Origin of the sequence: Methyloglobulus morosus KoM1 (genome assembly GCF_000496735.2) — a bacterium.
Classification (GTDB): Bacteria; Pseudomonadota; Gammaproteobacteria; order Methylococcales; family Methylomonadaceae; genus Methyloglobulus; species Methyloglobulus morosus.
Window position 1 is genome coordinate 1 of record NZ_AYLO01000036.1, and the last position, 48418, is coordinate 48418.

Below are 48418 nucleotides of genomic sequence, written 5' to 3' on the forward strand. Positions count from 1 at the left end.
TAGCCGTAGGCGTTGGTTTCCTTTTAAGCCGGTTGATGAGCGGTCGCTAGAGTTTGTCGTTAGGCATAGTGGGTTGTCAATCGCTGCATAAGAAGGATAAAGCCAGTATGGATGCCCTTCTATGGGCTTAAAAATCACCCTCTACTAAGGAGATAATAATGTTGACACGATTATTGTTAGTTATATTCACAACAGGCAGTCTGTTAATGATGACCAGTCCTATCCAAGCCGAGCACGATACCGCAACCTATTTGGCGGCCAATGGTTCGCCCTTGGAAAATACCCAGCGCAATGTCCGCGACAAGGATGGCACGACCTTAACCCCGGATGACCAAAAGGGCGACAAAAAGGACATCAAGATCACGAGCAAGATGCGTAAGGCATTGATTAAAGATAAGTCGTTATCGGTCAATGCACACAATATAAAAATTATTACCAGCAATAGGGTAGTGACCTTACGCGGGATTGTTGAATATGCAGGTGAAAGCTTGGCAATAGAAAAAATCGCCAAAAAAATTCGAGGTGTATTGCGCGTTGATAACCAACTTGAAATTAAAGCGCCTTAACGGCCTAGGAGAATGTCATGACTAAAGCAGTTTTTTGTATCGCAAAAAGTACCGAACAAGCCGAACTTATCGTCAGTAACCTGAAGACGGCTAAGTTTTCAAACAATGATATATCGGTGTTGTTCCCAGACAAAGGCAGCACTCGCGATTTTGCCTATGAAAAGCATACCAAAGCACCGGAAGGTGCGGCTATCGGTGGCGCAGTAGGTCTTGGTTCTGGTGCTGTGCTTGGCTGGCTGGCCGGGATCGGAAGCCTGGCTATTCCGGGCATTGGCCCATTTATCGCCGCAGGGCCTATCATGGGTGCATTGAGCGGTGCGGCAGTCGGCGCGGCTGCCGGAAGTTTGGGCGGTGCTTTAATCGGGCTTGGTATCCCGGAATATGAAGCCAAGCGTTATGAAGGAAAAATCATAGGCGGATGCGCCTTGATTTCCGTACATGCCGCAAGCAGCGAAGCCATTGACCAAGTGAAAGAGATCTTTGAACAGGCCAATGCTGAAGATATTTCATCGACTGAAGAAGCATCAGTCAACGCTTAAACTTGATGATGCAATTCCGCGTCATCAAGAAAATTATCACCGAGGACTTTATTATGCACAACATTAAAACAATCGAAAAATTACTGAAAGATGAATTGTCAGCGACAGAAACTTATCAACAAGCCCTGGAGAAATTTCGGTTGCCTGGAGGACAGTTCGTAGCAAATTCATTGACGCCAATTTTGGGAGCCCATAAAGGGGCGGTTTCCAGTTTAGAGGCACTTATGACTAAACTAGGTGGAACGCCGCAAAAAGGTACAGGAGTTTGGGGTAGTTGGGCGAAATTAATCCTGGAAGGCGCAAGTTTGCTGGGCAAGCAATCGGCAATAAAGGTTTTGTTGGAAGGCGAAAAATCTGGGGAAGGGGACTATGAAGCAGCACTTAAGGACACCACGCTGTCTTCAGAAGCCCGTACTTTAATTGAAACGAAGTTGCTACCTGCGCAACAATCGCATATACGCTCTTTGGATAGGCTGTTGGATGCAACGCCCGCTTAAGGTTTCTCGTTTGAGAAAGTAACGTTTAATTTACGTCGGCGCGAAACCTCAATTTTGTTCGCGCTGACATATTATTAGTTATTATACAAGGTAAGAAAATTATCAATAGAGGGTGATTTAAAGGATTGCTTCGTATATTTAGTCGTATCACGGATATTACCCAGCCTCTTGGAGGTTATGCGTAGTCAATTCCCCTCAGATTTCAGCCCAGCACCTCAAAAAGGCAACTGGGAAACCTATATTTAAATTAGGCGGCCTTGTGAACAGAAGGTCGCCTGAAGGTGGAGATTATCGCCCTCAAATCAAATGGCATACCCTGTAATTTGCATGGGTGTCCAGAAACCTAAACCAACTTGGAGAACAAACATGAAACAAAGTGGTATTCAATTCAATCTTGCAAGCGCGCGGCTTATTGGTGTAGCGATTCTGGTCGCTACTCTGGTTTTCATACCGGGTACGGTTTTTGCTGCCGCTAAAGTCGCTCATGAAGATCGCGCCGAATTGCGCATCAAGGACATGCACGCCAAATTAAAGATCACCTCGGCACAGGAAGAACATTGGGCCAAGGTCGCCGAAGTTATGCGCACCAATGGTAAAACCATGGACACGCTTACTCAGGCAAGGATTGATCATGCCAAGGACATGAACGCAATTGACGATCTCAAATCCTACGGCGAGATTGCTGAAGCCCATGCGGACGGGATCAAGAATTTAACCCCCTTGTTTGCCGATCTCTATGCCAGCATGTCCGATGCACAGAAAAAGGAAGCGGACACCTTGTTCCGCCATGGTTATCGCGAGCATGGCGACCATAAGCACAAGCATAGCCACAAGAAGACGAGTGGCAAATGATTAAGAATACGGTTTTATTATGTCGGGGAAAATTCAATTCCCTGGCTCATAACCTCATCAAGCACCCCTGAAAAGGAAGGCCATTATGAAATCTTTAATACCACAAGAGAGGCACTTTATGTCAACCTACAGCAAGGTTCTGATAGTGCTTGCAGTTGCATCGGCAATAAGTGTTTTGTCTATATCGTCGGCACTCGCCGACCATGGCAACGGTCATGGCCGTGGGAATCGGCACAACAACCACGGCGGCAATCAGGGATGGCGCGGCGATCATGATGGCTATAGGTATCAGCCAGGGTATCGGCAGCAGCCTTATGGCTACGGTTACGGGAATCGACAACCCTACTATAACTACGCGCAACCTGTTTACGTTCCACCGCCAGTGTACTATGGGCCAATGCAATCGCCCGGCGTCAGTTTGTTTTTTCCGCTTAATATTCGTCAGTGGTAGGTGTCGAGTGACCGAAAGTAACAACGATTAAAAACAGGTTTGGCTCCGGGGAGGGTATCTGCCTCTATCTGTCCAACACGGATTATGGACACAAATATAGATCATGAGGGTCGATACCGTCCGCATGGACAATTAACTCTTGCGCCGTGCGGACGTGCCGTAACCGATTGCAAAAATTGGATCGCATAGCTGTTGCAAAGGGTGTGTGAGTGCTGTCGCATCTTCTACAAACTCAAAACCCTCGCCTTGGGATTCATCCATTTTTATTAAAGTCCCATTCAGGCTATTACGTACGCAAACGCACAGACTTGGTTGAAAAGTTCACGTAGCTTATAAGCTCTATAGTTAACAAAATAAAGGAAATTACCATGAAATATTCGAAAATGTTTATCGTAGTACTGGTTGCCCTAGTGATGGTTGGATGCATTGCAGGTCCTGCAGGCCCTCCTGGGCCGCAAGGCGCAACCGGATACACCGGTTACACCGGCGCAGCGGGAGGCACAGGAGCAACTGGGGCAACCGGGTACACCGGAGACACTGGCGCAACCGGGGCAACTGGGTATACTGGCGCAACAGGTGCAACCGGATACACCGGCGCTACTGGAGGTGCGGGAGCACCCGGAGATACCGGCGCAACTGGAGCAACCGGTAACACAGGTGCAAAAGGAAATACGGGCGCAAGAGGAAACCCGAATGGCAGAACTGTCGTTATCGTACCGGATCGTTAAGCTTAGTAGATCGTCGGGCATCATCTATTTGTTGCCCGACATTTCCCAGAATCCCCTCAAATGAAAGAAACGCTTTCGGATGTGACTAAGCGAAAATTAGCTGAGGCTGAACTCCGTATCCTTGCAACTGCCATCGAAGTAAAAGAAGACGACGCGTCGTAGGCGGGGGAAGCACAAAAAATCATCCAGTGCCTTAAATAAGGCATTAACTTACATAACAGGTTACAGTGCCGAAGAAGTGGTTGGTAAGCCCGCGCCTTCTTCGGCTCAGGTTTTTGCATGACTTGGAATTCTATCGAATTAAATCCGCATCAATAGCGCCAAATGGTTATTGGCAAGGAGAAATCTGGGATAAGTGTCGAGCGGTGATTTGTCACCGGTTTGGCAAACCATTACTGCTGCCCGAGAGGCTGATGGGGAAATTACGCATTATGCCGGTTTTTCCGTTGACATAACAGTACAAAAACAGGCTGAAAAGGTGCTGTTGAAACCCCACAGCCGATTGGAGAACCAAATGGCGTCAACATTAAAGAAATTCGAGAAAAGTTATGTTGCCTTATCCCACGGTTAGGCATTCATTACGGTAACGGGCTAACGCCCAAAGCGGAAAGAACTTATCGTAACCGTGGTATTTCAGGTAAAAAACCTTGGGAAAGCCGGGGGCATTAAAGCTTTTATCTTTCCAGAAACCGTCGGATTGCTGGTTTTTCAATAAGTAATTGACCCCAGACTCAACTTCAACACAACCCACTTCACCCGCCGAAAGCAATGCCAAGAGCGCAAGTGCGGTATGAAATGCAGTGCTGGTATGGAATACGCCACGGATATTTTTGCCGTGATAACTGTAATTGTCCTCACCCCAACCGCCGTCGGCACGTTGTTTGGATTTTAACCAAGTCACGGCTTTGCGTATGCTAGGGTCATTCCTGGGTACACCTGCGGTTTCAAAACCGATTAGGACAGACCAGATGCCATAAATATAATTGGTACCCCAGCGGCCAAACCAGGAGCCGTCTGTTTCCTGTTCCTTACGCAAAAAAGCGATACAATTGTCAATAACTGTCTGGTATTCAGGGTGTTGGTTAACAATCTTAGCTAGGAACATAACACAACGCCCGCTGACATCGGCGGTTGGCGGGKCGAGCAAGGCACCATGGTCGGCGAACGGAATGTGGTTGAGATAATGATGCGTGTTGTCGGCATCAAAAGCGCCATAACCGCCATTAGTGGACTGCATACCCGCAATCCAAATACCTGCACGCCCGATATTCTCGGCGAACTTCCGGTTATCGGCCTGAACCATTGCAAGGGCAACCACCGCTGTATCATCAACATCAGGATAATAGCTGTTACCGAACTGGAAAGCCCAGCCACCACCCGGGAGGTTGGGGCGTCGATTCTGCCAGTCGCCCGGTTCGTCCTTTAACTGCTTGGCTGCCAGCCAGTGCAATGCAGATCTAATGGCTTTTTGGGTTTGGGGATTGGATTCATAGCGGTCAACTTCTTGGAGAACTAAAGAGCTTAGCCCGGTATCCCATATCGGAGAAACGCAGGGTTGGCAGTAGGCCATATCATCCTTAATGACCAGTAAGCGATCAATGGCTGCCCTGGCGACCTGCCGTTGTTCATTGTCGACAGGGATGCCCAGATAATCCATAGCTAAATAAGCATTGACCATTGCTGTAAAAATTGCCCCGAGACCGTTGTAACCGTTCAATCTTTCCAAAAACCAATCTCGCGCTTTGCCGGTAGCCCTGCGGCGGATAAGGCTGGGGATTAGCGGTTCCATCAGCCGACCTATGCGTTCGGCAATAAGAATCGTCTTGCCTAGCGGTGTTTTGACGTGGGCGAAATAATTTCTTTCCTCGTCCGGCGGAATCACAAACAGTTCGGCAATACCGATATTATGAGGATTTCTGGCCTTGACCTTATAGGTGCAAAGGATGAACAACGGCACCATCACGGTACGCGACCAATACGACACTTTGTCCAAATGGAACGGGAACCACTTGGGTAGCAGCATGATTTCCACAGGCATGTAAGGTACGCCCCGCCAGGGGATCTGCCCGAACATCGCCATCATGATGCGGGTGAAGACATTGCCCTTAGCGGCACCTCCCTTACCCAATATCCATTCGCGGGCTTTCACCATGTGTGTTGCATTAACTGCATCACCGGCCATTTTCATGGCGTAATAAGCTTTGATGGTGCAGCTGATGTCGCCTGTGCCACCTTTATAAAGGGGATAACTGCCGTCCGCATTTTGTTGGCTGCGAATATAATTGGCAATCTTGACCTGGATGACTTCGTCTATTTCATCCATGAAGTGCATCATCAGGATGTATTCAGAAGGAATCGTGCAATCCGCTTCGAGTTCAAATACCCAATAACCCGCTTCATGTTGCATACCGAGAAGGGGTACCTTGGCTTTGGCAATTGCGCTGTCCAGGGTCGACGTGGAATAAGCGATGCCAGTAAAGGCGGTATCAAGGCTGGAAGGTGAAGAGGTCTCAGTTAGCATGTTTGGTATTCTTTGATGTTACTTTAGGCATGGCGGATGGAATCTGCTTGTTTCTAGTATTGAAGTCGATTGTTATAGATTCGGCCTTTTAATGTCTGAACCGTTCGTGCTGAGCTTGTCGAAGCACACACCGCCTTTCGACAGGCTCAAGGCGAACGGAAACTTAATACTTCACAAGGCCGAATCAATAGATCAATCAAATAAATTATCGTAACTTTATTGGCTTTACGGACTACCTGCGTAGGGAATTATAAACCCTATTATCCCAAACCAAGTTTACGCCCTTCATTTTTCATATTTGCGCTTAACTGGCTTTTTGATAGCTTTCCATCTGGTTAAAATTGAGATAACGATAAGTATCGTCCGCTGTTTCGCCGATGACATCGGCGTATTGCATATATTCTTCCACTGTTGGGATTTTGCCTAATAGTGAACAAACTGCGGCCAGTTCCGCTGACGACAAGAATACATTCGCGCCATTACCTAAACGGTTGGGGAAGTTGCGGGTAGAGGTCGACACCACGGTTGCCCCTTCTTTTACCCGCGCTTGGTTACCCATGCAGAGTGAGCAGCCCGGCATTTCCATTCTTGCACCCGCTTTGCCGAATGCACCGTAATAACCTTCCTCGACCAACTGGTTTTGGTCCATTTTTGTCGGCGGCGCGACCCAAAGCCGCGTCGGCAAATCGCCTTTAAACTTATCCAGCAATTTACCTGCCGCACGGAAATGACCGATATTGGTCATGCAGGAGCCCAGAAATACTTCGTCGATTTTTGTTCCGGCAACTTCCGATAAGGGTTTGATGTCGTCGGGATCGTTCGGGCAAGCCAATAACGGCTCCTTGATTTCATCCATATCGATCTCGATGATTTCGTAATATTCCGCATCGGCATCCGGTTCCATTAGCACCGGATTCGCCAACCAGGCTTCCATATTCTTAATCCGGCGCTCAATGGTACGCACATCCCCGTAACCTTCGGCGATCATCCATTTCAATAAGCTTACGTTGGAGGTGATGTATTCGATGATGGGTTCTTTATTTAACCTTATCGTACAGCCGCCTGCCGAACGCTCTGCGGAAGCATCGGAAAGCTCAAATGCTTGTTCCACTTTTAAATCGGGCAAGCCCTCGATTTCAAGGATGCGACCGGAATAGACATTCTTCTTCCCCTTTTTATCCAAGGTCAGCAAGCCGCGTTTTAAGGCAGCATACGGGATTGCGTTGACCATATCGCGCAAGGTAATGCCGGGTTGCATTGTGCCCTTAAATCTCACCAACACCGATTCCGGCATATCCAACGGCATCACCCCGGTTGCCGCCGCAAACGCCACCAAGCCGGAACCGGCAGGAAAACTAATGCCGAGCGGGAAGCGGGTATGCGAATCCCCGCCTGTGCCGACGGTATCCGGCAACAGCATGCGGTTAAGCCAGGAATGGATGATACCGTCGCCAGGACGGAGCGACACCCCGCCACGGTTCATGATGAAATCCGGTAAGCTATGGTGCATGGTGACATCCACTGGCTTGGGATAAGCGGCGGTATGGCAGAACGATTGCAAAACCAGATCGGCGGAAAAACCTAAACAAGCCAAATCCTTGAGTTCATCGCGGGTCATCGGTCCCGTGGTATCTTGTGAACCGACGGTGGTCATATACGGCTCGCAGTAGGTATTCGGACGCACGCCCGCAACACCGCAGGCCTTGCCGACCATTTTTTGCGCCAGCGTAAAGCCCTTGGAGCTCTCTGCCACTGCACCGGCACGTTTAAATACGGTAGATGCGCCCAAGTCTAACGCCTTGCGGGCACGTTCGGTCAAACCGCGGCCGATAATCAATGGGATCCGCCCGCCAGCGCGCACTTCGTCCAATAACACATCGGTTTTCAATTCAAATTTACAGATCACCTCATCACTACCATGCCGCTTAACTACGCCTTCATACGGATAGATGTCAATTACATCACCCATATTCATTTGGGTGACGTCGCACTCGAACGGCAATGCGCCGGAATCCTCCATCGTGTTGAAGAAGATCGGCGCAATCTTGCCGCCGATGCACACGCCGCCTTCCCGCTTATTGGGGATATGCGGGATGTCGTTGCCCATGTACCACAGCACCGAGTTGGTTGCCGACTTCCGGGACGAACCGGTGCCGACCACGTCGCCGACATAAGCGACCGGAAAACCTTTTTGTTTCAGTTCGGTGATTTGCTGCTCGGCATGGGTGATGCCTTCACGCGGCATTTTCAACATGGCTTTGGCATGCAGCGGAATGTCCGGTCGCGACCAAGCATCCGGCGCAGGCGACAAGTCGTCGGTATTGGTTTCGCCGGTGACTTTAAACACTGATACGGTCAAAAGCTTCGGCACTTCCGGCTTACTGGTAAACCACTCCGCATCCGCCCAGGACTGGATCACCTGCTTGGCATAAGCGTTTCCGGTATCGGCCTTTTCCTGCACATCATGAAACGCATCGAAGATCAGCAAAGTATGGGACAAGGCTTTGACCGCAATCGGCGCCATGTCGTTATTGTCGAGCAATTCAATCAACGGCGCGACATTGTATCCGCCCAGCATCGTGCCCAATAACTCAGTCGCGCGCGCAGACGATAAAATCGGCGAACTGACTTCGCCTTTTGCCACCGCCGCCAGGAATCCGGCTTTAACATAAGCCGCTTCATCGACCCCCGCCGGAATGCGATTGGAGAGCAAGTCGAGAATAAAATCTTCCTCGCCTTTAGGAGGATTCTTGATAAGTTCAACTAAAGATGCAGTTTGCGCGGCATCCAGCGGTTTTGGGGGAACGCCTTCGGCGGCGCGTTCGGCAACGTGATTTCTGTATACTGTCAACATAAATAATATATAAATAACAATAAGTTAAATTTTAAAAATATTAATACTTGCATCATAATCACACCAAGATGATGTTTTTTTAAAAAAGCTTTTCATAAAGTAATAGTTGAATATGAAAATCTATTTCATTAAAAGCTTGAAATTTAATTTTGCTTAATATCTCTATTTGAGATATTATCTAACCATTACTAGCGGGTGCTGATTGCAATGAAAAACAAAAATTATCTATTTAGGAAATCTAATGACACATATTATTTCTTATGGAAGTATCAGCGCTTTCATCAAAAAACACCCAGGCTCAAAAACATCACTTAACACATGGTATCAATTGACCAGCAAAAACAATTTTCCAAACTACAACGCACTAAAAGAAATCTTCCCAAGTGCGGACGTAGTTAAAAACGATAAAGGCGTTTCCTTGACTGTTTTTAACATTCACGGTAATAAATACCGCCTGATTGCTGCAATCCATTATAACCGGAACAAATTATACATACGCGAAATCTTAACTCATGATGAGTACGATAAAGGCAAATGGAAATCAAATTAACCCTTTTCAAGAGGCAAGTATGAATAGCACATTACAAACCATGAAAGAAAGCTGGCAACCCTTGGCCCCGTTGGTTTCCGTGCCTTATACCGAAGCCGAATACCAGGCGCGGATCAACTTGCTGAACGAATTGATCGACGAAGTGGGCGAAAACGAAGGCCACCCTTTGGCTTCGCTGATGGAAATTGTCGGTATCGCAGTTTCCAGCTACGAACAAAACCATTGCTCTATTCCAGCATCAACTCCGCAAGATGTTTTAGCTTATTTAATGGCAGAACACCAATTGAAGCAAAACGACTTGCCGGAAATAGGCAGTCAAGGCGTTGTGTCGGAAATTTTACGTGGCAAACGCCAATTAAATGCCCGGCAAATTCAAGCGTTATCCCTACGTTTTAGTATTTCTGCTGATGTGTTTCTTAGTTAGAATTGAAACCACAAGATGCATTACCAAATTGCAAATCTTATTTAAAAATTTTTTTAAAAAACATCTGCGTTTTCTCCCAGGAATCCTTATCGGCTTTTTCATTATAGGCTAAGGGCATGTTAAACCGTTTAGCGAAAGCGTCGGCTTCCGGATTGGTGAAGCCGTGCTTTACGCCGGGGTAGTCGATAAATTCATAATCTGCACCGATAGATTTCATATCCTGCTTGAAGGCAGCGATTTGTTCTTGGGTAATAAAAGGATCATCGGCGCCATTAAATACCATGATTTTAGTTTTAACCGGTTTCGATACCGGCTGAGTATTGGCGGCAATGCCCAACGCGCCGTGATAACTGACCACGCCCGCCAAATCAGGATTCACTTTTGCCATGTGCAAAACCAAACCGCCGCCGAAGCAATAGCCTATCGCAGCGATTTTACCAGCCTCAACCGTCGACTGCTGTTGCAGCAGTTTAAGGGCCGCATTAAAACGGGCTTCCGCTACCTTCATATCTGCCAATGTGGCTTCCATGAATTTTTTGGCATCTTCCGGATGGTCGGCCACTTTGCCCGTGCCGTACATATCCAGGGCAAAAGCGGTATAACCCAGCTTGGCAAGCATTTCGGCGCGCTTGTTGGCATAGGCGTTATGGCCCCACCATTCATGCACGACCAATACGCCGGGGCGCTTGCCTTTAATACTGTCGTCGTAACTTAACGTACCCTGGAACGGTTGGCCACCCACTTCGTATTTGATCGTTTCGGATTTGATTTCGGCATGTAGGTTTGAATGTGACAACAATAGGGTTGTTATTAGGAATGATGAATAAAAGGTTAACTTGCCCATCGCCTCTGCTCCTGTTATCAAATGGGATGTTCGCGCTTTAGATAGGCTCAGCGCGAACGGTCAGCTTATGTGATTTCAAATATATAAAAATCTTTTACGCCATCGCCCCTACAATCGCATCGCCCATTTCTTTAGTCCCCACTTTGGATTGTGGGTTCAAATCGGGAGTAACGTATCTGCCTTCGTTAACCACTTTTTCGATGGCTGTTTTAATCCGCTTGGCGGCATCGAATTCACCCAAGTGATTCAACATCATTACCCCAGCCATAATGACAGCGGCGGGATTCGCCAGATTCTTTCCGGTGATGTCGGGTGCGCTGCCATGTACGGCTTCAAACAAGGCGGCATCGTCGCCGATATTCGCGCCGGGTATAAGCCCTAATCCACCGACCAAACCAGCCGTCAAATCCGACAGGATGTCACCGAACATATTGGTGGTCACCACGACATCGAATTGTTGCGGATTCATCACCATGTGCATGCACGCGGCATCGACAATTTTTTCGTCAAACTGGATATCAGGATAACGCGCCGCTGTTTCCCGTGCGACATCCAGGAAAATGCCTTGGGTGTATTTTAAGATATTGGCTTTGTGGCAAACGGTGACTTTTTTGCGGTTGTTGTCGCGGGCGTATTTGAAGGCATATTCGATGACGCGCTGGGAACCGCTTCGGGTAACGACCGCCAAGCTTTCGGCAATGTCTTTTTTAGAGGTTAGGTAATGCTCCAACCCAGAATAAAGGCCTTCAGTATTTTCCCGGACAATCACGATGTCGACATCATCGTAGCGTGTCTTAACGCCTTCCCAACTCTTCGCCGGACGGACATTGGCATAAAGTTCGTACTTTTGCCGGAGCGCCACATTGATACTACGAAAGCCGGTGCCGACCACGGTGGTTAATGGCCCCTTGAACGCCACTCGGGTTTTATCGAAAGAAATCATGGTATCGTCAGGAAGGGGCGTTTCGAATTTCTCAAACGCCGACATTCCTGCATAAGCTTCTTCCCATTCGATCTTTGCGCCGGATGCGTCGATTACCTTAACCGCTTCATCCATGATAGACGGGCCTATTCCGTCGCCTTTAATCAGTGTGACTTTATGCATATATGTCTCCAAAAATAATCTGTCGGCAATCTCTCAAAACGCGGCTATTTAAAGCGATTATCCTGAGCGAAAAGGTAAACAATAATAACTTGTTACGGATTATATCCGAATCAACCCGCCTTAGAGTTCAATAATTCATCCCAATTAGCCTTAAATCATGGACACTGTGTATCTTAGGACAAACCAAGTAGCATTTGCTATGATTGAGTCCAACTAATGCCCTGAATAATTCTTACAATAGCAGGAAATCACATGAGCCAAATTATCCGCCCGCCCAATGGCGCACCGATCACTTCACAAAATGGCAAGCTGGTCGTGCCGAATAACCCTATCATCCCTTATATTGAGGGCGATGGTACAGGGCCTGACATCTGGCGAGCCACGGTACGGGTGTTAGACGCAGCCGTAAACAAAGCTTATCAAGGGCAACGCAAAATCCATTGGCTGGAAGTGTATGCGGGCGGCAAATCGTTCGAATTGTTTAACACTTGGCTGCCGGATGAAACTATCGACCTTTGCCGGGAATTCCTGGTGTCGATCAAAGGCCCGTTGACCACGCCGATTGGTGGCGGTATCCGTTCGTTGAATGTGGCCTTACGGCAATTGCTGGATTTATATGTCTGCTTAAGGCCAGTACGTTGGTTTAAAGGTGTGCCTTCCCCCGTCAAACGCCCGGACCAAGTCGATATGGTGATATTCCGGGAGAACACCGAAGACATCTATGCCGGTATTGAATTCGCCCAAGGCAGCGACGAGGCGAAACTGTTCTTTAAATTGTTGAAAGAAAATTTTCCCAAACATTACGAAAAAGTGCGTTTCCCTGAAACATCGGGCATCGGTATCAAGCCGGTGTCACAGGAAGGTACGGAACGGCTGGTTCGTGCAGCTATCGATTATGCGATTGTAAACCAAAGGAAAAGCGTCACTATCGTCCACAAAGGCAATATCATGAAATTTACCGAGGGCGCGTTCCGAACCTGGGCTTATGATTTGGCTGAGCGTGAATATCCTGGGCAAACCTATACTTGGCAGCAATGGGAACTTACCAAGGCCGAGCAAGGCGAAGAAGCCGCCAATGCCGAGCAGAAACAAGCCCTAGCTAGCGGCAAGATACTGATAAAAGATGCCATTGCCGACATCACCTTGCAGCAGGTGTTGACCCGCCCGACGGATTTCGATGTCATCGCCACGCTGAATTTGAACGGTGACTACCTTTCCGATGCGTTGGCGGCGCAAGTCGGCGGTATCGGCATCGCCCCTGGCGGCAATATCAATTACCAAACGGGTACTGCCGTGTTCGAAGCCACGCACGGCACGGCGCCGAAATATGCCAACCTGGATAAGGTCAATCCTGGCTCGTTGATCTTATCCGGCGAAATGATGCTGCGTTATCTGGGCTGGACGGAAGCCGCCGATGCCATCATCAACGCCATGGATGCAACCATTGCCAGCAAGCACGTCACTTATGACTTTGCCCGTTTGATGGAGGGTGCGACGGAAGTCAAGTGCAGCGAATTTGCGGATGCGATGATAAGCAATATGTAGGAGAGAAAGATGCCAATTAACATCATCTGGGTTGATAACTGTGAGGGCGAAGAAAAAGTCGAAAGGCTTCATACGCCCGTCTGCACTATTAAGGTTCATCGTCGGCAAGATGTGATTACCCACATCGACTGGGATTTTTCCCAAGACGCTGACGCAACAGAAAATAATGACAAACACACTCTCGATTTCTGGCCTGAACCGGAACAAACCATCAACCTGAAACTGTTAAAGCAAGGCACGGTTCATCAAAATAAAGTCTGGGCTGAACTGTTAAAAATCCCCTTGGGCTCTACCTTGACCTATTCCGCGTTGGCAAAAAAAATCGGTTCCGCCGCCCGCGCTGTCGGTAATGCGTGCCGCACCAATCCTTATACGTTGCTTATTCCTTGTCATCGGGTGGTTGCGGTGAATGGCATGGGTGGATACAGCGGGCAGCGGCATGGTGAATACATGCGTATTAAGGAAAAATTGCTGGTGTACGAAGCGAATTTATTCAATAGGCAGGAAGCAAATTGCATTCATGGTTCGACAAGCTCACCACGAACGGAATTTGCTTCCCACCGTTCGTCCTGAGCCTGTCGAAGGACAACGTTCGTACGTGCAAAACGCCACATTAATCGACCAATTCCTGGATGCTGTCTGGGTTGAGCAAGGCTTGAGCGAGAACACCTTGTCCGCTTACGGCAGCGACCTTCGTATCTTTGCGCAGTGGCTTAAGGCCCGTTCCATGCTGGAGGTTAATAATGGGGATTTATCCGATTTTTTGGCAAGCCGTTTTAAAGAAGGTATCGGCAGCCGGTCTTCCGCCCGTATCTTATCGAGTTTACGGCGCTTTTACGGGTATTACATTCGGGAAAACAGCATTACGGTTGACCCGACTGCGCTCATTGAATCCCCGCATATCGGCAGGCCGTTACCCAGTTCGCTGACAGAAGACGACGTAGAGCTTCTGCTGAATGCGCCAGAAACCGCACACATTTTGGGTTTTAGGGATAAGGCGATGCTTGAAATGCTCTATGCGACGGGGCTGAGGGTATCGGAGCTGGTCAATTTGACACTGGACCAAGTTAGCTTACGACAAGGCGTGGTAAGGGTCGTCGGTAAAGGCAATAAGGAACGATTGGTGCCTGTTGGCGAAGAAGCGATGAGTTGGCTGGAAAATTACCTTAACGAAACCCGCTTAACCTTATTGAGCGGACGTCAATGTTCCTATATTTTCGTCACCAACCGGGGCGATAGTATGACGCGGCAAGCATTCTGGCATATCATCAAACGCTATGCCCTTAAAGCAGGAATCGATAAGCCCTTATCCCCGCACACCTTGCGCCATGCGTTCGCCACGCATTTGTTGAATCACGGTGCGGATTTGCGGGTCGTGCAACTGTTGTTGGGGCATTCGGACTTATCGACCACCCAGATCTATACCCATATTGCCAGAGAACGGCTAAAAGAATTACATTCAAAGTACCATCCAAGGGGTTAATTAAGATTATGTCGCAACAAATCCATCCAACGGCTTGCATTGCGCCCGATGTTAAACTGGGCAATCACATTGTAATTGGCCCATTTGTCGTAATCGAAAATAATGTTGAGATAGGGGATGACTGCCGGTTAGGCGCACATACGGTTATTCAGCCTTATGTGACTTTGGGAAAAGGCAATATCCTGCATCCCCATGTCGTCCTTGGCGATTTGCCGCAAGACACCAGTTTCAAGGCGGAAACCGTCTCTTGGTTGCTCATAGGCGACAATAACGTGTTTCGGGAAGGCTTTACCGCGCACCGTTCCGCCAAGGAAAACGGCGAAACGCGCATCGGTTCAGGCTGCTTCTTTATGAACAACAGCCACGTAGCCCACGATTGCACCATCGGCAATAACACCATTTTTGCGAACAATGTTGCGATAGGTGGGCATGTTGAAGTCGGCGATAAGGTCTTTTTGGGCGGCAATGTCGTCGCCCACCAATTTTGCCGGATCGGCTCGTATGCGATAGTTCAAGGCACCACGGGACTGAGCATGGATGTCATCCCGTTTACCCTAATAGGCGGCCATTATGCGAAACACTACAAATTAAATACAGTGGGCTTGCGTCGCGCCAGCATTACCGGAGCCCGTTACAACATCCTTGCATCCGCTTTCCGTTTGCTAAAAAACAGGCAATCGCTGGACAGCTTGGAAGAAACTGAGGAGTTACGTTTTCTAAAAAATTGGTTGGCGGTAAAATCCAAGCGAGGGATACATGGGTTTATTGATGTGGCTAAAACGGATGAGCCCTGAAATTAAGGTGAAAAAATCCAAAAAATAGTCCTGTCATCAATTGCCTTGCCATAAGATAATCAGTCTATTGATTATAAATGCCTTTATAGAAAACCAACATAAGCCAGAATTCAGAAACCCATTTCCAAGATGTAAGTTTTTTAAAAAAATTTAGGTTGATTTGAACCTTTTGACGAGAAACTGCCATTAACGGGCGAGAAGATTGAAAAGTTTTCTTAACAGAAAGCCGCTTTAAGCGGCATTACTTTATAACTTAGGAGAAAACACAATGAAAGTAAAAACAAACATTAAAGCAGGTCGCCGTGGCCGTCGAGGTCATCGCCGTAATCCAGCAGAACACGGACCAAACCACACCTAAAGCAATAGCTTCATCACTCCTGAACGAAATATTACCGTTCAGGAGCGATAAATTTATACCATAACTTTTGTATTGTTAAATTAATCATTAAGCCTTTCTGAAGCAAACTGTTCGCTGATTTTTTCCGATCTATCTTACCTTGTCACTATTGCATTTTTATTCAGCGGGTAATAGTGAACTGCCTCTGATTTTGGGTGCTTGCAGTTGCATCACTAACGGAATTGGGCAGGGTTAAATTTAAAACCTACCCAATTATACAGCACGATCCCACTAATCCCGCTCATAAAGAAACTCAAGGTTTCTTAGGTCAATTCAATGTTCACCTTGCCAGATTTTTGCTGAAAATACCAGCAGGCTTTAAGGTAGGTTCAGCACAATGCTAACTCCGACACACGACATAAAAATCGCCACTGTCATAAACATGAACAGAATGGTATGGGCGATAGTTCTAGCTTGCTGACATACCTCTTGGGATGTATGGGTAAGTTGTTGACGTTTTTCTGTTGACATAATTTTTGCCTCACGAATGGCTTTACTTTACCGTTTATCTTTTCACCACATCTATGGGATGTTGGCTTCAAGAACCCTTCTGGTGGCAGCCAAGTTACCCTGCCATCCAACCGTGCATGATTCCGATATTGGGTTGATAACTGTTGGGTTATCGCCAGCCAAATATCAAATATCCATGGTGCTATTTATCCTCTAATTGTGAGTGCAAGTATATTCGTATGATTACCTAGCAGGCTGTGAAAAATTACCCAACCACCCGAATTATTTTGCTTCCCAATCAGCCCAAAAACTGTTGTATAAGCGAACCTGTGCCTGATTGCTTATTTAAGCTTCAGCGAAAATCAATACAGAGATACCGGTAATGATGCTACACGTTTTCAAGCGTTGCCGCCGGGATCTAGGCTGTATGGGTAATTTCTGTGCGACAAGCCATATTCTCGTACGCTTAATACCGGTGACCTTGCATTGCCTTCTTTGGGTGATCGAAAGTGCAGGGGAGGCTATGGATTCATCTTCTGCCAATCCCTTAGGCATGAGGGTTACTTGTGGGGGGTGGGCTGATAGTTGGACGTATGGGGGAATAGGTGTGTCGTATTAAATCTGTATTGTCTCGATAAGCACTTGAAGTAAAAAAACGCCATACTGCCAAGGAGCGGATATGGCGAGGTTGTTAAAACCGAATGTACGTTACTTCGATGAAGATCAGCGGTCTTCAATTGCCCTTGGCGTGCTTGTTGATAAGGTTGAAGGCGGCATTGCAATAACTGCACATACCGCCTTCGTTCACAACCGCTTCCTTGCAGTTGTCAAGCATCTACCCAAACGGTCATCCGTGGTGTGTGGGTTGTACCCGATGTTTTTGCAGGTAATGCTTCATCGATTGACCATTACCCTTAGCCAGCGCCTTTATATTCTTGGCTTTCTTTCTTGGCTGAGCGTTGTGTTGGCTTGATAAATTCGAATGCCCTGGCTTATGGGCCTTGTTATTTATACTGGGCGATCCTGCGCTTACCGTAATTGATTCACTCGAGCTTTTCTTGACATCAGGTACTGTGGGCGTAGTTGTCACACTTTGGCTTGGGTCATTCACGATGACAGGGTCAGGTGTAGGGATCGGCGTGGTGTAGAGATCTAAAATATCGACATCACTTAACCCAGCCGGTGTTATAAAGCTTTGGGCGGCTTTCACGTCGCCGGTTTTATAGGTCGGCAAGGTTGTGCTGGCTTCGTAGAACACCCCATCCCATCCTGCTTGTGGGGTTGCCAGGGCTATCGTTTGGCCAGGGTGTTCTACATCCCAACGTAGCAACATCGCTTTGTCTTCATGTTGGGTGTTATGGCAATGTTCTACGTATGTTCCGCCAAACTCCCGGAAACGTATCGCCATGTCGACACTGTCCGTGCTGTCAACGAGCGGCCCAACACGGTATACGTCTTTACGGCCAAATTTTTCCCAAGGGGGCGGGGTTTTGCCGCCACGGTACAGGATTTGGCCTTCTTCAAAGTGGACATGCACAGGATGACTCCAGCCGCCGCCGCCTAATTTAATATGCCAAATTTCAACTTTGCCCTTACCGTCTGGTGCATCAGGCAAGGTTGGTGCCGCAGAAACGCGGTGTGGATCCATGGTTAAACCAATGCTACCATCGGTCTTGATTGTCCAAGGCTGGGCATCAGTTCCATCGGACTTGCCGAATACGAAAGTCCGGTGTGTAGCGGCTTGTATTTCTGCATTAGTTGGTCTATTTACAGGGATCATCTGCCTGTTGAGTGGGTTGCCTTCCACGTAGTCGGCAGGGTTCATGCTCAAGTCCGTGCAAGTGTCAGTGCCGTCCTGTCCGCAACCTTTTACCCTAAGTTCAAGGAATTTACCCACGCCTGGATCACCATTAATACCATCAGCGACATAGCTGCCATTTAGCACATTAGCCAAGGGAATCACTCGTTCTGGCCCCTTACCATTGACGTGTTCCAACAGGTTGACGAAGTACAGCTTTCTGCCGATCATGTCTTTGAAGTCTACAATAATATCGTAGCGTTCGGCGATGCCTTGCTCAGGCAATGCCCCTTCTGCAGTCTCCGCATTAGGGAATGGTACGGCATACTGCATGATATTACCGTCGTTGGCAATCATGTGATAAGGCACTTTGTTGCCTGCTTCATCCACAATGGCGATCTTGTAATAGCGAGATACGCTGCCGTTCAAGATACGGAAACGGTAGCGACGGGCACGTACGTCCAGGTAAGGTTTGTACACCCAATTGACGGTGATACGGTCGCCCAGGAAGCCGTCGGTATTAAAGACGTTGAATTTAAGTTGACCGTTGTTGTCCCAAGCCTTGTCGGCGACGACCAAGTTAACGTCGTAATCGCGGTTGCCCCAATCCAATCCTGAGCCGCTAGGGAAGCAAAGGTTTACATTGTAAGGGCTGGGATGGGTTGGGTCAGGGTCGGCATAATTGCAACCATAACCTGGCTTGGTGTGGTCGCCGTTTGCTTCATGAATATCTTTAGGCTCCCGTCCCCGATCCAAGGCACTGTAATAGTTCATCATCGCGGCATTGCCCTTGTAGACGTTTTGTGCGGTGAAATCCAGCATGTGGTCGTGGAACCAATGGGTRCTCATGGTTTCCCGCCAGTCGCCAGGAACGTAGTTGATGCCACCGTTACCGTCAGGTGCGCCGGTCCTGAAGTGGGTGGCGTCCTTGTTGATGCTGTCGTGGCCTGCCAGGATCATCGGCCAATGGTAATCATAAAATTGGCCAGGATAAAAATAGGCATGGGCGTAACCGTCGTTTTCCGCGCCATCGTGACCGTTATGTTCATGGGTAGTAATGGTGTGGGTGCCAAAGCCGTTGTTGGCGGACACATCGATGGGCAACGCATTGTAATGGCGGAAAATCGTGGATTGTCCATAGCGCGCCATATACAGTTTGGGTGGCAGGGTGCCGTCAAATGTCCAAACGGAATTGGAATTTTGCACTGGCAGGTTTCCGTGCATCCTAATTTTTATGCCATTGGTACCCGGTTGCCCGTTCTCGTCTTCCACATAATAAAGCCCACCAGGGCCAAATTCCCCTGTGTTGTAATGGTGTAATTGGTATTTATTGCGAAGACCGTTATTGACCCGCGCACCCGTCATGGCGCTTTGGAAGTAGACTTTCGGGAAAAACTCTTCCCAGCGTTGGTGGGCAAACTGTTCGCCTCCAGGACGGCCTTCAAGAACCCCTGTATCAGTCGCAGACAATAAGCCGCAGTCCTTAACCTTGTTTACCCAGGCATTGGGCAGGGTGTCGTTTGCTGCGCGCGTAGGAAAAGGTGTGATGGGTTTGGACAGGAAGTCGTCCAATTCCTGGCCATTAGGCATACTTTGGCAATCCGCCACACCCGGTAAACTCGCTGCTGGCAACGAGCCGCTATTGTCGCTCGGTTGGCTTGGCATCTCCTGGTTGCCGAATTCTTCAAACATCAGCATTTTGGAGGAAAATGCAGTAGCACAACCGGGTTGCCCGCTAATGCACAATGGGCTGGGAGGGGAGGGGATATCCGCGTTGCCGGTTGGTATGTTGAACTTTGCATGGGCAGGATCTACAACCGCGATATAACCGCACAGTGCCGCTATGACCAAAGGCAGCGTAGAAATAGGTTTGGACGAAAGCGTTTGGGTGCTGTCTGTTACAAACCTGATTTTTTGTTCGGCACTATCCTTCGTGCCGGAGTTGATTGTTTTGTTCATGTAAATATCCTCAAAAAACAGTTAGGTGTTTGCCGCCTAGGCGGGGTCAAACATCGGTTGTATAAAATTCCTTGAAATACGGATCTTGCTTACGCCAAAAAAATAGTTTTTGTTCCTTCGTTTTGGAACCGATTAATCACTACTGCCAGCTTGGGTAAAATATTACGCTGAACAAAAAGTATGTATATTCGTACGATTACCTAGATGGATGTTAAATTTGACACTTTCGTTTGCCCCTTAACCTGATATTCAGGGCAACAAAAAGAACCACTGAGCCTATCCCGTCAATGCTGTTTAAAGTGGCTGTAACTGTCGCTATCGCCCAAAATTTTTAGCCTATTTCTCCCTAAACTGGTAATGGTTACCAAGTCATTAAAAAACAGACACGCGCTCGAACAATCCCTCTTAACACCTACCATCGTTCACTGGCCAACGGATTACCAAAAAGGCACGTTACATAGCTAATGCAGAGCTGGAGTTGATGCTTTTTTTCTGGGTCGACTAGGTATTAACGTCTGTGACGCCACCTCCAATAAATATATATAGAGGATGAAAAATATATAGCTGATGAAAAAACTTATTAGGGAACAGAACCTATACACAGCAATCGTGGCAAGAATTTTTATTGATATTACTCATTGTTTTTAAAAAATTAATACCATGAGAAGCCAATTGTCTGAGTAATTTTTCACAGCTACATAGGTAATCGTACGGATATATATAAATTAAAAATTGGAGGTTAATAGCATCACGGATAACTGAAATCTGGCAGGCAACGTCTTAAACGTTTTTAATCCCGAGATCGGAATCTTAAAAGGCTGGTTGTCAGTGTAGTTTTTGGTAGCCACCCAAAGGGTGCTTGAAGCCGATGTCCCCAAAAGCCCGGTGAAAAGCAAAACAGTAAAGTAAGGCCATTTTTATGAGGCTAAAATTATGTTAACCAATAAACGTAAATGGTTTGCCCGTCTTTTCGACAGAGAGGAATATCGGCGAGCCAAACCTGTAGCACACACGGTGCTATTGGCGTCAATCATCGCCATGTCGAATGTCGGCATGGAAACCGCTCAGGCCGTAGTTCCGCCAGGACAGGTCGAACCCAAACAAGTCGGTTCCGGGTTTACGGTCACAGCCGCTGACTTAAAATACATCCTTCAACAGATCAAGATTGCTGAAGCGCATGTGGCAGCAAACAACCCTAACCCAACAACAGACCCTGACAATTGCCAAGCACTTGTAGGTCCTGGCGTTAACCAAATCCCCACCCCCTTGCTGTCTTTTGGCCTTCGCACCGTGAACGGCGCATGTAATAACCTGCAACCCAGCCAAGACAAATATGGTGCAGCGGACCAGGTTTTTCCACGTTTGACCTCGCCTAACTTTGAAAAGCCCGCAGATTCAATACCATCAGGCTTTCCTGGCGCTGGTAGCCCTACAAACTACAACCAGACATCTGGTTTTGTATTTGACTCCGAACCACGTACGATCAGTAACCTGATTGTTGACCAGACTTCAAGCAACCCAGCCGCAGTTTACGTGGCGGGGCACCCAGCAAGGGCCCAAGCCGACCCAGATGTGGTTGTGCCTTGTACTGTCGAACCGTCAGCTCCTGGGGCTGGTGACGGACAACCTACAGGTTGCACACCAGCGCACGAAACCTTGTTCATCCCAAACATTACCACTGATGTTGGTTTGTCCCCTCCGTTCAACTCCTTGTTCACCATCTTTGGTCAATTCTTTGACCACGGCTTGGACAAGATTACTAACGGCGGTAATGGACAAGTCTTCGTCCCTTTAAAGGCTGATGATCCATTAATTGCTGGGCCCGACCACATTTTGGTTGATGACCCCAACACGCCAGTGAACGAAGAAGCCGACAATATTCCTCCTCAACAGCGCTTTATGGTTCTGACTCGCGGCACAATCGTTGGCCCTGGCCGCGATGCGATGAACACCGACACCCCGTTCGTGGACCAAAGCCAAACCTACACTTCGCATTCTTCACATCAAGTGTTCTTGCGGGAATATATTCTTGTCAGTGGCAAGCCAAAAGCAACAGGCAAGTTCTTGTCAACAGTAGATGGCGGCATGGCTACTTGGGCAATGATTAAAGACCACGCGGCTAATCTGCTTGGCCTGCAACTCGTTGATGTGGATGTCAACAATATCCCAATGGTTGCGGTTGACCAATACGGCAACTTTATACCAGGCCCAAATGGCTTTGCCCAATTCGTGACAGCCACTGGCCTTGTCGAAGGCGACCCTGCCAGCCCAGTACCTGCCCCAGCGAACGTAACCCGTATCGAAACAGCCTTCCTGAATGACATCGCACACAGTGCGGGCCCGGGTAGCATTGATTCACCAAAGCCTGTTGATGATGATCTCGTGGCTGGCGGAAGTTTGGATACACCTGTGCCTGCTGGTTCTTATGACAACGAACTGCTCGACCTGCATTACATCTGCGGTGACGGTCGTTGTAACGAAAACATAGGCTTGACCGCCATTCACCAAGTCTTCCATTTGGAACATGACCGTTTGGTGGACTATTTTTACCATGAAGATGGCACAAATATTCCTGGCTCTGTTACTGGTGTATTAACTCAGGACCCAGCTTTGCTGGCTGAATATAAAAACGTCAATTTGGTGGCTGGCCCCAATAAGACCTTCACCTTCGAAGAACGATTGTTCCAGGCTGCCCGTTTCGTCACCGAGATGCAATACCAACACTTGGTGTTTGAAGAGTTTGCCCGCAAGGTGCAACCAGCGATCAACCCTTTTGAACCGTTCGCCTTTAACCAAACTGACTTAAACTCAGCGATTACGGCGGAATTTGCCCATGCGGTATACCGTTTTGGCCACTCAATGCTAACGGAAACACTTCCCCGCTTAAATGAGGATGGCTCGCATAATGACATTGCCCTATTCGATGGCTTCCTTAATCCAGCGGCATTCAACAATGGAGGCTCTGTAGGACATCTTGACGATAGGAAAGCAACCGCTTCCTTAATCATGGGCCTGTCAGACCAAGGTGGTAACGAAATCGACGAATTTGTGACCGATGTGCTTCGTAACCGCTTGGTGGGCTTACCGCTGGACTTGCCTGCCATTAATATGACCCGTGCCCGTAGTGAAGGCATCCCTTCCCTGAACAATGTCCGCAAACAGGTTTTCGCGGCAACCAACGATGCCCAAATGATACCTTATGCAAATTGGGTTGATTTTGAACTTAACCTTAAACATTCTGATGACCCTGAACGCTCAACATTGGTAAACTTTATTGCGGCGTATGGCAAACACCCTCTTGTCCAAGCGGCGACGACTTTGGCGGATAAGCGTGCGGCCGCCAAGTTAATTGTCAGTGGTGATGTCTCAGTTCCCGATAGCGCTGACTTCTTGTTCAGCTTAGGCGCTTGGGCAAATATTAATGGTGTTTCCACAACTGGTGTTGATGGTATCGACCTCTGGGTAGGCGGTCTTGCCGAAAAAACTAATTTGTTCGGCGGTTTGTTAGGTTCGACCTTTAACTATGTGTTTGAGAAACAATTGACCGATCTCCAAAACGGTGATCGGTTCTATTACCTTGCCCGTACCCCAGGCATGAACTTACGCGCCCAACTCGAAGGCAATTCATTCTCTGAATTGGTGATGCGTAACACGGACTCGCACACCTTGAAAGCCGACCCGTTCGCAACGGCTGATTGTAAGTTTGAGTTGGCTAATTTATCCAGCCCAGCGGTTACTCCTACAATCGACATCAACGGCAATCCAAGTAACCTTAACACAGTGTTTGGTACTGGATCGGTCAACGATGACCCCGCTTCAGAATGTAATGAAAACCACCTGTTGATTCGTATGCCTGATGGCACGTTCAAATACCGTGAAACTAACCTTGATGACCCCGTCGGCATTAACGGCCAGTTGGTCATGAACGGTACCGGCGGCGTTGACCAAATGTTTGGTGGCAATGACAACGACACCTTATGGGGTCTCCTTGGCGACGACATCTTGAATGGCGGCGGCGGTGACGACTTTGTGCTTGGCGGCGAAGGTGATGACATCATCCTGGACTTCGCTGGCATGGACTTCCTGAAAGGTGGCCCAGGCAACGATGCCATTGATGCCGGTATTGGCGACGACATCATTATTGGTGGCGACGGCAAAGATTTCACCAATGGTGGTGGCAATATTAACGAAACCTTTTCCGGCCCAGGTGACGACTTCGCCATCGCCGGACAAGGCACAGATGCGGTGTTCGGCGACAGTGGTGACGACTGGATAGAAGGCGGCGACCAACCCGACCTGTTGATCGGTGATAGTTCCAGCTTGTTCTTTGATGACCATAACATACCAGGCCATGACATTCTTATTGGTCAAGGTGGCGATGACGACTACGACATGGAAGGCGGCGACGACATCGGCGTGGCTGGCCCTGGCGTTGAAAAAGTGGCCGGTGGTGCTGGTTTCGACTGGGAAATTGGCTTAGGCGACCCTCAACCACAAAATGCAGACCTGGAACTGAAGTTAGTCAACGTACTTCCTGCATTTGAGACCCGCGACCGCTACAATGAAATTGAAGCGCTGTCCGGCTGGAAGTTTAACGACACCTTACGTGGTGACAATATAATCCCCAGCCAAGTGACAGGTGGAGGCTCTATCGGTTGTGATGCGTTAGACCAGGCTGGTTTGGATCGCATTCCTGGTCTTGACCCTTTGATTCCTGCACTAGATCTAACGAACCCCGATATAGTGACTGCTGCAAGCGTAGTAGCCAACACAGTAACAAACTATTGCCTATTGACTGGTAATGTGTGGGGGGCAGGTAACATCCTCCTCGGTGGGGAAGGCAGCGATAAACTTGAAGGCCGCGGTGCCAATGATATCTTAGATGGTGACAGGTACATGAACGTACGGCTCAGTGTACGTTCTAACCCGCTCGATCCATCAACAGAAGTTGGTACTACCGACCTTATGGAAAATAAGCCTACCGTTCCAAATACAAATTTCGGCCCTGGCACTGACGGTATGACGTTGCAACAAGCCGTTTTCGCTGGCAAGGTTAATCCGGGTCAAATCGTGGCTGTTAGGGAAATCTTGACCCCAACAGTACCCGCAGGGGACTGTTTCCTCAATAACGACCCGAATACTCCGAACCCAACACCGCAAAACTGCGACGTGGCGTTGTTCTCAGGTCTTCAAGCTGATTACGCCTTCATTGCTGATAGTGATCCATCCGGTAATGTGATTAGCATAACTGCTACCGATGCCCGTGGAATCGACGGCGTTGACACGCTTTGGAATATGGAAGCTGTGAGCTTCTGTGCAACCCCGGGTGCTACCAGGGGGACTTGTGAAGCTTTTGGCCCAATACAACCGATAATTGTCAACCCTGTTACGTTTGAAGTGACTATAACGGGTTCGCGGGCTTTCGGTAATGTAGCTGTCGGTTCTAGCTTGGCGCAGACTGTTACGCTGAAAAATACTGGCACCGCCAACATTGTTGTCTCAGGTATATCTTTGACAGGTGTTGATGTCGCCGATTTCTCCTTCTCTCCAGCTACTCCGGCTACTTGCGGGACGATTCCAATTGCTGGAGAGTGCGACATCACCGTGACGTTTACACCGACAACTGCAGGCGCAAAATCGGCCACGCTTGTTATCAACCACAACGCCACCATAAGCACCTCTACCGTTGACTTAAGCGGAACCGGGATTGGGCCAGCTCCTGTGGCGGCTGTGTCATTGTCATCGCTGGCCTTCGGTTCGGTGAGCATCGGTGGAGTGTCCGGTACTCAGTCCATCACGGTCAAAAACACCGGAAATGCCGACCTTGTGGTGTCAAGTGCAACAGTGACGGGTGATAATGCCTTCTCTGTCTCGGCAAATACTTGCGGAACAGTCACGCCTAACGGCACTTGTTCAGTCACCGTGTCATTCCTGCCTACGACAGTGGGTGCAAAGGCGGCTACGCTGGATATCGTACACAATGCGGCGGGATCGAGCACAAGCGTTCCGATGGCCGGAACCGGCACTAGCCCAGGAACAGGTGCGGGTGTAGGTGTAAGTGTAAATGCGATTGTAGGCGCGAGTGCAGGAGTGTCTCCTGGCACACAACCTCCTGTTAATGCTGCGAAGTTGTCCTTGCCAACAGCGTTGGATTTCGGTACGGTGAAAGCCAAAGCGAACAAAACCATGGCCGTTACCGTAACGAACCAGCTTAGCTCCCTGCTGCATATCAGCTTCGTTAACACAACAGGCGGGGCGTTTAGTGCCACTCGTGGCGGCTGCCCAGTAATCCTCGGCGTGGGGAAAAGCTGTAAGATTAGGGTCACCTTCAACCCAACGGTTCCTGGTAAAGTTTACACAGGCAAATTGACGTTGAGCGGCAACAAGCCAATGACCATGTCCCTTAGCGGAACAGGGAGGCGCTAACTTAAAGTACACTATAATCTGATCGGCCTGTTTGCGGGGGCGGTAGCAATACCGTCCCCGTATTCTTTAAGGCTAGGCCGACATGAAAGGATATTGGCGTCAAAAGGAAGGCCGTCCCTAATTATAATCCATGATTTGTTGGTACATGATTTCATCTGAAACGATTGAAATTATGTACCAAGAAGCCATGAAAACCAGTATGATGATTAAGTCAGTACTGATTCATTCAAAGCCCAGAATTTCGATATATGTCTTGAGAAATCCAGTTCTGTTGTCGCTAAGGTTAAGCTTTCATCAGCATATCAGCAGTTTTTGAACCCAATAACTATGCCATTGTTTTTGTCTATAATACTTACAGCAAACGCAAATGTCCTGTACAAAACATCGGCCATATATCATCTTGATATTTAGAATAGAGGTATTTATATGAAATATTTTTCACTAGCATTACTTATAGTGGTTATTTTGGCGATAGCAATTTTTGCAATTCCCATTGTGGATAAAGATTCAGTAGAAAACGCCTCAATTTCCAAAACACAGGCATACAGCGAAAATGACCAGACGGCAGAAGGTCAAAACACAGCTTCAAAGGGCAATAGTTTCTCAGTAAGAAAAGCACCCTCTACGGAAAATGAAAGCCTTAATATCGCAGAAGCGATGGTCAGTAGAGGGCAAAAATACCTGTTGACACAGGTTGGCAATCGCCTAAAGCAACTCCTTTCCTTTAAGACAAGGATAGAGAATATACTTGGCCTAAGTGATGCAGATAGGAATAGCATAGTTTCCGAACTCAATGCCGAAATTGCGATGCTCGAAACACTCAAGACAGAAGTAAGCCAAAGCAATACCAAGGAAGAAATCAGGATTGTTGCCGACAAAATAAAGATCGAATGGTTAAAAAGTGTACAAAGTGTCGAGCGTGCGGAAGGGTTGGTTCTCGCGTCAAAAGAAACCCAACTTATCTCGGATGCCGATGCGGCTTCATTGGGCATACAAAAGAAGATAGATGCCCTTAAAGCTGAAGGTAAAGATGCCAAGCCCTATGAGGAAATGCTCGCTACTTACAGTAAAAAGGTTGCCTCAGCAAAGCAGGACGTGGAATCTGCCATAGAAAAATCTAAAGCAGTTGCCAGTGCATCGTCAGATGCCGAAAAAGAAAAGCTGGTTAAAGAAAAAAACCTTTTATTGAAGAGCTCCCAGGAAAATATAAGGGATGCCTATAAAACAATAGGTGACGAAGCCCGCAAAGATTTTGCGCGAAGGGTAAAATAATACCTGCCAAGTTAGTTAGGTTTAAACGACCTTTGCATCAAATTAGCATGCTTATGGAATCCCTGAATAAGTGGCTTTCATCCAGGGTCTAGTTACCTATCAAGTTCACGGTTTACCACAAACAAAGTCAATATAAACCATTCGTCCTGAAATTGTCGAAGGAATGCCTAATTGAAGAACTTGTGCAGAGTTTCCTTAGTTGATAGGTGGCTATAGGGTTTGTTTGGATCGCATTCCGGTTACTTCTTTGACTAACTTAGGGACAAGATAGCCGGGAAGGTGGTTTTGCGTTTCTTCCATCAGCGATATGGCCTTAGTTTCGGAAACCTCAAAATGGCCTGTCCCCGTAGCCTTATCTAATAAATGCAGATAGTAGGGGATAACGCCGTTAGCAAAAAGTTGTTCACTTAATTCACATAAGGTTGAAACATCGTCATTGACACCTTTTAGCAACACAGATTGGTTTAATAGTGTGATACCTTTATTTTTTAGTCGATTGAATCCTGCTTTGACGCGTTCATTTATTTCGTTTGCGTGGTTGGCATGAACGACTAGGACGATTTGTTTACGGCATCTGACTAGGGTGTTGACCAATCCTTCAGTGACTCGTGCAGGCAAAACAATGGGCAGGCGGCTGTGAATTCTGATGCGTTTGATGTGGTTTATCGCTTCCAGTCGCTGAATGAGTTGTGCCAAACGGCTATCGCTTAATAGCAAGGGGTCGCCCCCGCTTAAGATAACTTCGGAAATAGTCAGGTCGGATTTAATGTATTCGATAGCCCCGCTTTCCTGTTGCTTGCCGAGTTGCAATTCGGTATAGGGGAAATTCCGGCGGAAACAATAGCGGCAATTAATGGCGCAACTGCCGGTGTTGATCAACAGGACACGCCCATAGTATTTATGCAACAATCCCGGTTGTACGGCGGCTTTAATATCGCCGACTGGATCTAGGTTAAAGTCAGCATAATCAATAAGTTCGTCTTCAATAGGCAGCACTTGCCGCAATAAGGGGTCATCTGGATTCCCTTTTTCCATGCTGGCGGCAAAGCTTAAGGGAACGCGCATGGCAAATTGCTTGCTGGCAGCCTTTGAAATGGGCAAATCGTCCGTATTCAGCCCTAGATAACGGCATAAATCTTCGATTGAAGTGAATGCGTCGGAAAGTTGTTGTTGCCAGTTAAGGGTGAAATGGGACGCTACTGGATGGTGTTCCGGCATTTGGACGTATTTAGGTTTCTTGCTAGGTCAACCTCTATTATATAATGCCGCCATTTAGTTTATTGATTCGATTCGAGGATAGGATGGCTGTTTATAGTACGAGTGAGTTTAAAGCCGGGTTAAAGGTCATGTTGGATAACGACCCATGTGCGATTATTGAAAATGAGTTCGTCAAGCCAGGTAAAGGCCAAGCATTCAACCGGGTCAAGATCAGGAACCTCAAGTCGGGGCGGGTAATCGAACGAACCTTTAAGTCCGGTGAATCCCTGGAGGGCGCTGATGTGGTGGATGTCGATATGCAGTACCTGTACAGCGACGGCGAATACCGCCATTTTATGAAACCCGATACCTTCGAGCAGTACCAGGCCGACGAAAAAATTGTCGGCGATGCGGCAAAATGGCTGAAAGACCAGGATTCCTGTACGGTTACATTGTGGAATGATGCACCGCTGGCCGTCACGCCAGCCAATTTTGTTGAGCTGACTATTGTCGAAACCGACCCGGGTGTACGGGGCGACACGTCCGGCGGCGGTGGTAAACCCGCGAAATTGGATACCGGTGCGGTGGTGCGGGTGCCACTGTTTGTCCAGCAGGGCGAGGTGATTAAAGTTGATACCCGTACGGGCGAATATATCTCACGGGTTAAAGAATAAATTTCCCGAGACATTGGCTTGAATGAACCAGGGATGGATTGGCAGCCATCCTGTTCCTTCGAATTGCTGCGCTTACGGGCACGGATGCTCCAGAAAATCCGCCAATTTTTTGCGGACAGGCTTGTTTTGGAAGTGGAGACACCGTTGTTATGCCATGCAATCGGCACAGATCCGCACCTGAATTTTTTCAGTACGGAATGTACGTCGCTTAAACAACAAGCATTGTTTTTGCAGACTTCGCCCGAGTTTGCCATGAAACGCCTGTTGGCGGCGGGGTGTGGTTCGATTTACCAGATTTGTAAGGCGTTCAGGAATGGCGAGGCAGGACGGTATCATAATCCTGAGTTCACCTTGCTGGAGTGGTATCGCGTCGGCTTCGACCTGTCACAATTGATGGATGAAGCGGAGGAATTGATAACGGCACTGTTTGGAGAAAGCATGGCGTTACAGCCAACTCAAAGAATCAGTTATCAGGCTCTTTTCCAGCAAGTTACGGGCTTGAATCCCTTGCTGTTTTCCTACGAAGAATACGCAAGCTATGCTCAAAATAACGACCTGATTGATGCAGTGAGCTTATGTGGACAAGATCATTCGTCCTGGCTGGATTTTATATTTAGCCATCAAATCCAGCCAAATCTGGCCCCGAATACGCTATGGTTAATTTTTGGTTATCCTGCTTGCTTGCCGTCATTGGCAAAGGTTAATGTCGATAACCCGTTAATTGTTGAAAGAGCCGAGCTATTCATAAATGGTGTTGAACTAGGCAACGGCTATTATGAGCTCAGCGATGCAAAAGAACAGGCACGACGCTTTGATAAGGAGATTGCTTCTAGGCAAGCCATAAACCGTCCTGCCGTAACCAGGGATGACCGCCTGTTGGCGGCATTGGAAGCAGGCTTGCCGGACTGCTCGGGGATTGCGATAGGGTTGGACAGGATCCTGATGCTGCTGTCTCACAGTCCTGCTATCGACGAGGTTTTGGCTTTTTCCATAAGCAGGGCTTAAGCTGAATAAATATTTACTGTATTATAATCGCTTAGTTTTTGTAGTGGGCACACTGGCGTTTCTTTAGGTTTAAATGAAATTACACATACTTACACGTTTTTTACTGATCTGCCTGCTACTACTTTCCCAGTCGGTCAAAAGCGAGGAAGAATTCATCGTCAGCGATATTCAAGTCAGGGGGCTACAACGTATTTCTGAGGGAACAGTGTTCAATTACCTGCCCGTCAATGTCGGCGAGCGCTTTTCTTTGGGCAATGTTGGCCCTGCAATCAAGGCCTTATTCAAGACCGGATTTTTTAAGGATGTCTCGCTGGAAAGGGAAGGCTCTTCGCTGATTGTCAACGTGGTCGAACGTCCGTCCATTGCAAAAATTCTTTTTGAAGGCAACAAAGACTTGAGCAAAGAGGATTTGACCAAGGCGTTAGACAAGATTGGCCTATCTGAGGGCAAGATATTTGACCGCTCGGTATTGGATAAGGTTGAACTCGAACTAAAGCGCCAATACCTTAGCCACGGCAAATACAGCTTGAAGATCAAGACCGAAGTGGCAAACTTGACCCGTAATCGGGTCGGTATTCGTATCAACATTTCCGAAGGCAGGGTCACTAAGATCAAGGAAATCAATATTGTTGGGAACAAGTCTTTCGACGATGCCGCCCTTTTGAAAAAGCTGGAGTTGAATACGACCAACCTTCTGTCTTTTTACACAAAGGACGACCAATATTCCAAGCAAAAACTGTCGGCTGACCTGGAAACATTAAGGTCCTATTATTTGGACAGGGGTTATATCAACTTTAATATCGAGTCCACCCAAGTCGCCATTACACCGGACAAAAAAGATATTTATGTCACCATTAACGTCAAGGAAGGCGCAATTTATAGGTTGGATAAAGTCAAGCTGACCGGGAATTTGATCGTTAAGCCGGATGAACTCATCAAGCTCATGACGGTAGGGCCGGGTGAAATTTTCTCCCGCAAGAATGCCACAGAAACGTCCAAAGCCATACAAGACCGCTTGGGTGACGAAGGTTATGCGTTTGCCAATGTCAACATGGTGCCGGAAATTCATGAAGGCAATAAAACTGTAGACATGGCTTTCTTCGTTGATCCCGGCAAGCGGGCTTATGTTCATCGTATCAACTACAGCGGCAATACCAAAACCCGCGATGAAGTCCTGCGGCGTGAAATGCGCCAAATGGAATCCAGTTGGGCATCCAGTTCAAAAATAGAACGTTCAAAAACACGTCTAGAGCGCTTGGGTTATTTTGAATCCGTCAATGTCGAAACGCCGCCAGTCCCTGGGACGGCTGACCAGATTGATGTCAATTATTCCGTTGTTGAGAAGTCTTCCGGGAATTTATCGGCGGGTATCGGTTATTCTCAGGTGCAAGGTATTGTGATCAATGCCAATATCTCCCAAGATAACGTATTCGGCTCGGGCAAGCGGGTAAACCTTGCCTTTAACAACAGTACTTTTTTGACCAGTTACCAATTTGGGTTTTACAACCCTTATTTTACGACTGACGGTGTCAGTTTAGGGTACAACTTGGGTTACACGGATCGAAATGCGGGGGCAATTAACCTCGCCAACTATTCCACAACAATTGCAAATGCAGGCCTGGATTTTGGCATTCCCCTGAACGAGTTCGACCAACTCCGGTTTGGTATGGATTTGAGGCATACCAAGCTTAAGACAGGGACAAACTCATCCCAGGAGATCGATGATTTCATTAATGGGAATGACGGCAAAGGTAATACTAGGTCCACCTCCAAGGCAAATGGCGACAGTTTTTTAACTTTTGCGCCTTCGGTGGGTTGGACCCACGACACCTTAAATCGGGCGATTTTCCCCAATAAAGGGGGGCAACAACGTTTGGGGGCCCAAATTACCCTGCCCGGCGTCAGCGACTTGGATTACTACAAAATCAGCTATAAGCATCAGGAATATTTCCCGTTATCATCCGACTTTACTTTCAGGTTGCTGGCCGATATTGGCTATGGCGATGGCTACGGCGATACGGACAAATTGCCATTCTTTGAAAATTATTACGGCGGCGGCACAGGTTCTGTGCGGGGGTTCAGGAACAATACCCTAGGCCCAAGGGACACCCCGATAAGCCGCAAATTAAGGCAGCCTTTGCCTTTTGGGGGTTCTACCAAAATCGTGGGCAGTGCGGAATTGTTTTTTCCGGTACCGTTTTTGCAGGAATCCAAATCAGTCCGCTTAGGGGCATTTTTTGATGCGGGACGTATCCAGAATGGTTTCGGTACCGACAATATGAAATATTCAGCGGGTTTGTCAGGGGAATGGTTGTCACCTTTTGGCGCGTTATCGGTAAGTGCTGCTGTACCGCTCAACGCGAAGCCGTTTAATGCGACTACTGGTGTGGGAGACCAAAAACAGTTATTCCAATTCAATTTTGGGCAGAATTTTTAAGCTTTTGGGTTAGTAATCAACAGCAAATAAGCCACATAAATGGTGTTAGATAAGTAAAAGATAGGCAAACCTAAGCGTTTGAGGAGAAGTTTTTTGGTTTATTAAGCTTATCCCCTATAATTTAACGAATGCATAATGGTTGTATGCCAAAATCGCCTCTTGATGACCGTGTTTTTGGTTTGATTGGTGATGCGTTGGTTTCCCTGGACGGGAAAGTGAGGCAATCAAAATTTGTATTATTAATGTTGTAGTTCCCACGAAATCAAGGGCTATTCAAGCGGAAAACAGAGTTCATGAATAACACAAACCTTGCTTAACGGTATTTTGAATACCATCACTATTGTAAATTCTGCAATAGTTTGTTTTGTAGAGAAATTTTTAACTGTATTGGAGATTGATATAACGATGAAAACGAAAATTGCGCTATTTTTAGGATTATTGCTTGTCGCAAATGTGAGCTTTGCTGATCTAAAGATTGGGGTCGTCAATATCGGGGCGGTACTTGAAAAAGCACCGCAAGCCGAAAAAGCAAAAAAGCGCTTGGAGCAAGAGTTTAAGCCTCGCGATACCCAATTGGTAAATCAACAAAAAGACATTCAGGCTATGCAAGAAAAGCTGAAAAAAGATGCCTCCGTGATGGGTGAATCCCAGCGCAACAAATTGGAGGTTGAACTCCAGGACAAAATTAGGGACGCTAAACGCTCGCAGCAGGAATTCAGTGAAGATTTTAACGCTCGCCGTAATGATGAGTTGGGTAAATTACAACGCCGAATTGTCGAAGCCATCAAGGCTATTGCCAAAGACCAAGAATTTGATTTGATCTTGACCGACGGTGTCATTTATTCCAGCCCTCAAATGGACATAACCAGCCAATTGCAACAAAAACTTTCAACCTTACCTGAGTAATTCGTTACGGGTATTCCGCTCTATCACCTGACTTAACCTTTGTTGAATCCTAATAACTATGTCTATTAAGCTAGATATTCTAGAAATCCAAGCCTTCTTGCCTCATCGTTACCCTTTTTTGCTGGTTGACAAGGTAATTGAGTGTGAACCTGGCGTCAGATTGCTGGGGGTTAAGAACGTGACATATAACGAGCCTTATTTTCAAGGCCATTTCCCGCAGAAACCGATATTCCCAGGGGTTTTGATCCTGGAAGCGCTGGCACAGGCGACAGGCCTGTTGGCATCGGAAACATCGGATGAACTGGGTGGTATGATTTACTATTTGGTGGGCATTGATAATGCGAAATTCAAACGCCCCGTCATACCTGGAGACCAATTGATGTTGGAGGTGAAATTCCTTAAGAGCAAACGCAATATCTGGGCATTCGACTGCCGTGCCGATGTGGAAGGTGATTTTGTCGCCAGCGCGGAAATCCGGTGTGCTGCCGTGGTGCCTTAAGCTTGATACATCCAACAGCAATTATTGACGGTGGTGCTGAATTAGCCGACGATGTGAACGTGGGCCCGTTCAGTTTTATTGGGGCGGGAGTTAAGATAGGATCGGGAACAACGGTGGGTTCCCATGTGGTCATCAAGGGCCCTACCGCAATTGGCAAGCACAACCGCATTTACCAATTTTCCTCGATAGGCGAAGACCCACAAGACAAAAAATATGCTAACGAAGTAACCCGTCTTGAAATCGGTGACCGCAATACGATACGGGAATTCTCATCATTGCACCGTGGCACTAAACAGGATCAAAGCGTCACCAAGATAGGTAGCGATAACCTGTTCATGGCCTATACCCACGTCGCGCATGATTGTGTTATCGGCGATCATGTCATTATGGCGAATGGGGCATCGCTGGCAGGGCACGTACAACTCCACAGCCATGCCATCTTGGGAGGCTTTACCTTGGTGCATCAGTTTACCAAGATAGGCCAATACAGCTTCGCGGCGATGGGCAGTGCCATCACCCAAGACATTCCGCCCTTCGTCATGGTGGGGGGAAAACCTACCCGCCCGCATGGGATCAATTCTGTTGGCATGGAGCGTAACGGCATTTCCGCCGAAGACATAAGATTGATACGCAAAGCCTACAAGATGATCTACAAGATGAACTTGCGGCTTGAAGATGCCATCGACCAAATGGAAGATCTGGCTGGCGACAGCAAGGAATTGTCGGCGATGGTCAATTTTTTGCGTAGTGTCAGTCGGGGTATTTTGCGGTAAACCATTAAAATTTCGGCTTGAGTTTATGGTGGCACCTAAAGATTCCCTCATCGAGTCAGCAACAGCCAGCATCATTGCCGGGGTTGATGAAGCAGGTCGTGGCCCGTTAGCCGGGCCTGTTGTGGCGGCGGCAGTTATTCTCAATCCCCAAATCCCGATCGAAGGTTTGGCGGATTCCAAAAAACTCTCGGAAAACCAGCGAAACCGCCTTGCTGCGCTGATTAAGCAACATGCCTTAAGTTATTCAATCGCACAGGCCAGCGTTATCGAAATAGACGATTTAAACATCTTGCAAGCCACATTATTGGCGATGCAAAGGGCTGTATCGGGTTTGTCTTTGCTGCCAGGCCAAGTCTTGGTTGATGGCAATCGTTTGCCAAAACTTCCCATTCCTGCCCAAGCTATCGTCAAAGGGGACAGCAAGGTCAAAGCCATCAGCGCGGCATCCATATTGGCCAAAGTTACCCGGGATGCCATCATGGTCGATTTCCATACGCAATATCCCGACTTCTCTTTCCATATTCATAAAGGGTATGGCACTAAGCAACATCTCGCTGAAATAGGACAGTATGGTTGGTTAGACATCCACAGGCGGACGTTTAATCCGGTAAAAACGCTTTTGGCAAAATGACGTAGCGATGTTTTGGATAAAAGCCATTAAGATAATGGTCGAATGACCTTTTATTGTGACCAGAATCTTTCTTGAAATAAATAGCGAATAGCAGCAAAAAGCAATGCAACCAACTGCACTATCCACATAGGCAACAATAAGGAGACCGATATGGGCTTATTTGACAAAATATTAGGTGAATTTGTCGATGTTATTGAGTGGACCGATACTTCCACCGATACGATGGTGTACCGTTTTGAACGTTACGGGAACGAAATCAAGTACGGCGCCATGTTGACCGTACGCGAATCCCAACTTGCCATCATGGTCAATGAAGGTCGTATTGCCGATGTTTACAAGCCGGGCTTATATAAGTTGGAAACCCAAAACATGCCGATTTTGACGACGCTGCAAAGTTGGCCGCATGGTTTCAACAGTCCGTTCAAGGCCGAAGTGTATTTCTTCAACATGCGACGGTTTACCGACCTTAAATGGGGTACCAAAAACCCTGTGATGTTGCGCGACAAGGAGTTCGGTGCGGTTAGGCTCAGGGCTTACGGGACCTATGCGGTCAGGATCAAAGAGCCGGAAGTTTTCAGCAAGGAAATTGTGGGCACTAACGGCCATTTCAGCACGGGCGAAATCAGCGACCAATTGCGTAATCTCATCACTTCGAGATTCAGCTCGATAATTGGCGAAGCCAATATTCCCATTTTGGACTTGGCCGCAAATTACGACGAACTCAGCAACTATATCAGTACCCGCTTAACACCGGAATTTCTGGAATACGGCCTTGAGGTGAATAACCTGCTGATCGAAAACATCTCCTTGCCCGAAGAAGTCGAGAAAGCCTTGGATAAGCGCACTAGCATAGGTATAGTCGGCAATCTCAACGATTACACACGCTATCAGGCGGCAGAAGCTATGCAGGCGGCGGCGGAAAATCCATCCGGCGTAGCATCCGCAGGGGTTGGTATGGGGATAGGTTTTGGTATGGCTAATGAGATGGGTAGGACGTATGCCGAAGCAAGCAAAAATGCGATGCCACCACCGTTACCGCAAGAGCCGACTGTGTACGTGGCTATCAATGGCGAGAAAACCGGGCCGTTTGATTTGGCCACGGTCAGGCGGAAAATTCAAGGCGGCGAAATTGCCCGGGATACGTTGGTTTGGCATGAACCCATGCCGGAGTGGATGCCTGCCGAAAAGATGGAGACTATTGCGGCTTTCTTTCCAAAAATGCCGCCACCACTTCCTAACAGCTAAGACAATGTCGAGATTGAATTTGTGTTCAAAGCCATAAAAAGGGAAACAAGTAGTGCGAAGGATGCCCATTTTCCGTGCAGCAAATGTGGCGCATTACTGGTCTATAAGCCAGGAACGCAACGCCTCACCTGTAAATATTGCGGAACGGAAAACCGGATTGGGGAACGTGCAGGGGAAATCAAGGAATACGACTTTCATTACGCGTTGGTTGAACTGGCGCTTGCCAAGCCCACCACAGAAAACCGGCAAATCCAGTGCGATAGTTGTGGAGCAGGGTTTAAATTCGCAGACAGCGTACATGCGGGGGAATGCCCGTTCTGCGGTACGGAAATCGTCAGTGGGACTGCACAAGCCAGGCCGATTACCCCGAAATCCCTGTTGCCTTTCAACATTAACGAGCAAGAAGCCAGGCAGCGATTTAGGCGTTGGTTAAAAGGCTTATGGTTTGCACCCGGGGAAGTAAAAAAATACGCTGATGATGACACCAAATTGCAAGGCGTTTACGTTCCGTATTGGACGTACGACAGCCAAACGGAGACCTTTTACCAAGGCGCTCGCGGTAGTGTTTATTATGTCACGGAAAGGAGACAGGCTCTTGAAGGGGGGCGGTTAGTCCACGAAACAAGGCAAGTGCCGAAGGTTGAATGGACACCCGTGCAGGGCAGGGTGACGCGTTTGTTCGATGATGTCCTGGTTGGGGCCAGCAAATCGTTGCCCAGGCAAATCCTGGAACACTTGGAGCCTTGGGATTTAGGAAACTTGGTGCCGTATAACGAAAGCTATCTTAGCGGTTTCGCCAGCGAATATTATCAGGTTGATCTCGACGAAGGTTTCGACGAAGCCAAACGTAAAATGGATAGCATGATATATTACGATATAGCCCTTGAAATCGGTGGTGATGAGCAGCGCATCGACCGTTTTCATACCCAACACAGCCATACCACTTACAAGCATTGCTTGTTACCTGTCTGGTCGGCTGCGTTCCGCTACCAGCAAAAAACGTATCGCTTTGTCATCAACGGCAGGACGGGCAAGGTGCAAGGCGAACGGCCTTACAGCTATTGGAAAATTGCGTTTGCCATTATCTTGGGGCTTTTTGCGGTGGGTGGATTGCTGGCATTTCTGGAGCATTCCAGTGCGTTGCAGCAAATGCAGGGTTTTCGTTAAAGCAGCGATGAAATCACATGACTGACATAAGCGCCAACCAACAACTGCATGATGCTATGCGCCAATGGCGCAGGCACCTTCACCAATATCCTGAAACCGCGTTTGAAGAAAACAAAACGGCACAGTTCATAGCAGGTAAGCTGACCGAATTTGGATTGGAGGTGCATACTGGATTGGCCGAAACAGGCGTAGTTGCCACCCTTTCGGCAGGAAATGGCGACAAAAAAATCGCCTTACGCGCCGACATGGATGCCTTGTTTATCCAGGAGCAAAATACCTTTGCCCATCGTTCCCGCCATAACGGCAAGATGCACGCCTGCGGACATGACGGTCATAGCGCGATGTTGCTGGGTGCGGCGAACGTGTTGTCACAACAGCGTAACTTTAATGGTACGGTGTATTTCATTTTCCAACCCGCCGAAGAAGGCCGCGCTGGAGCAAGAAAAATGATCGTCGATGGCTTGTTTGAACAATTCCCTGCGGATTGCGTGTTCGGGATGCACAACTTTCCAGACATTCCGGTGGGTCACTTTGCCGTAAAAACCGGGGCTATGATGGCGGCTTTGGATAGTTTTGAGATTATCCTGAAGGGCAAAGCCACCCATGCCGCCATGCCACATCTGGGTAATGATGTGATTGTCGCCGCCGCGCAGTTGATAGGCAACCTGCAAACCATCGTCAGTCGCACCGTCAATCCTGCCGATTCCGCCGTGGTGAGCATCACCCAAATCCACGCCGGCAACACCTGGAATGCCATTCCTGATTCGGTCGTGTTGCGCGGTACATTTCGTTGTTTTGACGGTGCCGTACAAACCCTGATTGCCGACAAAATCAGGCAACAGGTGGATGCAGTCTGCGCCGCTTTCGGGATGGACGCGGAATTCAAGTTAAACCCAGAAAATCCAGGTTATCCGGTGACTGTCAATGCTGATGCAGAAACCGCCTTGGCCCTGCAAGCCGCAATCGCCGTTGTCGGTGAGAATAGCGTTCATACTAACCCCATACCCAGCATGGGGTCGGAAGATTTTGCCTTCATGCTGCAAGAAAAACCCGGTTGTTATATCTGGATCGGCAACGGCTCATCGGAAAATAGTTGTTTACTGCATAACCCGCATTATGATTTTAACGATGATATCTTGGGGTTTGGGTCGGCTTATTGGGTTAAGTTGGTGGAATTGCGCTTAGCCAATGGATGAATTGGATGGGGTTTCGGGAAATGGCGCTTAGAAAATTGACAGCGCTAACGGCTGATGTCGCTAGCCGTAATTTTGATGGATTTGAAGGCGACTCATCCAAATCCGGCAAAGGGATAAAACCGTGCATTCCATGCACCCTACATAAACTATTTTTAGCTAAACAATTTGATTTCTGAATTTTCGCTCATTGACCGCTTTTTTAAGCGACATTGTATAAATAAGGGCATTACCAGACTGGGAATAGGCGACGATTGTGCTTTGCTTTCTATCCCTGTGGGATATGAGCTAGCGATAACCATCGATACGATGGTGGAAAACGTCCATTTCTTTGCGGGTTGTGATCCTTTCGATTTGGGATATAAATTGCTTGCGGTTAACTTGAGCGACCTCGCTAGCATGGGAGCGAAGCCGTTGGCGGCCACATTAGCCTTAACTTTGCCAGAAGTCGATGAACACTGGTTAACGCAATTTGCGGCTGGTTTTTTTTCCTTGGCCGAGAAACATCATGTCGATTTGATCGGCGGCGACACCACCTCCGGTTCCTTAACATTGACCGTCCAGGCTTTGGGTTTGGTTCCCAGCGGCCAAGCGCTCAGGCGTTCATCGGCGAAAGCAGGCGACATCGTCTGCGTAACGGGCTTTTTGGGCGATGCCGGATTAGGCTTAAAAATCAAACAGGGCTATCATTGCGAGCAACCGGATGCCGCCTTAAAACGCTTCAACCGACCTGATCCGCAAATTGAATTCGGTCAGGCTTTGGTCGGTATAGCCAATGCGTGTATTGATATTTCAGACGGCTTGGCCGGTGACCTGGGGCATATCCTTCAGCAAAGCCAAGTGGGTGCGTGTATCGACTGGGAAGTCTTGCCCCTATCGCCGGAAGTCCTTAGCTTTATCGAATATACGGGCGATTGGGCGATGCCGTTGGCGGCGGGGGACGATTATGAATTGTGCTTTACTGTCAGCCCGGATAAGGTCCAAAATTTAACCATTCCCCACACTAAAATCGGTGTCATTGAAGCATTGCCGGGCTTGCGGATCAACAAATCAGGTAACATCCAACCCTTAGAGGTCAAAAGCTTTGAGCATTTTTCTTAACGCCCATTACGGCAATAACCGGCTAACGCCCAAGCAAATATTGACGGATCCAGTCTTGTTCCTGGCCTTCGGTTTCGGTTCCGGCTTGGCGAAGAAAGCGCCCGGTACCTGTGGCACGTTAGCGGCAATTCCATTTTATCTTTTGATCGCCCAAACAGGCAATCTAACCTATAGCTTGATAATGCTGGCGGTTACGTTAGCGGGCATCCGGGTTTGCGGGCTGGCGGCAGAAAAACTGGGCGAACACGATTTCGGCGGTATCGTCTGGGATGAAATTGCGGGTTATCTGATCACCTTGTGGTGGATGCCGTTTAGCTGGCAAGGGGTGGTGCTGGGTTTTTTCCTGTTCCGCTTCTTCGACATCCTTAAGCCGTGGCCGATCCGAATAGCGGATCGCCGCGTGAAAGGCGGCTTTGGGATTATGTTGGATGATGTGTTGGCAGCGGTGTTTGCGAATATTGTCTTGCGATTGGTTTTGGTGTAGTGGAGTTCATTATTTCTTGAAGCTTAGAAAGAAGTTTCGAATGTCCTTATCAATATTGTTACAACTTCCTTTTTTCAGCACAAACTAAGTAAACTTGCTTGGAAAATGTTTCCATGAATTTAATATTTCCGGCATCAAAGCCAATGCTGGTAAGCAACTGACAAGTCTCTATTTGGCTAAAAAAATGGAATACGCCATTTTTGGAAAATCTCTCGATACGTTTTGCATAGATCCAAATGCGTAGCGAGACAGGAATAAATATCAAAGGGTTGCGTAAAATATCGCGGATAGAATCGATAAATACATGGCTGAAGTTGGCATTTGGCCTTGGGTTGCTCATAACGAAATGCCCATCTGGTTTAAGTATCCTATAAATTTCTTTAATGACTTCATCTGGATAGGGTATGTAAGACAAAAATAAAGCTGCGATGATGACATCAAAAAAATTATCCGGAACCGTTTTAAGGTAATCCAAAACATCCATTTGAATGAGGGAAATATTTTCATTCAGGGCCGTATGTTGGCTAATTCTGTTTTGGGCTATGGCAATCATCTTCTCACTGTAATCTACTCCAACCACTTTCGCCCCATTTTTTACTAGCTCACATGCATAATTGCCTGGACCACAGGCTAAGTCCAAACACTTTATACCAGGAGTGATTTGTGCGAATTCAAGCGTTTGTTGCATTAATTGGTAGTATACGCAAGACTCATGAAGGAGGGAGTATGGCTCTGCGTAGTCATTCCAAAATTTTTGCAAAGACTTTTCGATTCCAGAATCAATCTGCATGGTATCGGACGGTTTCTGATCGATTTGGAATTTGATTTGTTAAAATTTCATTATTATGGCGAGGTTTTAATTTTTTTGACAAAGCAACTGTGCCCCAATTAAGATTAATTAAACGCTGGTGTCTTGGTTGTTGCCGCCTTTAGATGCTTCTTTGGGGGACATCCTCCTGCCTAAAACATAGCCAATAATGCCCCCATAAATTGTGCCGACTTCAGTTGGTTTAAGGAAGTTAGCAAGCGCTAAGGCCAGTACGCACTGTACAATCATTATTACGACAATTGTTTGTAGCAGTAGTCCTTCCCCCAGATAAGGCTCAAGTTGTTCGCTATGGTTTCGGGCAAAAATAGCGACTAAGGCAAAGCAAAAAGTCAAACCAATACCTGTTAGCCAGATGATTAGTTCTATAATTTCGGGATTGGCAATCTTATTAGTTTCTTCCTGATGTCTAGAAGTTGAGATAGGTTCTTGAGTATTGTTTGTTGCTTTGATTATCTGACTGGAGGTTCCCTGATCAGCAATGGTAGTTTGTTTTGTTGTATCGGGCGTAGCATGGGCAATTAAACAAACTGAACTAAATAGACAAATTAGAAGTAACGATTTACGTTGCAATAAGTATTTTGTATAAAAAAAGTTCATTTTTTGTCTCTAGTAATGCCGAATAATAAAAATATTCCTAACGTATTTACAACAGTAGGCAAACTAATTTAACTTCGATTTTAATCGTTTTATAAGGATAAGCACTTCCCCAACGTAACAATTATCCGCCGTCTCCGATATTTTCCCACATATACATTCCGCTTTCATGCAATTCCAGTTCGCGCAATTGCTGGGATGCTGCTGAATGTTTAGTGCGTAATTCGTAGATTTCCTGGGCAAATTTTTGTGCTGCCGCCACCGCTGCTTGTTGTTTTGCGGTTAACACAGCTATTTGTATGTTCCACTCTTTAAGTTGATTGGTTACGGTTTGGATTTCTTCGTCTGTTGTTTTCATGACGTATTCCTCCGGGGTCTGGGCTACTGGGTAAATGGTGAATGACTTGGCAGGGTGTCATCTACCGTAGCTCTCGGCCAAAATTACTTTTAGCTTCTAAGGCTAAGGGCTTAGCTGTAATGTACGCTGATGGTAAATTTTTGCAATGACAAATTACCGTCGTTTACGGCTAAAGATGTTCCAATAACTTCGTTTTGGACAATCAGGAGGGAGTCAATGGAAAAAACAAAAGGCATTATTAGTTCGGACTTATAAAATCTTAAATTTCCATTCTCCTTGAGCTTCGAAAGGCTAAGGTGTTTCGACAAGCCTAGTAGCACGAGCGGCTCAAACATTAGAAGGCTGAACCAATAAATGCTGATAAAAATGCGTTTAGACACATAACCAGATCGTCGATAAGTGACGCTAGTTTATGGGTAAGGGGCTAATTTGTTAGGGTACTGGCTGCGTACTCTTACAGCAATTAATCCAGCAATTCTTTTGGGATATTGCCGCCATTTTGGGCGAGTTTTTGGAGTACGGTTTTATGTAGCCACATGTTCATTTGGGCGGAATCGGCCATTTTTTCTGCGGGGCAGCCCAGTTCGGTCGCAAGTTCTTTACGTGCCGATAAGCTGCTGTCCAGCCCTAACAGCTTAAGGATATCGACTATCGATGTTTTCCAATTCAGTTTTTCTGGATGGGAGGCGGCCATGCCTTCCAGTTTGGAGACCACGTCTACTTCGCTAATCGCCGTAGGGGCCGGGGTAAAGCTTGGCGCAGCTTGGGTTGCAGTAGGGGTGGCTTCTGCTGCTTCTGCACTGCCAATGCCTAATTTTGAAAGGATTTTACTAAAAAAACTCATGGCTACTCCTTAATGTGTAGTTATCTATGCGGTTATTTCTTAGTTTACAAAATCAATAAGTTAACTCAATGACACTGCTGATTGGAGATTACTTTACCAGTGTATTTCCGATTAGTCACTATTTGGCTAAGAATTCGGTTGGGTAAATTTCCCTATTCGTATGCCTGGGGCATAACTAATAGCTTCAGGTCAAACTATGACGATAAATTATAACCGGGCCGATTGTCAGCAATTATAGGCTCACTGCGACGGGCATTCCGGTAATGCACTGATTGTTGGCGAGCCGGTCAGCGCGTTCAATTGACCATCAAGGAAGATCAACCTCTGTATATCACTTTGAGTTAACCAGGCAATACCCACTCAAATGTTTTTAACAATTCACCGATTTTTATCCGAGGGATTTCAATCACAGGTACAGCTAAATTATCTATAGTTAAGCCCATTTCCGATAACGATTCAGTTTCCGTATAAATGGTGTTGATGTTGTAAATGGGCAGGGCTTTAAATAAAGTTGCGGTATCCTTCAACCCTAAACCTTCTGGGCTTTGCTGTTTTTTGATCTGAAACACAGCGTTGTCCAGCAATAAGAGGCTGACTTCCTGGTCAAAGGCGGCAACGGTCATAATAAAATCGAGCGCTTCTTGGACGTGAGTGCCGCTATGGGGGGGATTTCGTAGGATAAATAAAATTTTTTTCACGGGTTTGATTGGGTTCGATAGCCTCAATAAGTTAGCCAAATACGATCACGCGATCGGCTTCTAACAAAGCCTCGACCCATTGCCCTAAGCCGCCGATGCGGAAACCTATAGCCAAGTCATCGTCTTGTTTGCCTCGCCGTTGCGCTTCATCCGCATACAATAGGCCCCGTCTTTGGGCGGCAGATATGCATACCAGCAAATCGACCGAATGTTGTTCGGCAAGTTCGCCCCAAAGTTGCGTGAGCTGCAATTCGTCATCGGGCGTCGTGTTGTGCTTGAAAGCATGGTATATCCCTTCATGGTAAAAAAATACCCTGAACACCTCATGCCCTTGCGCCAGGGCCGCTTGGATGAACCGGTAAGCACTGTACCCGCTATTGGACTGGCAAGGGCTGGCGTTGACTTGGATGGCGTAGCGCATTAGAGGCAGTACTTACAACAATGGAATATTATACTCGGCGATAATTACCTTGATTTCTTTGGCATTTTTTAAAATCAACCTATCCAGCACCGCTTTCCTTTCCTTATCCGATTTCCTGACGCCCATCGACATGGGAAAATCAAATTGCATGCCTGGCGACGATTTCATCGGAATGACGGTGTAACTATTTTTTGGGCTTTGCGAGATGATATAACCCGCCATCGGCCCCCAAATAATCACCATGTCGATTTTTTTGGCCTTGAGGTCTTTGTCGATCTGCATGGCGGTGTTGTTGTCATCGTCGCCCGACATGCTTTGGTAAGGGATGCCGTATTCCAGCAAGCCGCTCTTTTGCAGCCAAATAGTGCCGGGGGTTTGGTCGAACATGGCAATCTTCAATCTGTCCTGGCGTTCCGGCGATACATTGGTCAACTGTGCGGCATCCAAGGTAATGTCATCCCAGCCGCGACCTTTTGCAATCAACAAAACATAGGTGGAGCGGTAGTAAGGGATCGTCGTTTCGGTCAGGTCGTAGCCTGTCGGCAAACCCATCACCACGTCGCATTTGAAGTCCGTGCTGTCCACTGCGTCTTCTTTGACGGAAGCCATCAAGGTGTTGCGGACAAAGCCGATGCGTTGCGGAAACCAGGTGTATTCCACCGTTTGCCCCAGCTCCTTGGCAAGCAATTCGGCAATCTTATTTTCAAAGCCGTCTTGTTTTTTGGTGGAATACGGCGGGTTGAGCGGATCGGCGCAGACTTTAAATTTTTCCTTCGCATACGAGGTTGATGTACCTGTTACCAGGAATATTATAGCGATTAGGTTAAAGAGGCGTACTCGAATCCTCATGAAATGCTCCTTTATTTTTAATAAACTCTTCATGTCGGCTTATTGTAATCGAATGGTGCCGATCACGTTCCCTTTTGGTTCTTGATTTAGGGCATGTTTGCTTAGGTATTGATTCTGCTCTGGATAATAGCTGTGAGAATCTTGTTCCTAGTGAAAAAAGCAGAAAAAGATTTTGATAAATACGATGAAGCAATCCAATCGTTTTATTTAGTCCGAAAGGATGTGCTGAACAAGGGGAAGCGCATACTTCGTGTTGTCTCGGCAAATCCTACATTTGGTCGTCTTACAGGTTAGTAAAATGATCAACCCCTAACCGACTTCTCCAGCTTCTTACGCTGCCCCGCATCCAGCCATCGGTCACACCAAACATTTAAGGACAATGCCAAGCCGCACATCAATTCAAACTCGCGCTTGGCTTCGCCCGGTTGTTCTTTCGGCCACCAAGAATGCATGTCCATGTGCCGACGAATGTAATGGCAAGCGGCATCGACTTCGGAATCGTTAAGGTGCATTGAGTAACTCCTATGGTTTATGAAGTAATGACGATTTTATCGGTTAATTGAATGATACGGCGGTAATGGGCTGATGTAAATTTTTGTGATTCGAGGGTGGTTCTAGTAATGCCATTATGCTAATGTAAGATTCTCCCTCTTAACCTTCGCCCGGTGATAGGGGACGCGGCAACGGGTAGGGAATTCGGTGTCGCCCAAGGAGAAGGTTCTTTGTCCCTATATCCACGCTGCGGTTGTATGAGTTAGTCAATGAGTGATTCTCCACACTTAATTAAATAATCCAACACGTTGAATTTTTGCCGGATTTTTAAGTCTGTCCTTTCATTTGCCCGATATAATAAATACTAATGCGTATTACGCTATCTTACATCTGTGTGGTCTTGCTCTGGGCCACGACCCCGCTCGCTATCAAATGGAGCGGCGAGGGGCCTGGCTTCCTGTTTGCCGTCACCAGCCGTATGGCAATTGGTATGGCTTGTTTGTTGTTTACGCTGGCGATGTTCCGCCGATCTTTGGCGGGTCATCGCAAGGCGTGGTTGACGTACTTGGCAGTTGCCGTGCAAATTTACGGTTCGATGATCGCCGTGTACTGGGCTTCGCAGTTTATCCCTTCTGGCTGGATTTCAGTGTTGTTCGGGCTCGCACCGCTGATGACTACGTTGTTGGCAAGCGTTTTGCTCAAGGAACGGCTTTTGTCATTCAGTAAGCTGTGTGCATATAGTTTGGGCGTGGGCGGTTTATATATCATGTTTGGTTCGGCTGTCCACTTGGGCGAAAGCGCAGCCTTCGGCATCGCCGGGGTTGTTGGTCGCCGCCTTGTTGCAGTCGGTTGGGGCGGTCTGGATTAAGCGCATTGACGCCGGATTACCGGCATTAACTCAAGTGGCGGGTGGGTTAGGGCTGGCGTTTCCTGCGTATTTAATAACCTGGGGATTGATTGACGGGCAATGGCCTGAAAAGTTGTCTACAGTCAATATCGCAGCGATTGCTTATTTGGGGATGATCGCAACGACGATAGGTTTTTCACTCTATTATTATTTGTTGACGCAATTGTCGGCCACCCAGGTCGCCTTGAGTTCGCTTGTCACCCCAGTTTTGGCGTTGCTGTTGGGGCATTGGGTCAACCATGAACCTTTGACCCAGCAAATAATGACCGGAACATCGTTGATATTGGCTGCGCTAATCATGCACGAAATATTTGACCGGATTAGCTTTCTAAAGCTGAAACGTGCCTACAATACCAAACTATAAACAGCCTATTAATAAAATTAATTTTAATAATCAGTATGTTATAAATATTTGCGATTTGGTGCCCATTGGGTGCAAATGGAATTTGATTTTAATCGCTAGGGCTTTGTTTAAATTGGGTTCGTGTTGCACTGAAGCCTCGCAAATCCACACTTAAAATGTTTTGCTCTCCTTATCTTTTTAGTGCTACCATTGAAGGGCGTTAAAGTAGAGCCGGTCCTCGGACTGGGTATTGTTAAGCCAACTGAGATTGGCGTTTTTATTAATATGAGTTCGATATGGCAGAGCAAGTTGTAGGTACCGTTAAGTGGTTTAATGATGAAAAAGGCTTTGGTTTTATTGCCCAGGAAGGCGGCAAAGATGTTTTCGTTCACCATAGTGCGATCAATGGTTCAGGTCGCAAGACCCTGAAAGAAGGCCAAAAAGTGACGATGGAAGTCACTCAAGGCCAAAAAGGCCCACAGGCCGAAAATGTAACCCCTGCTTAATCGAGTTAGGGTCGCACCCTCAAAAACCAGTCGGTTTTTGAGTCCCCTACGGTACTGGAACCATTTCGAGCCAGTAATATATGCTTAGGCGACGCTGAGTAAGCTAAACCTTATATTGCTGTTGCATCGTGTGGTCAATAACGTTTCTTGTTTTTCGTTATTGTTCGCTAGATGTATTTGAAAAGCTATTGCATGCTTTCTGGTAGGGTC

At 47.4% G+C, this 48418-nt stretch carries 45 protein-coding genes; 29 read left to right on the forward strand and 16 right to left on the reverse strand.

The annotated features are described in order from the left end of the window. Positions 1-158: 158 nt before the first annotated feature. From MGMO_RS04815 to MGMO_RS04830, 4 genes are all read left to right on the forward strand, one after another. Positions 159-566 (forward strand): BON domain-containing protein, encoded by a 408-nt coding sequence (locus MGMO_RS04815; RefSeq protein ID WP_023493912.1) that lies wholly within the window; start codon positions 159-161, stop codon positions 564-566. A 17-nt stretch (positions 567-583) separates the two neighbouring features. Then, positions 584-1105 (forward strand): hypothetical protein, encoded by a 522-nt coding sequence (locus tag MGMO_RS04820; RefSeq protein ID WP_023493913.1) that lies wholly within the window; start codon positions 584-586, stop codon positions 1103-1105. A 5-nt stretch (positions 1106-1110) separates the two neighbouring features. Beyond that, positions 1111-1602: a ferritin family protein gene (locus MGMO_RS04825; RefSeq protein ID WP_023493914.1), complete on the forward strand. Its 492-nt coding sequence runs from the start codon at positions 1111-1113 to the stop codon at positions 1600-1602. 366 nt (positions 1603-1968) lie between these two features. Next, positions 1969-2454: a Spy/CpxP family protein refolding chaperone gene (locus MGMO_RS04830; RefSeq protein WP_023493915.1), complete on the forward strand. Its 486-nt coding sequence runs from the start codon at positions 1969-1971 to the stop codon at positions 2452-2454. 179 nt (positions 2455-2633) lie between these two features. Here the strand turns inward: MGMO_RS04830 and MGMO_RS19885 are convergent, their stop codons facing one another. After that, on the reverse strand, positions 2634-2852 hold the full coding sequence (locus MGMO_RS19885; RefSeq protein ID WP_161808464.1) for a hypothetical protein: 219 nt from the start codon (positions 2850-2852) through the stop codon (positions 2634-2636). Between the two features lie 185 nt (positions 2853-3037). Next, positions 3038-3166, reverse strand: a complete 129-nt coding sequence (locus MGMO_RS20865; RefSeq protein ID WP_023493917.1) for a hypothetical protein — start codon at positions 3164-3166, stop codon at positions 3038-3040. Positions 3167-3331: 165 nt separating this feature from the next. On the opposite strand from MGMO_RS20865, the gene MGMO_RS04840 reads away from it, so the two are divergent. Together MGMO_RS04840 and MGMO_RS04845 are read left to right on the forward strand one after the other, a co-directional pair. Then, positions 3332-3697 carry a hypothetical protein gene (locus tag MGMO_RS04840; RefSeq protein WP_235557234.1) on the forward strand — a complete coding sequence of 122 codons (366 nt, stop codon included), beginning with the start codon at positions 3332-3334 and terminating at the stop codon, positions 3695-3697. A gap of 291 nt (positions 3698-3988) precedes the next feature. Then, entirely contained in the window at positions 3989-4204 is a 216-nt protein-coding gene (locus MGMO_RS04845) for a hypothetical protein (RefSeq protein ID WP_036306933.1), read from the forward strand. On the opposite strand, the gene shc is transcribed toward MGMO_RS04845, so the two are convergent. Both shc and acnB read right to left on the reverse strand, forming a co-directional pair. Continuing rightward, entirely contained in the window at positions 4190-6154 is a 1965-nt protein-coding gene (gene shc / locus MGMO_RS04850; RefSeq protein ID WP_023493920.1) for a squalene--hopene cyclase, read from the reverse strand. The two genes, MGMO_RS04845 and shc, sit on opposite strands and share 15 nt — an antisense overlap. Before the next feature lie 304 nt (positions 6155-6458). Then, the gene (gene acnB / locus MGMO_RS04855; RefSeq protein WP_023493921.1) at positions 6459-9008 is read right to left on the reverse strand and encodes a bifunctional aconitate hydratase 2/2-methylisocitrate dehydratase; all 2550 of its coding nucleotides are present in this window, start codon (positions 9006-9008) and stop codon (positions 6459-6461) included. 241 nt (positions 9009-9249) lie between these two features. Between acnB and MGMO_RS04860 the strand changes: the two genes are divergently transcribed. Both MGMO_RS04860 and MGMO_RS04865 read left to right on the forward strand, forming a co-directional pair. Further along, positions 9250-9558 carry a type II toxin-antitoxin system HigB family toxin gene (locus tag MGMO_RS04860; RefSeq protein ID WP_023493922.1) on the forward strand — a complete coding sequence of 103 codons (309 nt, stop codon included), beginning with the start codon at positions 9250-9252 and terminating at the stop codon, positions 9556-9558. A gap of 19 nt (positions 9559-9577) precedes the next feature. Then, positions 9578-9982 (forward strand): helix-turn-helix domain-containing protein, encoded by a 405-nt coding sequence (locus MGMO_RS04865; RefSeq protein ID WP_023493923.1) that lies wholly within the window; start codon positions 9578-9580, stop codon positions 9980-9982. Positions 9983-10019: 37 nt separating this feature from the next. On the opposite strand, the gene MGMO_RS04870 is transcribed toward MGMO_RS04865, so the two are convergent. Beyond that, positions 10020-10826 carry a dienelactone hydrolase family protein gene (locus MGMO_RS04870; RefSeq protein ID WP_023493924.1) on the reverse strand — a complete coding sequence of 269 codons (807 nt, stop codon included), beginning with the start codon at positions 10824-10826 and terminating at the stop codon, positions 10020-10022. Between the two features lie 94 nt (positions 10827-10920). Continuing rightward, the gene (locus MGMO_RS04875) at positions 10921-11931 is read right to left on the reverse strand and encodes an isocitrate/isopropylmalate dehydrogenase family protein (protein WP_023493925.1); all 1011 of its coding nucleotides are present in this window, start codon (positions 11929-11931) and stop codon (positions 10921-10923) included. 252 nt (positions 11932-12183) lie between these two features. On the opposite strand from MGMO_RS04875, the gene icd reads away from it, so the two are divergent. Genes icd through lpxA (MGMO_RS04895) form a run of 4 tightly spaced genes read left to right on the forward strand, consistent with a single transcriptional unit; the run spans position 12184 to position 15753 of the window. Further along, a complete protein-coding gene (gene icd, locus MGMO_RS04880; protein WP_023493926.1) occupies positions 12184-13476 on the forward strand; it encodes an NADP-dependent isocitrate dehydrogenase in 1293 nt (430 codons plus the stop codon). Positions 13477-13485: 9 nt separating this feature from the next. Next, positions 13486-14049 carry a methylated-DNA--[protein]-cysteine S-methyltransferase gene (locus tag MGMO_RS04885; RefSeq protein ID WP_023493927.1) on the forward strand — a complete coding sequence of 188 codons (564 nt, stop codon included), beginning with the start codon at positions 13486-13488 and terminating at the stop codon, positions 14047-14049. Next, complete coding sequence (xerD, locus tag MGMO_RS04890; RefSeq protein WP_023493928.1) at positions 13997-14959, forward strand: site-specific tyrosine recombinase XerD; 963 nt, start codon at positions 13997-13999, stop codon at positions 14957-14959. Before MGMO_RS04885 ends, xerD begins: the two co-directional genes overlap by 53 nt. Positions 14960-14967: 8 nt before the next feature. After that, positions 14968-15753, forward strand: a complete 786-nt coding sequence (gene lpxA / locus MGMO_RS04895; protein ID WP_023493929.1) for an acyl-ACP--UDP-N-acetylglucosamine O-acyltransferase — start codon at positions 14968-14970, stop codon at positions 15751-15753. Positions 15754-17447: 1694 nt separating this feature from the next. Here lpxA (MGMO_RS04895) and MGMO_RS04900 read toward each other — a convergent pair. Beyond that, on the reverse strand, positions 17448-20357 hold the full coding sequence (locus MGMO_RS04900) for a multicopper oxidase domain-containing protein (RefSeq protein WP_023493933.1): 2910 nt from the start codon (positions 20355-20357) through the stop codon (positions 17448-17450). Positions 20358-21290: 933 nt separating this feature from the next. Between MGMO_RS04900 and MGMO_RS04905 the strand changes: the two genes are divergently transcribed. Together MGMO_RS04905 and MGMO_RS04910 are read left to right on the forward strand one after the other, a co-directional pair. Beyond that, positions 21291-26783, forward strand: coding sequence for a peroxidase family protein (locus MGMO_RS04905; protein ID WP_023493934.1), 5493 nt, complete (start codon positions 21291-21293; stop codon positions 26781-26783). Between the two features lie 426 nt (positions 26784-27209). Beyond that, a complete protein-coding gene (locus MGMO_RS04910; RefSeq protein ID WP_023493935.1) occupies positions 27210-28055 on the forward strand; it encodes a hypothetical protein in 846 nt (281 codons plus the stop codon). A gap of 210 nt (positions 28056-28265) precedes the next feature. On the opposite strand, the gene epmB is transcribed toward MGMO_RS04910, so the two are convergent. Continuing rightward, the gene (gene epmB, locus MGMO_RS04915) at positions 28266-29273 is read right to left on the reverse strand and encodes an EF-P beta-lysylation protein EpmB (RefSeq protein ID WP_023493936.1); all 1008 of its coding nucleotides are present in this window, start codon (positions 29271-29273) and stop codon (positions 28266-28268) included. An 83-nt stretch (positions 29274-29356) separates the two neighbouring features. On the opposite strand from epmB, the gene efp reads away from it, so the two are divergent. The 12 genes from efp (at position 29357) to MGMO_RS04980 (ending at position 41367) form a co-directional block, all read left to right on the forward strand. Beyond that, complete coding sequence (gene efp, locus MGMO_RS04920) at positions 29357-29926, forward strand: elongation factor P (RefSeq protein WP_023493937.1); 570 nt, start codon at positions 29357-29359, stop codon at positions 29924-29926. A 33-nt stretch (positions 29927-29959) separates the two neighbouring features. Then, a complete protein-coding gene (epmA, locus tag MGMO_RS04925) occupies positions 29960-30931 on the forward strand; it encodes an EF-P lysine aminoacylase EpmA (RefSeq protein WP_023493938.1) in 972 nt (323 codons plus the stop codon). Between the two features lie 73 nt (positions 30932-31004). Further along, a complete protein-coding gene (gene bamA, locus MGMO_RS04930) occupies positions 31005-33368 on the forward strand; it encodes an outer membrane protein assembly factor BamA (RefSeq protein WP_023493939.1) in 2364 nt (787 codons plus the stop codon). 405 nt (positions 33369-33773) lie between these two features. Next, positions 33774-34274 carry an OmpH family outer membrane protein gene (locus MGMO_RS04935; protein WP_023493940.1) on the forward strand — a complete coding sequence of 167 codons (501 nt, stop codon included), beginning with the start codon at positions 33774-33776 and terminating at the stop codon, positions 34272-34274. Between the two features lie 58 nt (positions 34275-34332). Next, positions 34333-34773 carry a 3-hydroxyacyl-ACP dehydratase FabZ gene (fabZ, locus tag MGMO_RS04940; RefSeq protein WP_023493941.1) on the forward strand — a complete coding sequence of 147 codons (441 nt, stop codon included), beginning with the start codon at positions 34333-34335 and terminating at the stop codon, positions 34771-34773. Between the two features lie 2 nt (positions 34774-34775). Next, positions 34776-35546, forward strand: coding sequence for an acyl-ACP--UDP-N-acetylglucosamine O-acyltransferase (gene lpxA, locus MGMO_RS04945; protein WP_036306954.1), 771 nt, complete (start codon positions 34776-34778; stop codon positions 35544-35546). Between the two features lie 25 nt (positions 35547-35571). After that, positions 35572-36177, forward strand: a complete 606-nt coding sequence (gene rnhB / locus MGMO_RS04950) for a ribonuclease HII (protein WP_023493943.1) — start codon at positions 35572-35574, stop codon at positions 36175-36177. Between the two features lie 150 nt (positions 36178-36327). Beyond that, on the forward strand, positions 36328-37422 hold the full coding sequence (locus MGMO_RS04955; protein ID WP_023493944.1) for an SPFH domain-containing protein: 1095 nt from the start codon (positions 36328-36330) through the stop codon (positions 37420-37422). Between the two features lie 21 nt (positions 37423-37443). Continuing rightward, positions 37444-38589: a hypothetical protein gene (locus MGMO_RS04960; RefSeq protein ID WP_023493945.1), complete on the forward strand. Its 1146-nt coding sequence runs from the start codon at positions 37444-37446 to the stop codon at positions 38587-38589. Between the two features lie 17 nt (positions 38590-38606). After that, entirely contained in the window at positions 38607-39785 is a 1179-nt protein-coding gene (locus tag MGMO_RS04965) for a M20 aminoacylase family protein (RefSeq protein WP_023493946.1), read from the forward strand. Positions 39786-39950: 165 nt separating this feature from the next. Continuing rightward, complete coding sequence (gene thiL, locus MGMO_RS04975; protein ID WP_023493948.1) at positions 39951-40883, forward strand: thiamine-phosphate kinase; 933 nt, start codon at positions 39951-39953, stop codon at positions 40881-40883. Next, the gene (locus MGMO_RS04980) at positions 40867-41367 is read left to right on the forward strand and encodes a phosphatidylglycerophosphatase A family protein (protein ID WP_023493949.1); all 501 of its coding nucleotides are present in this window, start codon (positions 40867-40869) and stop codon (positions 41365-41367) included. The genes thiL and MGMO_RS04980 overlap by 17 nt, the downstream gene beginning before the upstream one ends. 58 nt (positions 41368-41425) lie before the next feature. On the opposite strand, the gene MGMO_RS04985 is transcribed toward MGMO_RS04980, so the two are convergent. From MGMO_RS04985 to MGMO_RS05025, 8 genes are all read right to left on the reverse strand, one after another. Then, the gene (locus tag MGMO_RS04985) at positions 41426-42157 is read right to left on the reverse strand and encodes a class I SAM-dependent methyltransferase (RefSeq protein WP_023493950.1); all 732 of its coding nucleotides are present in this window, start codon (positions 42155-42157) and stop codon (positions 41426-41428) included. Between the two features lie 108 nt (positions 42158-42265). Continuing rightward, a complete protein-coding gene (locus MGMO_RS04995) occupies positions 42266-42793 on the reverse strand; it encodes a hypothetical protein (RefSeq protein ID WP_023493951.1) in 528 nt (175 codons plus the stop codon). Positions 42794-42914: 121 nt separating this feature from the next. Further along, on the reverse strand, positions 42915-43148 hold the full coding sequence (locus MGMO_RS05000; protein WP_023493952.1) for a sll1863 family stress response protein: 234 nt from the start codon (positions 43146-43148) through the stop codon (positions 42915-42917). Positions 43149-43611: 463 nt separating this feature from the next. Then, positions 43612-43992, reverse strand: coding sequence for a DUF3597 domain-containing protein (locus tag MGMO_RS05005; RefSeq protein ID WP_023493954.1), 381 nt, complete (start codon positions 43990-43992; stop codon positions 43612-43614). Positions 43993-44333: 341 nt separating this feature from the next. Then, on the reverse strand, positions 44334-44690 hold the full coding sequence (gene tusC, locus MGMO_RS05010; RefSeq protein WP_023493955.1) for a sulfurtransferase complex subunit TusC: 357 nt from the start codon (positions 44688-44690) through the stop codon (positions 44334-44336). 31 nt (positions 44691-44721) lie between these two features. Further along, entirely contained in the window at positions 44722-45111 is a 390-nt protein-coding gene (gene tusD, locus MGMO_RS05015; protein WP_023493956.1) for a sulfurtransferase complex subunit TusD, read from the reverse strand. A 12-nt stretch (positions 45112-45123) separates the two neighbouring features. Then, entirely contained in the window at positions 45124-45960 is an 837-nt protein-coding gene (locus MGMO_RS05020) for a quinoprotein dehydrogenase-associated putative ABC transporter substrate-binding protein (RefSeq protein WP_023493957.1), read from the reverse strand. A gap of 302 nt (positions 45961-46262) precedes the next feature. After that, positions 46263-46472 (reverse strand): hypothetical protein, encoded by a 210-nt coding sequence (locus tag MGMO_RS05025; protein ID WP_023493958.1) that lies wholly within the window; start codon positions 46470-46472, stop codon positions 46263-46265. A gap of 347 nt (positions 46473-46819) precedes the next feature. Here MGMO_RS05025 and MGMO_RS20950 point away from each other — a divergent pair, with 347 nt between their 5' ends. From MGMO_RS20950 to MGMO_RS05035, 3 genes are all read left to right on the forward strand, one after another. Further along, positions 46820-47320 (forward strand): DMT family transporter, encoded by a 501-nt coding sequence (locus tag MGMO_RS20950; protein ID WP_023493959.1) that lies wholly within the window; start codon positions 46820-46822, stop codon positions 47318-47320. Beyond that, complete coding sequence (locus MGMO_RS20955) at positions 47289-47723, forward strand: DMT family transporter (protein ID WP_321163109.1); 435 nt, start codon at positions 47289-47291, stop codon at positions 47721-47723. The genes MGMO_RS20950 and MGMO_RS20955 overlap by 32 nt, the downstream gene beginning before the upstream one ends. 275 nt (positions 47724-47998) lie before the next feature. Beyond that, a complete protein-coding gene (locus MGMO_RS05035; RefSeq protein WP_023493961.1) occupies positions 47999-48208 on the forward strand; it encodes a cold-shock protein in 210 nt (69 codons plus the stop codon). Positions 48209-48418 lie beyond the last annotated feature (210 nt).

Excerpts from the sequence above, each read along its gene's own strand:
- MGMO_RS04815 (WP_023493912.1), top strand. The coding sequence starts at position 159 with ATGTTGACACGATTATTGTTAGTTATATTCACAACAGGCAGTCTGTTA.
- MGMO_RS04820 (WP_023493913.1), top strand. The coding sequence starts at position 584 with ATGACTAAAGCAGTTTTTTGTATCGCAAAAAGTACCGAACAAGCCGAA.
- MGMO_RS04825 (WP_023493914.1), top strand. The coding sequence starts at position 1,111 with ATGATGCAATTCCGCGTCATCAAGAAAATTATCACCGAGGACTTTATT.
- MGMO_RS04830 (WP_023493915.1), top strand. The coding sequence starts at position 1,969 with ATGAAACAAAGTGGTATTCAATTCAATCTTGCAAGCGCGCGGCTTATT.
- MGMO_RS20865 (WP_023493917.1), bottom strand. The coding sequence starts at position 3,166 with ATGGATGAATCCCAAGGCGAGGGTTTTGAGTTTGTAGAAGATGCGACA.
- acnB (WP_023493921.1), bottom strand. The coding sequence starts at position 9,008 with ATGTTGACAGTATACAGAAATCACGTTGCCGAACGCGCCGCCGAAGGC.
- MGMO_RS04860 (WP_023493922.1), top strand. The coding sequence starts at position 9,250 with ATGACACATATTATTTCTTATGGAAGTATCAGCGCTTTCATCAAAAAA.
- MGMO_RS04865 (WP_023493923.1), top strand. The coding sequence starts at position 9,578 with ATGAATAGCACATTACAAACCATGAAAGAAAGCTGGCAACCCTTGGCC.
- MGMO_RS04870 (WP_023493924.1), bottom strand. The coding sequence starts at position 10,826 with ATGGGCAAGTTAACCTTTTATTCATCATTCCTAATAACAACCCTATTG.
- MGMO_RS04875 (WP_023493925.1), bottom strand. The coding sequence starts at position 11,931 with ATGCATAAAGTCACACTGATTAAAGGCGACGGAATAGGCCCGTCTATC.
- icd (WP_023493926.1), top strand. The coding sequence starts at position 12,184 with ATGAGCCAAATTATCCGCCCGCCCAATGGCGCACCGATCACTTCACAA.
- MGMO_RS04885 (WP_023493927.1), top strand. The coding sequence starts at position 13,486 with ATGCCAATTAACATCATCTGGGTTGATAACTGTGAGGGCGAAGAAAAA.
- xerD (WP_023493928.1), top strand. The coding sequence starts at position 13,997 with ATGGTTCGACAAGCTCACCACGAACGGAATTTGCTTCCCACCGTTCGT.
- lpxA (WP_023493929.1), top strand. The coding sequence starts at position 14,968 with ATGTCGCAACAAATCCATCCAACGGCTTGCATTGCGCCCGATGTTAAA.
- MGMO_RS04905 (WP_023493934.1), top strand. The coding sequence starts at position 21,291 with ATGTTAACCAATAAACGTAAATGGTTTGCCCGTCTTTTCGACAGAGAG.
- MGMO_RS04910 (WP_023493935.1), top strand. The coding sequence starts at position 27,210 with ATGAAATATTTTTCACTAGCATTACTTATAGTGGTTATTTTGGCGATA.
- epmB (WP_023493936.1), bottom strand. The coding sequence starts at position 29,273 with ATGCCGGAACACCATCCAGTAGCGTCCCATTTCACCCTTAACTGGCAA.
- efp (WP_023493937.1), top strand. The coding sequence starts at position 29,357 with ATGGCTGTTTATAGTACGAGTGAGTTTAAAGCCGGGTTAAAGGTCATG.
- epmA (WP_023493938.1), top strand. The coding sequence starts at position 29,960 with ATGGATTGGCAGCCATCCTGTTCCTTCGAATTGCTGCGCTTACGGGCA.
- bamA (WP_023493939.1), top strand. The coding sequence starts at position 31,005 with ATGAAATTACACATACTTACACGTTTTTTACTGATCTGCCTGCTACTA.
- MGMO_RS04935 (WP_023493940.1), top strand. The coding sequence starts at position 33,774 with ATGAAAACGAAAATTGCGCTATTTTTAGGATTATTGCTTGTCGCAAAT.
- fabZ (WP_023493941.1), top strand. The coding sequence starts at position 34,333 with ATGTCTATTAAGCTAGATATTCTAGAAATCCAAGCCTTCTTGCCTCAT.
- rnhB (WP_023493943.1), top strand. The coding sequence starts at position 35,572 with ATGGTGGCACCTAAAGATTCCCTCATCGAGTCAGCAACAGCCAGCATC.
- MGMO_RS04955 (WP_023493944.1), top strand. The coding sequence starts at position 36,328 with ATGGGCTTATTTGACAAAATATTAGGTGAATTTGTCGATGTTATTGAG.
- MGMO_RS04965 (WP_023493946.1), top strand. The coding sequence starts at position 38,607 with ATGACTGACATAAGCGCCAACCAACAACTGCATGATGCTATGCGCCAA.
- MGMO_RS04985 (WP_023493950.1), bottom strand. The coding sequence starts at position 42,157 with ATGCAGATTGATTCTGGAATCGAAAAGTCTTTGCAAAAATTTTGGAAT.
- MGMO_RS04995 (WP_023493951.1), bottom strand. The coding sequence starts at position 42,793 with ATGAACTTTTTTTATACAAAATACTTATTGCAACGTAAATCGTTACTT.
- MGMO_RS05000 (WP_023493952.1), bottom strand. The coding sequence starts at position 43,148 with ATGAAAACAACAGACGAAGAAATCCAAACCGTAACCAATCAACTTAAA.
- MGMO_RS05005 (WP_023493954.1), bottom strand. The coding sequence starts at position 43,992 with ATGAGTTTTTTTAGTAAAATCCTTTCAAAATTAGGCATTGGCAGTGCA.
- tusD (WP_023493956.1), bottom strand. The coding sequence starts at position 45,111 with ATGCGCTACGCCATCCAAGTCAACGCCAGCCCTTGCCAGTCCAATAGC.
- MGMO_RS05020 (WP_023493957.1), bottom strand. The coding sequence starts at position 45,960 with ATGAGGATTCGAGTACGCCTCTTTAACCTAATCGCTATAATATTCCTG.
- MGMO_RS05025 (WP_023493958.1), bottom strand. The coding sequence starts at position 46,472 with ATGCACCTTAACGATTCCGAAGTCGATGCCGCTTGCCATTACATTCGT.
- MGMO_RS20950 (WP_023493959.1), top strand. The coding sequence starts at position 46,820 with ATGCGTATTACGCTATCTTACATCTGTGTGGTCTTGCTCTGGGCCACG.
- MGMO_RS05035 (WP_023493961.1), top strand. The coding sequence starts at position 47,999 with ATGGCAGAGCAAGTTGTAGGTACCGTTAAGTGGTTTAATGATGAAAAA.